Source organism: Clostridium sp. BL-8 (assembly GCF_002006495.1).
Taxonomy (GTDB): Bacteria; Bacillota; Clostridia; order Clostridiales; family Clostridiaceae; genus Clostridium.
In genome coordinates this window covers 1-55,229 of sequence record NZ_LZZL01000037.1, presented here as the reverse complement: position 1 = coordinate 55,229, position 55,229 = coordinate 1, and the positions used below count along the sequence as shown (strand labels likewise).

51 protein-coding genes and 1 riboswitch are annotated in these 55,229 nt (G+C 29.3%); of the genes, 38 read left to right on the top strand and 13 right to left on the bottom strand.

Annotated elements, in window-relative coordinates; genetic code table 11:
- The first annotated feature begins 134 nt into the window (after nucleotides 1–134).
- Genes CLOBL_RS14020 through CLOBL_RS13990 form a run of 7 tightly spaced genes read left to right on the top strand, consistent with a single transcriptional unit; the run spans nucleotide 135 to nucleotide 7,911 of the window.
- On the top strand, nucleotides 135–1,235 hold the full coding sequence (locus tag CLOBL_RS14020) for a tetratricopeptide repeat protein (RefSeq protein WP_077859601.1): 1,101 nt from the start codon (nucleotides 135–137) through the stop codon (nucleotides 1,233–1,235).
- A 15-nt stretch (nucleotides 1,236–1,250) separates the two neighbouring features.
- Nucleotides 1,251–1,988, top strand: coding sequence for a WecB/TagA/CpsF family glycosyltransferase (locus CLOBL_RS14015; protein WP_077859600.1), 738 nt, complete (start codon nucleotides 1,251–1,253; stop codon nucleotides 1,986–1,988).
- Nucleotides 1,989–2,009: 21 nt separating this feature from the next.
- Nucleotides 2,010–3,536: a murein biosynthesis integral membrane protein MurJ gene (gene murJ / locus CLOBL_RS14010; protein ID WP_077859599.1), complete on the top strand. Its 1,527-nt coding sequence runs from the start codon at nucleotides 2,010–2,012 to the stop codon at nucleotides 3,534–3,536.
- An 8-nt stretch (nucleotides 3,537–3,544) separates the two neighbouring features.
- A complete protein-coding gene (locus CLOBL_RS14005; RefSeq protein WP_077859598.1) occupies nucleotides 3,545–4,837 on the top strand; it encodes a glycosyl transferase group 1 in 1,293 nt (430 codons plus the stop codon).
- Entirely contained in the window at nucleotides 4,838–6,001 is a 1,164-nt protein-coding gene (locus CLOBL_RS14000; protein ID WP_077859597.1) for a glycosyltransferase, read from the top strand.
- Nucleotides 5,985–7,220 (top strand): O-antigen ligase family protein, encoded by a 1,236-nt coding sequence (locus CLOBL_RS13995; RefSeq protein ID WP_077859596.1) that lies wholly within the window; start codon nucleotides 5,985–5,987, stop codon nucleotides 7,218–7,220. Before CLOBL_RS14000 ends, CLOBL_RS13995 begins: the two co-directional genes overlap by 17 nt.
- 40 nt (nucleotides 7,221–7,260) lie before the next feature.
- Nucleotides 7,261–7,911 (top strand): cyclodeaminase/cyclohydrolase family protein, encoded by a 651-nt coding sequence (locus tag CLOBL_RS13990; protein ID WP_077859595.1) that lies wholly within the window; start codon nucleotides 7,261–7,263, stop codon nucleotides 7,909–7,911.
- A 127-nt stretch (nucleotides 7,912–8,038) separates the two neighbouring features.
- Here CLOBL_RS13990 and CLOBL_RS28030 read toward each other — a convergent pair whose 3' ends face one another.
- On the bottom strand, nucleotides 8,039–8,191 hold the full coding sequence (locus CLOBL_RS28030; RefSeq protein ID WP_179117755.1) for a clostri-philic family protein: 153 nt from the start codon (nucleotides 8,189–8,191) through the stop codon (nucleotides 8,039–8,041).
- Nucleotides 8,192–8,417: 226 nt separating this feature from the next.
- Between CLOBL_RS28030 and CLOBL_RS13985 the strand changes: the two genes are divergently transcribed.
- Nucleotides 8,418–8,900, top strand: a complete 483-nt coding sequence (locus CLOBL_RS13985; protein WP_077859594.1) for a hypothetical protein — start codon at nucleotides 8,418–8,420, stop codon at nucleotides 8,898–8,900.
- Nucleotides 8,901–9,059: 159 nt separating this feature from the next.
- Here CLOBL_RS13985 and pdaA read toward each other — a convergent pair whose 3' ends face one another.
- Nucleotides 9,060–9,947 (bottom strand): delta-lactam-biosynthetic de-N-acetylase, encoded by an 888-nt coding sequence (gene pdaA / locus CLOBL_RS13980; RefSeq protein WP_077859593.1) that lies wholly within the window; start codon nucleotides 9,945–9,947, stop codon nucleotides 9,060–9,062.
- A 389-nt stretch (nucleotides 9,948–10,336) separates the two neighbouring features.
- On the opposite strand from pdaA, the gene ychF reads away from it, so the two are divergent.
- The 16 genes from ychF (at nucleotide 10,337) to pflA (ending at nucleotide 29,411) form a co-directional block, all read left to right on the top strand.
- On the top strand, nucleotides 10,337–11,434 hold the full coding sequence (gene ychF / locus CLOBL_RS13975) for a redox-regulated ATPase YchF (protein WP_077859592.1): 1,098 nt from the start codon (nucleotides 10,337–10,339) through the stop codon (nucleotides 11,432–11,434).
- A 340-nt stretch (nucleotides 11,435–11,774) separates the two neighbouring features.
- Entirely contained in the window at nucleotides 11,775–13,679 is a 1,905-nt protein-coding gene (locus CLOBL_RS13970) for a tetratricopeptide repeat protein (protein WP_179117754.1), read from the top strand.
- A gap of 58 nt (nucleotides 13,680–13,737) precedes the next feature.
- Nucleotides 13,738–14,715: a type I phosphomannose isomerase catalytic subunit gene (locus CLOBL_RS13965; RefSeq protein ID WP_077859591.1), complete on the top strand. Its 978-nt coding sequence runs from the start codon at nucleotides 13,738–13,740 to the stop codon at nucleotides 14,713–14,715.
- 121 nt (nucleotides 14,716–14,836) lie between these two features.
- Nucleotides 14,837–15,691 (top strand): undecaprenyl-diphosphate phosphatase, encoded by an 855-nt coding sequence (locus tag CLOBL_RS13960; protein ID WP_077859590.1) that lies wholly within the window; start codon nucleotides 14,837–14,839, stop codon nucleotides 15,689–15,691.
- 540 nt (nucleotides 15,692–16,231) lie between these two features.
- Complete coding sequence (locus CLOBL_RS13955) at nucleotides 16,232–17,329, top strand: 6-phosphofructokinase (protein WP_077859589.1); 1,098 nt, start codon at nucleotides 16,232–16,234, stop codon at nucleotides 17,327–17,329.
- A gap of 93 nt (nucleotides 17,330–17,422) precedes the next feature.
- Entirely contained in the window at nucleotides 17,423–18,199 is a 777-nt protein-coding gene (locus tag CLOBL_RS13950; protein ID WP_009168916.1) for a serine hydrolase, read from the top strand.
- A 281-nt stretch (nucleotides 18,200–18,480) separates the two neighbouring features.
- On the top strand, nucleotides 18,481–19,407 hold the full coding sequence (gene pyrB, locus CLOBL_RS13945; RefSeq protein ID WP_009168917.1) for an aspartate carbamoyltransferase: 927 nt from the start codon (nucleotides 18,481–18,483) through the stop codon (nucleotides 19,405–19,407).
- Between the two features lies 1 nt (nucleotide 19,408).
- A complete protein-coding gene (locus CLOBL_RS13940; RefSeq protein ID WP_009168918.1) occupies nucleotides 19,409–19,840 on the top strand; it encodes an aspartate carbamoyltransferase regulatory subunit in 432 nt (143 codons plus the stop codon).
- A 173-nt stretch (nucleotides 19,841–20,013) separates the two neighbouring features.
- Nucleotides 20,014–21,219, top strand: a complete 1,206-nt coding sequence (locus CLOBL_RS13935; RefSeq protein ID WP_077859588.1) for a dihydroorotase — start codon at nucleotides 20,014–20,016, stop codon at nucleotides 21,217–21,219.
- Nucleotides 21,220–21,346: 127 nt separating this feature from the next.
- Nucleotides 21,347–22,228 carry an orotidine-5'-phosphate decarboxylase gene (pyrF, locus tag CLOBL_RS13930; RefSeq protein ID WP_077859587.1) on the top strand — a complete coding sequence of 294 codons (882 nt, stop codon included), beginning with the start codon at nucleotides 21,347–21,349 and terminating at the stop codon, nucleotides 22,226–22,228.
- A 148-nt stretch (nucleotides 22,229–22,376) separates the two neighbouring features.
- Entirely contained in the window at nucleotides 22,377–23,120 is a 744-nt protein-coding gene (locus CLOBL_RS13925) for a dihydroorotate dehydrogenase electron transfer subunit (RefSeq protein ID WP_077859586.1), read from the top strand.
- A gap of 18 nt (nucleotides 23,121–23,138) precedes the next feature.
- Nucleotides 23,139–24,035, top strand: a complete 897-nt coding sequence (locus CLOBL_RS13920) for a dihydroorotate dehydrogenase (RefSeq protein WP_077859585.1) — start codon at nucleotides 23,139–23,141, stop codon at nucleotides 24,033–24,035.
- Nucleotides 24,036–24,200: 165 nt separating this feature from the next.
- The gene (pyrE, locus tag CLOBL_RS13915; protein WP_009168923.1) at nucleotides 24,201–24,875 is read left to right on the top strand and encodes an orotate phosphoribosyltransferase; all 675 of its coding nucleotides are present in this window, start codon (nucleotides 24,201–24,203) and stop codon (nucleotides 24,873–24,875) included.
- A 49-nt stretch (nucleotides 24,876–24,924) separates the two neighbouring features.
- Nucleotides 24,925–25,686, top strand: coding sequence for a 5'/3'-nucleotidase SurE (surE, locus tag CLOBL_RS13910; RefSeq protein WP_077859584.1), 762 nt, complete (start codon nucleotides 24,925–24,927; stop codon nucleotides 25,684–25,686).
- Between the two features lie 312 nt (nucleotides 25,687–25,998).
- A riboswitch (ZMP/ZTP riboswitch) is annotated at nucleotides 25,999–26,098 on the top strand.
- A gap of 63 nt (nucleotides 26,099–26,161) precedes the next feature.
- The gene (gene pflB / locus CLOBL_RS13905; RefSeq protein ID WP_077859583.1) at nucleotides 26,162–28,390 is read left to right on the top strand and encodes a formate C-acetyltransferase; all 2,229 of its coding nucleotides are present in this window, start codon (nucleotides 26,162–26,164) and stop codon (nucleotides 28,388–28,390) included.
- 313 nt (nucleotides 28,391–28,703) lie between these two features.
- On the top strand, nucleotides 28,704–29,411 hold the full coding sequence (gene pflA / locus CLOBL_RS13900; protein WP_077859582.1) for a pyruvate formate-lyase-activating protein: 708 nt from the start codon (nucleotides 28,704–28,706) through the stop codon (nucleotides 29,409–29,411).
- A 154-nt stretch (nucleotides 29,412–29,565) separates the two neighbouring features.
- Here pflA and CLOBL_RS13895 read toward each other — a convergent pair whose 3' ends face one another.
- Together CLOBL_RS13895 and CLOBL_RS13890 are read right to left on the bottom strand one after the other, a co-directional pair.
- A complete protein-coding gene (locus CLOBL_RS13895; protein WP_009168927.1) occupies nucleotides 29,566–29,727 on the bottom strand; it encodes a rubredoxin in 162 nt (53 codons plus the stop codon).
- A 173-nt stretch (nucleotides 29,728–29,900) separates the two neighbouring features.
- Nucleotides 29,901–30,512 (bottom strand): 3'-5' exonuclease, encoded by a 612-nt coding sequence (locus CLOBL_RS13890; protein WP_077859581.1) that lies wholly within the window; start codon nucleotides 30,510–30,512, stop codon nucleotides 29,901–29,903.
- 263 nt (nucleotides 30,513–30,775) lie between these two features.
- On the opposite strand from CLOBL_RS13890, the gene CLOBL_RS13885 reads away from it, so the two are divergent.
- A complete protein-coding gene (locus CLOBL_RS13885; protein ID WP_077859580.1) occupies nucleotides 30,776–31,732 on the top strand; it encodes an L-lactate dehydrogenase in 957 nt (318 codons plus the stop codon).
- A gap of 134 nt (nucleotides 31,733–31,866) precedes the next feature.
- On the opposite strand, the gene CLOBL_RS13880 is transcribed toward CLOBL_RS13885, so the two are convergent.
- Complete coding sequence (locus tag CLOBL_RS13880; protein WP_077859579.1) at nucleotides 31,867–32,838, bottom strand: biotin--[acetyl-CoA-carboxylase] ligase; 972 nt, start codon at nucleotides 32,836–32,838, stop codon at nucleotides 31,867–31,869.
- 363 nt (nucleotides 32,839–33,201) lie between these two features.
- Here CLOBL_RS13880 and CLOBL_RS13875 point away from each other — a divergent pair, with 363 nt between their 5' ends.
- From CLOBL_RS13875 to CLOBL_RS13845, 7 genes are all read left to right on the top strand, one after another.
- Entirely contained in the window at nucleotides 33,202–34,230 is a 1,029-nt protein-coding gene (locus tag CLOBL_RS13875; RefSeq protein WP_077859578.1) for a phosphodiester glycosidase family protein, read from the top strand.
- Nucleotides 34,231–34,244: 14 nt separating this feature from the next.
- Nucleotides 34,245–35,273 carry a dipeptidyl-peptidase IV gene (locus CLOBL_RS13870; RefSeq protein WP_077859577.1) on the top strand — a complete coding sequence of 343 codons (1,029 nt, stop codon included), beginning with the start codon at nucleotides 34,245–34,247 and terminating at the stop codon, nucleotides 35,271–35,273.
- Nucleotides 35,274–35,549: 276 nt separating this feature from the next.
- Complete coding sequence (locus CLOBL_RS13865; RefSeq protein ID WP_077859576.1) at nucleotides 35,550–36,209, top strand: site-2 protease family protein; 660 nt, start codon at nucleotides 35,550–35,552, stop codon at nucleotides 36,207–36,209.
- A 496-nt stretch (nucleotides 36,210–36,705) separates the two neighbouring features.
- Nucleotides 36,706–38,397, top strand: a complete 1,692-nt coding sequence (gene argS / locus CLOBL_RS13860) for an arginine--tRNA ligase (protein WP_077859575.1) — start codon at nucleotides 36,706–36,708, stop codon at nucleotides 38,395–38,397.
- A gap of 108 nt (nucleotides 38,398–38,505) precedes the next feature.
- Entirely contained in the window at nucleotides 38,506–39,042 is a 537-nt protein-coding gene (locus CLOBL_RS13855) for a nitroreductase family protein (protein WP_077859574.1), read from the top strand.
- A gap of 363 nt (nucleotides 39,043–39,405) precedes the next feature.
- Nucleotides 39,406–40,134: an HAD-IB family hydrolase gene (locus tag CLOBL_RS13850; protein WP_009168936.1), complete on the top strand. Its 729-nt coding sequence runs from the start codon at nucleotides 39,406–39,408 to the stop codon at nucleotides 40,132–40,134.
- A gap of 14 nt (nucleotides 40,135–40,148) precedes the next feature.
- Nucleotides 40,149–40,910, top strand: a complete 762-nt coding sequence (locus tag CLOBL_RS13845) for a ribonuclease H-like domain-containing protein (RefSeq protein WP_077859573.1) — start codon at nucleotides 40,149–40,151, stop codon at nucleotides 40,908–40,910.
- A 187-nt stretch (nucleotides 40,911–41,097) separates the two neighbouring features.
- On the opposite strand, the gene CLOBL_RS13840 is transcribed toward CLOBL_RS13845, so the two are convergent.
- Complete coding sequence (locus tag CLOBL_RS13840) at nucleotides 41,098–41,988, bottom strand: ComEC/Rec2 family competence protein (protein WP_077859572.1); 891 nt, start codon at nucleotides 41,986–41,988, stop codon at nucleotides 41,098–41,100.
- A 410-nt stretch (nucleotides 41,989–42,398) separates the two neighbouring features.
- Between CLOBL_RS13840 and CLOBL_RS13835 the strand changes: the two genes are divergently transcribed.
- Nucleotides 42,399–44,150, top strand: coding sequence for a phosphoenolpyruvate carboxykinase (locus CLOBL_RS13835; protein ID WP_077859571.1), 1,752 nt, complete (start codon nucleotides 42,399–42,401; stop codon nucleotides 44,148–44,150).
- Nucleotides 44,151–44,194: 44 nt separating this feature from the next.
- Here the strand turns inward: CLOBL_RS13835 and CLOBL_RS13830 are convergent, their stop codons facing one another.
- From CLOBL_RS13830 to CLOBL_RS13820, 3 genes are all read right to left on the bottom strand, one after another.
- Nucleotides 44,195–44,971: a putative ABC transporter permease gene (locus CLOBL_RS13830; protein ID WP_077859570.1), complete on the bottom strand. Its 777-nt coding sequence runs from the start codon at nucleotides 44,969–44,971 to the stop codon at nucleotides 44,195–44,197.
- Between the two features lie 194 nt (nucleotides 44,972–45,165).
- A complete protein-coding gene (locus CLOBL_RS13825) occupies nucleotides 45,166–45,363 on the bottom strand; it encodes a DUF378 domain-containing protein (RefSeq protein ID WP_009168941.1) in 198 nt (65 codons plus the stop codon).
- An 80-nt stretch (nucleotides 45,364–45,443) separates the two neighbouring features.
- Nucleotides 45,444–45,911: an Lrp/AsnC ligand binding domain-containing protein gene (locus CLOBL_RS13820; protein ID WP_009168942.1), complete on the bottom strand. Its 468-nt coding sequence runs from the start codon at nucleotides 45,909–45,911 to the stop codon at nucleotides 45,444–45,446.
- Nucleotides 45,912–46,160: 249 nt separating this feature from the next.
- Between CLOBL_RS13820 and CLOBL_RS13815 the strand changes: the two genes are divergently transcribed.
- Entirely contained in the window at nucleotides 46,161–46,481 is a 321-nt protein-coding gene (locus CLOBL_RS13815) for a hypothetical protein (protein ID WP_009168943.1), read from the top strand.
- Between the two features lie 112 nt (nucleotides 46,482–46,593).
- Here CLOBL_RS13815 and CLOBL_RS13810 read toward each other — a convergent pair whose 3' ends face one another.
- Nucleotides 46,594–47,598, bottom strand: coding sequence for a histidinol phosphatase (locus tag CLOBL_RS13810; RefSeq protein ID WP_077859569.1), 1,005 nt, complete (start codon nucleotides 47,596–47,598; stop codon nucleotides 46,594–46,596).
- A gap of 174 nt (nucleotides 47,599–47,772) precedes the next feature.
- Here CLOBL_RS13810 and CLOBL_RS13805 point away from each other — a divergent pair, with 174 nt between their 5' ends.
- Complete coding sequence (locus CLOBL_RS13805) at nucleotides 47,773–48,273, top strand: gamma carbonic anhydrase family protein (RefSeq protein WP_077859568.1); 501 nt, start codon at nucleotides 47,773–47,775, stop codon at nucleotides 48,271–48,273.
- A gap of 151 nt (nucleotides 48,274–48,424) precedes the next feature.
- A complete protein-coding gene (locus CLOBL_RS13800) occupies nucleotides 48,425–49,261 on the top strand; it encodes a S1-like domain-containing RNA-binding protein (protein ID WP_009168946.1) in 837 nt (278 codons plus the stop codon).
- Between the two features lie 250 nt (nucleotides 49,262–49,511).
- Here CLOBL_RS13800 and CLOBL_RS13795 read toward each other — a convergent pair whose 3' ends face one another.
- Entirely contained in the window at nucleotides 49,512–50,927 is a 1,416-nt protein-coding gene (locus CLOBL_RS13795; protein WP_077859567.1) for a spore germination protein, read from the bottom strand.
- A gap of 296 nt (nucleotides 50,928–51,223) precedes the next feature.
- On the opposite strand from CLOBL_RS13795, the gene asnB reads away from it, so the two are divergent.
- A complete protein-coding gene (gene asnB / locus CLOBL_RS13790; RefSeq protein WP_077859566.1) occupies nucleotides 51,224–53,068 on the top strand; it encodes an asparagine synthase (glutamine-hydrolyzing) in 1,845 nt (614 codons plus the stop codon).
- Nucleotides 53,069–53,323: 255 nt separating this feature from the next.
- Here asnB and CLOBL_RS13785 read toward each other — a convergent pair whose 3' ends face one another.
- Nucleotides 53,324–53,629: a hypothetical protein gene (locus tag CLOBL_RS13785; protein WP_077859565.1), complete on the bottom strand. Its 306-nt coding sequence runs from the start codon at nucleotides 53,627–53,629 to the stop codon at nucleotides 53,324–53,326.
- A gap of 272 nt (nucleotides 53,630–53,901) precedes the next feature.
- On the opposite strand from CLOBL_RS13785, the gene CLOBL_RS13780 reads away from it, so the two are divergent.
- A complete protein-coding gene (locus tag CLOBL_RS13780; protein WP_077859564.1) occupies nucleotides 53,902–54,321 on the top strand; it encodes a YaaR family protein in 420 nt (139 codons plus the stop codon).
- Between the two features lie 243 nt (nucleotides 54,322–54,564).
- Here CLOBL_RS13780 and CLOBL_RS13775 read toward each other — a convergent pair whose 3' ends face one another.
- Nucleotides 54,565–54,999: a hypothetical protein gene (locus tag CLOBL_RS13775; RefSeq protein WP_009168951.1), complete on the bottom strand. Its 435-nt coding sequence runs from the start codon at nucleotides 54,997–54,999 to the stop codon at nucleotides 54,565–54,567.
- Nucleotides 55,000–55,229: the final 230 nt, after the last annotated feature.

The following is a 55,229-nucleotide window of genomic DNA, read 5'->3' as shown; positions in this document are numbered from 1 at the left end:
ATTTATCTCCTTGCCTGATGAAAAATATTCAAGGCAACCTTGGACCTGTTATTTACTTTCATGTGCCTTACAAAAGAAAATTTAACAAAATAATTGTTAACTGTTAACTGTTAACTGACCTAGAGAGGTGTAAAATGAGTAATTATAAGACAATGTATAAAGATAAGTTAAGTGAATTATTGTTTTTAGAAGTTAATAAGGAAGGATTTAAGAAAAGTCTTGGTATTCCAGATTATGTAGAGTTTGAAAATAATGATTTATATCTGCCTATAAGTTCAGAATATGTTGTAGCTAATGCTGAGAATCAAATGAAACTTAGTAATTTACCAATATATTATTTCGTTGAAGGAATTTTTATTGTCTTTGGTGCAGATAAGAATATTAGATATAACGAGGACTATGGGACAGTTCTATCATATGTTCCAGATTGCGAAGAATGTGTAAAGAGTCTTATAGCAGATAGGATAAAAAAAGATAGGCTTGAAGATGCGTATATTTTATTAAAGGGGCTTTATGTATATACCAGAGAAGAAGAAATACTTACAAAGCTATTAGCTGTAGGTGAATCTATAAGAGAAAAAGACTCAGGATTTGAGGAAATATTACTTGAAGATATTGATGAATGTAAGGAAAAATTTGAAAAATCTCCAGAACCATATCTTTATAATGCTTTAATACTTAAAGATAAAGGTGATTATAAGGGCTCAGAAGTGGAAATAAATGAGTATATAAACAAGGGTGGAAAGAAGACAGCTGAAATTGAACAAATTATAAGTGATATTAGTAATGTAAGTCACTTTGAAAAAGCTGTTGAGTATGTAAAAGATGATCCTAAGAAAGCCATTGAATTATTATTACCGTTAACCGAAGAATTTAAAGAAAATCCATTAATTTATTATTATTTAGGAGTTTCATATAGAAGAATTGAAAGTTATCACAAAGCTATACATTATTTAAGTGAAAGCTTATCGCTTGAATCGGGAAGCCTTGAAGTAGTTAATGAACTTGGTATGAGTTATGCATGCATAGGAGAATATGAAGAGGCGATTAAATATTTTAGGAAAGCCTTTGATGCATCAAAAGAAGTTGAGATATGTACGAATATAGTAATGTGCTATATAAATTTAGGAGATACAGAGCAGGCAAAATTGAATCTTGATATTGCTAAGAAATTAGCACCAGAAGATGAAATAGTTATAGAAATAGATCAAATGCTAAATAGAAGTGTAAAATAAGTTTTAGGAGAAGAGATGTTTACAGAAATACTTGGTTTTAAAATTTTTAAAGAAGATAAAAAAACTTTAATGAATTATATAGAGAATTTTAATAAAGTAAATATAATATCTGGAAACCCAGAAGTATTATTTAATGGATTAAATAATGATACCCTTAGGGAAAATTTTAAGGATGAGGGTTCAGTTATAATTCCAGACGGAGTTGGAACTGTTATTGCATCAAAGCTGGTAAAAAATCCGGTTAAAGAAAAGATTGCAGGAATCGATGTTGTAAAAGAAGTTTTAATTAAAGCAAATAAAGAAAAAAAGTCGATTTATTTATTGGGGGCAAAGGAAGAAACTGTAAATAAATGTGCGGAGAATATAATGCTTGAATTTCCTGATTTAAAAATTGCAGGTTTTCATAATGGATTTTTTGATTTAAATAATTGTGATGATTTAATAGATGAAATAAGCAGTTGTAATCCTTGGGCTATATTTGTGGCAATGGGATCACCAAGGCAGGAGATGTTCATAAAAAAGGTTATGGACAAAACTAATACTCATGTATTCATGGGGGTAGGTGGAGTTTTTGATATATTTGCAGGCGAACTTAAAAGAGCACCAAAATGGATGATATCGTTAGGCATGGAGTGGCTATATAGAGTAGTAAAAGAACCAGTTAGAATAAAAAGACTATCTGCTATACCAAAGTTTTTATTATTAGCTTTTTTCAGATATCATAATAATACAAAGAAAAATTCTAAATTATAGCAAGGGAAAAATGGTGATAAAATGAAACAAAGAAGTACCTTAATTAAATCTACATTTATAATAATGATAGTATCGCTAATAAGTAGATTTTTAGGATTTATTCGTGATATGCTTATTGCAAATAATTTTGGTGCTGGAGTTTATACAGATGCCTATAATATTGCTGTATCTATACCAGAAACAATATTTACTTTAGTTGGACTTGCAATATCAACTGCATTCTTGCCAATGCTAAGTAAAATAAGAGCTAGAAAAGGCCAAGAAGAAATGTATGACTTTGCAAATAACGTAATAAATATACTGTTCATTATTTCCTTTATTCTTTTTATTATAACGAGCATTTTTTCAAAGGAAATAGTTGATATATTTAAATTTTCAGAAGAAACGAGAACTATAGCTACGGGTTTATTAAAAATCACCCTTATTAATATTTTATTTTTATCTATTAATGCATGTTTTACAGCATTATTACAAGTAAATGAAGATTTTGTTATTCCATCCATTTTAGGTTTGTTTTTTAATTTACCTATGATATTATATTTATTATTATTTAAAAATTACGATATTTTAGGACTCACAATTGCTAATGTTATAGGAAATTTCTTTAGAGTTGCGGTTCAGGTACCTTCGTTGATATCTCATGGATATAAGTATAAATTTTTCATTAGCTTTAAGGATAATAGATTGAAAGAAATTATAATTTTAATAATACCGGTACTTATTGGAGCAGGTGCAAACTCTCTTAATATGATTGTTGACAAATATATTGCTTCAAGTTTATCATCAGGATCGGTTTCTGCCTTAGATTATGCACAGAAACTAATCATATTTATAAATACAATAATTACTACATCAGTTACAAGTGTGGCGTATCCGCTTATGGCTAATATGAGAAATAATGAGGATAAGACTGGCTTTTTAACAATGTTAAAAAAGTCAATTGTATATTTAGCAATTTTATTAATTCCTATAACTATTGGAATTGCAATATTTAGTAAGGAAATTGTTGAAATTGTATATGGAAGAGGAAAATTTGATGAATACGCAGTACATATTACAAGTTTTGCACTTCTCGGATATGGCTTTGGAATATTTTTTACAGGAATAAGAGATGTTCTAAATTCAACTCTATTTACTATGGGAAAAACAAAAATTACAGCCATGAATGGTGTTATAGGAGTTATTATAAACATAATTTTTTGTGTGATTTTATCTAGGTATATGGGTATAATGGGGATTGCATTAGCGTCTGTTATAGCTATGATAGTGACAGCAATACTTTTAAGTAGAAGTATTATAAAAATAGAAAAAGGTTTCATTATAACAGATATAATAAAGAAAATAAGTTTAATAACTTTAAATTCATTTATTATGGGAATTGTAATTATAAGTATTGCAATTTATTTTAGGGGAAAATTTAATTCATTAACTCTTTTGTTACTTGGAGTTAGTATTGGAATTATAGTATATTTTATTTTATGTTATCTATTTAAAATTGAAGAAGTAATTGAAATGAAAAATTTAGTTTTAAAGAAGATAAGAAGATAGGGGGATATATGAAAATATTATTTATTGCCTGCTATTCGCCATTAATAAACAACTCAGCTGCTATTGAGACTTTGCAGTACTTGAATAAATTAAGTGAAATTAATAATAATGAAGTTCATCTTTTAACTGTGAATTTTCCAGAGGATTCAATTTATTATGATGAAGCATTATATTCCATGATGGATAAAAGAATTAAAGTTCATATTGTTGATGGAGGGATTGTCTTTAAAAAATTGATGCCTAGAAAAAGTAGTGGGATTAATAAAGAGGCACCCAAAAGTAACAATGGCAATATGAAAAAAATATTGCGCAAAGTAAAAAATTCTGTGGTTATACCAGATATGTATTATGGATGGTCAAAGAAAGCAGGAGAATATGGAATAAAATTAATGGAGACTGAAAAATTTGATGTTATATTTTCAATGCATGAGCCTCCATCTTCGCATTTGTGTGCATATCATATAAAGAAAAAATATAGAAATGTACCATGGATAACTTACTGGAGTGATCCATGGCTTAAGGATTCTACACGAGAAAATTCTTTTATAATTAAGAAGATATTCGAAAAAAGTATGGAAAAAGACATTGTAAACTTGGCAGATAAGTTTATATTTGTTACAGAGGCAAATAAAAATGAATATTTAAAGGATTATGAGTTCTTGCAGAAGGATAATAAAACTTTTATATTAAATAGAGGCTTTGATTCAAAATTATATGAAAAATTACTAAATGAAGAAAGTCCAAAACTTATAGAGAGGAATAAGCTTAACATAATTTATACAGGAGAAATATTTTCTAAGCTTAGAGATATTAAACCATTTATTAGAGCTCTTGAAGAAATTAAAGAAGAAAATATGGAAGATTATAGTTTGCTTAATGTTTTGTTTTTTGGAAATATAGATGATATTGAAGGGAAAAAGAGATTACAAAACCTAGAGGCTGCTAAGGTATCTCCTAGAATTCCATTTAATGAAGCACTTAAATATATGTTAAATGGAGATGTACTTCTTTTGTTTGGAAATAAAAATTCAAAACAAATACCAGCCAAGATTTATGATTATTTTGGAGCACAGGGCAGGATATTTGTTATCTATGGCGATAATAATGATCCACTTAAAAGTGTTGTAGAAAATAACCCAAAGTGTATAATGAGTGAAAATACAACTAAGGGAATAAAAAATAAAATTTATAAATTAATAGAAATGTATAAGAATGAATCAATAAAATGTGAGCCAGACTCAAGATATGAATGGAATTCGATAGTAGATAGATTAAATAATATACTTGAAGGAAGTGATTAGATGCACATAATGGTCATTCCATCTTGGTATTCCTCTCCAAGGAACAAAGTGCATGGCAGCTTTTTTAAGGAACAATTTAAGGCCCTCTCAAATAGTAATGAAAAGATTACGGTTGCGTATAATGAAATTTGGCCGATTACTAGATTTGGAAGAATTCGTGAAAAAAGAGGGATAAGTTTTAATATAGAGGATAATTTAAGGACTTATAGATATAAAGATTATAATTATTTACCAAAGAATCCATTGATGTTTAAAAGCTTTAATAAGAGAATGGATAAACTTTATCAAGAAATTGTTAAAAATGAAGGAAAAGTTGATATTATTCATGCCCATTCAGCGTTTTGGGGTGGGATAGCAGCAGCTTATCTGAGTAAGAAATATAATATTCCTTTAGTTATAACAGAGCATTCATCCCTTAAGTATGCAAAATATGCTAAGGAGAGTTATAAGAAATACATTTTTGCAGCTTATGAAGCGACAGATTGTTTAATTGCAGTTGGAAGCGGGCTAAAAAAAGAATTGCAAGAATATGTTAATAAACCCGTTGAAGTTATTCATAATATGGTTGATCTAAGTTTATTTTATATGGATGAAAACAATGTACAAGACGTACCATTACAAAAAGAATTCAAGTTTTTTTCATGTGCTTTTCTTGAAGAAGGAAAAGGAATGGAATTCTTAATAAAAGCATTTGCAGAAACTTTTAAAGGAGAAAACACAACCTTAAGAATAGGTGGAGATGGTTCCGTGAAATCATCCTTAAGCGAGCTTATTGAAAAGTTAAATATGAAAGAGCAGATTAAACTTCTAGGGGCTTTATCTAGAGAAGAAGTTTCCATGGAGATGAGGAAGTGTGATGTATTTGCACTGCCATCTGAACATGAAACTTTTGGAGTTGTTTATATTGAAGCACTTGCATGTGGAAAACCTGTTATTGGAGCCGATAATGGAGGAGCAGAAGATATAATAAGGGAAGAAAACGGAATAATAGTTAAAAAGAAAGATGTGAAAGACTTAGCTAAAGCATTGAAGAGGATAAAAGATAACTACAAGATGTATGATAAAAACCAAATAAGAGAAAAAACAGTTTGTAGTTATTCAGAGAAGGTGCTAGTTGAAAGCCTAAAAGGAGTGTATAAAAAAGTATATGAAGGAAATAATTAAAAGCATATATAAGTATGTAGATAATAAATTTTATTTTAAATTGTTTTACTTATTTGTAAGTTTAACATTTGTAACTATTTTAAAAGAATTGCCAGGAATATCGTTAGTAAGCAGAGTATCAGGGAAGATAGCAGTAATTTGGGGAATAATTTTAATATTATTTATGATAGTGGAAGATTATAAAAGAAGAAAAATTTATAAGTTTGATATTCCATTAGCTTTATTCATGATAATAACGTTAATCTTTAATATTTTTGTTTATAGAGATATTAAAAACATATCATATTGGATAGTTAATTTGATTTTATTTCTGATTATATTTACAGTGGATGTATTTAGAAGCAAAAAAACACTTATTAAAGAAATGAATATAATTACTTATTTTTATGTGATCTTTATGTTAATAGCTTCTATTATTTCTTTAATAATGAGATTTACAGGAACAAATATAGAAATTGGTCAAATAATATTTGGAAATACAAAAGGTATATTCGAAAATGAAAATGCTCTTTCAATAGCAACGGCATTGGCTATTGTAATGTGTATTTATCTTTATCATATAACAGCAACTCACAGGCTTAAGTTATTTTGGCTGGCTAACATAGTATTAGAGGCAGTAACTATGGTTGGATCACGTGGAAGAAGTGCTTATTTAATAGTAATAGCTGTTATATATATATTTATTTTTGTATATAATAAAAATAAATATTTTAGAGCTGTATTATTAATAATACCTATATTAGCGTGTGGAGTATTCTTTCAGCTTGATAAAAATAATATTAGGAATTTTACTAGCGGAAGAAGCAGTCTTTGGACTTCAGGAGCTATAGTAATAAAAGAACATCCTTTTACTGGTGTAGGAAATAATAATCTTGTAGATGCTGTTACTAATGCAAGACAAACTGATGATTTACCGGGGTTAGCAATTGGAGGCTTACATAATATATATGTGCAGACAGCAACAGTAAATGGGGTTATTGCATTAACTTTATTTCTAATTTTCTTAATCTCAATTTTAGTTTTTATTGTACAGCGATTAGATAAATTACAAAGAAAAGAAAGACTTCAAATGATAACTTTAACTTCAATTGTTGTTGGAATTATTTCGGTAAATTTATTTGAAAGTGATCTATTATATATAATAAGTTTCATTTCTATGACTTTTTGGATATATCTAGGATATATAATATCGATTTTAGATAACAAAAGCATTGAATAATTAATATATTTTAAATAAAGTAGATAGGGGCATATAGTATATGAAATTTTGCGATGAAAGTATAAAACAATTTTTAGAAGAATTGGGATCAGATTTATCAGCACCTGGGGGCGGAAGTGTAGCTGGTCTTATTTCAGCGTTGTCTGCTGCATTGAACTCAATGGTTTATTCGCTAACTGTTGGTAAGAAGAGTTATATTGCATTAGCGGACAGTGAAAAGGAAGTTATAGATAAATTTCAAAAAGAATCAAAAGAATTTACAGTAAGAAGTTTAGAGCTTATGGAAGAAGATAGAGATAACTTTTTGAAGTTAATGGATTGTTATAAGTTACCTAAAGAAAGTGAAGAAGAAAAGAAAGCAAGATCATTAGCTATAAAAGAAAATACAATAAAATCTATGGAAGCGCCTTTGATTTTAGCAAGAGAGAGTTTGGAATTCTATGAAAACTTAAAGATTATGGCTAAGTATGGAAATAAAATGTTGTTATCAGATCTAGCAATTTCCGCAGTGCTGCTTCACTCTGCAATAGAAAGTTCGATAATAAACGTTAAAGTAAATTTAAACGGTCTTAGAGGGGAAGAATTTTTCGATAAAATTGATAGCGAATTAAGAATAATTATTGAAAAGTCATTAAAGGAAAAAAATAATATCATTGAAATGGTAAATGATGTAATCTATCCAGATCGATAATAGAATGAAGAATAAATCTGATTTTTAACTGTATATAAATTTAGATACTTGGAACATAACCAAGGTGATTAAACAAAAAATAGGAGATACTTAGTTTATTTAAATATTGCTAAGTATCTCTTATTTCTTATTCTATTGGTTCACCGTCAAAGTTTTCGTATTGTGGTTTATTTTTAGAATTTCCAACATCATTTTGACTTCTGTGAAGTTTTTGTCTCCTTAAACCTTTCTGCTCTGGATTGCATGAACCAGGTTTATGTACTCCATCATTTTGTGTCATAATAATACACCTCCTTATATTGATATTGTATGTTTATATGAGATATTGATACGCATTTTTAAATGTTATGATAATGAAAATATAGAAGTCTAATAATATATACAAGTATTGAAAAATGATATATATACTATATAATATTTTATATGGTGAAATATATTTTTTATTTGTTAGGTATAAGGGCATCTCACTAATAGAAAATAGCTGAAATTTAAAGGAGGGGTTCATAGTGGAAGATAAAAAATTTCCAATAACAATAAAAAAGCGGAATGGTATGATGATGAGTGCAGCAATCGTTGAGCTTATATTAGGAATAGTTTTTGGAATAATTGGAGGTTTAGGAAGCGCATTATTATGGATATTTATATTTACAGGAGTAGTAACTGCACTTTCGGTGTTAGTTGAATACAGTCAGGATATATTAATTAAAGAGAATAATATAGAGTTTTATAAATTTAATGATTTAATAAAATCAATAAAATATAGCAGTATAAAATCAATTTATGTAAGCAAAGGAAATGACGCTAAGACTAAGAAAAAAGACTTTTTAGCAATTGGTTTTAATGAAAACGATAAGAAAAAAAACAATTCTTATTTGATTAATCTTATGAATTATAGTGCTACAGATCTAACGAAAATAAAGGATGCTATATTATCAAAAAATTCTTCCGTAAAGGTAACAGAAGAAGCAGAAAAACTTATTAAACGTTAGGCACAATTTATATATAGAACAATTATTTAGTTATGTTAAACCTTTGTGTCTACTATATTAGAAATCACATACATTTTTATGAAGCATGTATTTGAAATTAAATGTATGTGATTTCAGTAAGTAGTCACATGAGTTTAGGTTCAAAGTAGAATATATATATTATTGTGGTAATTCATTTAGTGATTTAAATTCATAACCTTCATCTTGAAGGGTTTTGAGAACCGTTCCAAGTACTTTAGTGTTTGTATTTGAAACTGCATGAAGAAGCATTATAGAGCCGGGATGGGCGCCTTTGCAAATTTTCTCTACAGCATAACTTTCAGATGGTTGATCATTAACTAACCAATCTTTATAAGCAAAACTCCAAAAGATAGTGTTATAGCCTAAATCTTTTGTCATCTGCAGAGATTTTTTCGAATATTTGCCCATTGGAGGCCTAAAGAATTTAGGCATATCCTGCCCGACAAGATCTTTATATGCTGACTCTACCCCGCTAAATTCAGAGTTAAACTTTTCTTTGTCATGTACTTTTTGGGCAATAGATGGATGATGAACAGTATGATTTCCAACTATATGACCTTCATCAACCATTCTTTTAACCAGTTCTGGTTCCTTATCTATGTAAGGTTTAACAACAAAAAAAGCGGCAGGTACTTTATATTCTTTTAATATATCAAGAATTTTACCTGTATTTCCATTTTCGTAGCCTTCATCAAAAGTCAAGTATAAAACTTTTTTTGAAGTGTCACCTAAATAGTAAGAAGAAGTTTCTTTTAAAAAGCCAGCTGATTCTTTGGGACATTCAGCAATTTTATCTTTTCCTTTACCTACATAGTACCAATTAAGCTCGTCTTCATCACTAAAAGAAGAAAAAATCTCTCTTATATTATCAATATCAGAAATGTCACCAAAGACTCCAGTTTCTTCAAAGTATCCTTCTGTCTGAGCAGCTTCATCACTTGCTGCGTTTACATATTTTGATGGAGAAAATGCAGTGAGGTTTAGAGTGAGTGCAAGAGCAATAGTGGACTTTAAGGATTTATTCATTTCTTCACCTTCAATCTAAAATAATTTATTCATATATAACTATGCTTTGTAATGAGAAGAATTAATCATTCATAGTATTTGAACTTTATTAGATAATAATCATGGTAATTTCTATATATGATTCAAGGATCTTCACGTAAACTTTTTAGGAAACTAAGCTGATTTTTATTAAAAAACATATATTACGAGGATATAGATAAACAAATTACTTAGCATATTATTTTTTGATTGTGAATAACTTAAGTTGAAATAAAAAATGTTCTAGAGTATAATTTTTAAAGAGATATAAGTCATATGAAAAAATAACAAGTCCGAATATACAGGTGAATTGACTTGTTATTTTTGTGTAATGTCTAAAATAGTTAGAAGTTAGAAAGGAATGTACATAGATGAAATTAGGTATGGTAGGTTTACCAAACGTAGGTAAAAGCACGTTGTTTAACGCAATAACAAAAGCTGGAGCTGAATCAGCTAATTATCCATTTTGCACAATTGAGCCAAATGTTGGTGTTGTAAGTGTTCCAGATAAGAGATTAGATGTTCTAGAAGAAATGTATAGTACAAAGAAGAAAGTATATACAGCCATAGAATTTTACGATATAGCAGGATTAGTTAAAGGAGCTTCTAAAGGTGAAGGATTAGGAAACAAATTCTTATCACATATAAGAGAAGTTGCAGCAATAGTTCATGTTGTAAGATGCTTCGATGATGGAAATGTAGTTCATGTTGAAGGTTCTGTTGATCCTATAAGAGATATAGAAACTATAAATTTAGAATTGATTTTTTCTGATTTAGAAGTATTAGAAAGAAGGATGGAAAAGTCAATAAAACTTGCAAGATCAGGTGATAAGACTGCCAAATTCGAATATGGTGTTATGGAAAGAATAAAAGCACAGCTTGAAGCAAATAAACCAGCTAGAACTTTAGAAGTTACGGATGAAGAGGAAGCTTTTATAAAAGGTTTATTTCTAATTACTTCAAAGCCAGTCCTATATGCTTGCAATATTTCGGAAGATGATGTTATGGAAGGCAACTTTGATAATGATTATGTTAAGAAAGTTAAAGAATATGCAGCAGATGAAAATTCAGAGGTTATGGTTGTAAGTGCTAAAATTGAGGAAGAATTATCTGGCCTTGAAGATGAAGAAAAAGCTGAAATGTTAGGTGAGTATGGTCTAAAAGAATCAGGACTAGATAAGTTAATTGAAGCTAGTTATAAACTTCTTGGACTTATGAGCTTTTTAACAGCAGGAGTACAGGAAGTAAGAGCTTGGACGATCAAAAGAGGAACAAAAGCACCTCAAGCTGCAGGTAAGATTCACTCTGATATTGAGAGAGGATTTATTAGAGCAGAAATAGTTTCTTATGATGATTTAGTTGAGTGTGGTTCAGAAGCAGCGGCTAAAGAAAAAGGAAAGTTTAGACTTGAAGGAAAAGATTATATAATGCAAGATGGAGATGTTGTTAATTTTAGATTTAATGTTTAATCCATCACTTAAAGGGTAAGAATTGATCTTACCCTTTTTTTATAAAAAAGTCTAATAATTTTTTTAAATATAATTACAAACCTATTAACATTATGCAACAATATAGATTTTTATAGCAAAGTTTGTTAAAATAAAACCTAGGCATATGGAAAGAAAATAGCAAATTAGTAATGATATAGTATATATTTTGAATCAGACCCCCAAAGTATGTTCAGCCTATTGTAGGGGAATAGGGAACATACATAGTGAAAAAGTATGATGAAAAATGAAAACGTACTGACTTGCTATTTTATTAGGGAAAATAAGTACAAATTTTAATGGAAAAGTAGGTGTGATTTAATTGTTGAAAAAGAAAATTGTTGAATATGTTAGTGATTTGAGAAAAAACAAATACGTTACAAGGTACTTAAAAAAAATCAAAGAGAATAAATATATTACAAAGTATTTAAGAAAAGCAAGAGAAAATAAATATATTGATGGATGCTTAAAAAAATTAGAGAAAAATAAGTATATTGCAAGTTGCTTGAGCAAGTTAAGGCAAAGGAAGTATTTTATTCCAACATTAATTATTTTTTTCTTAATTGTATGCTTTGGAATCACAGCAATAGTTAAGTCTGCCAATAATGCAAAAACGGCAGAAACATTGTCAATTGCTACAAATGTAGCAGAAACGGATTTTTATGATGCTAAATATGATGAGGCAATTGATGAATATACAAAAATGCAGGAGAAGCAAAAAGATCAATGGCCAATATGGAATGTGAAGATTGCAGAGGTTTATTCAGTTAAAGGCGAATTTGTAAAATCAAATGATATGCTTCAAAAGGCTTATGAAGCTAGGAATAAAATTATGGATGATAAGAAGAAAAAAATAGATAATCTTCAAGAGAAAGATGAGGAATTAGGAAATTACATAACATTCACATGGCTTATGAATGGAGAATACTCTAAAGCGTCGGAGTATGGTGAAATGTTTCTTCAAAGCTATCCAGATGATAAAGAATTATTAAAGACCATGTTTACTGTTTATTTGGTGAATGGAAATAATGACAAGGCTAAGGAAATAATAAACTCTTATCAAAAAGGAGACGAAACAGCAGGTGATTTAGCAGATTTAGCTAGAATGAATATGCTTGTTAACAATTATGATGAATGTTTTTCATTATTAAAGGATGCCTGGGATAAAGATAAAAATGAAATAAGAATATTTGATGTTATTGAAGAAATTGCAAATTATGATAAAACAGGTGCAATAGACAAAATTACAAAATTGCAAAAAGATAAACCTGATGAACTTGCATATAAAGTATGGGCAGCTAAAATTTATTCAATGAGTAAAGACTCAGCAGATAAGGCTAAGAAGTTAATTGATGAATTAAGCACTCAAGATGTTGGAGATGCCACTTTAAATCTTATTAAAGCCAGTATGTATGATAGTTCAAATAATTCAGATGCTTTAAATTATATTTTAGATCAAATGGAGGAGAATAATCCAGAGTCATTAGTAGGATATAATTCAGCGGCATGGCTGTCATATAATAAAGAAGATTATGATGAAGCGTTCAAAGATTGTGAAAAAAGTATAATGTTAGATAGAGACTATGCAGATAATTATACATCTTTAATACCTGAAATACTTGAAAAGCAAGACAAGAGTGAAGAAGCACAAGCATATTTTAGAACAGCTTTATTTAAAGATCCTTTTAATTATGATTTAATACTAAAAACCGCTGAATATTATGGAAATACACTTAAAGACAGTACTAAAGCATTAAACTATTATAATTTAGCTTCTAAAATTAATCCAAAGGATGCAGAAATATATTATAACATGGCCTTGGTAAAAGTTAATACTCAAAGATATGATGAAGCTATAGATTTGCTAAAGAAAAGCATATCTATAAATAGCAAGAATGTAAAATATCATAGAGCTTTAGGAACCGCATATATAAATAAAGGGAAAAATGACGATGCAATTAAGGAAATACGAACTGCATACAATCTTGATAATAATGACATTGAAACACTAAATAATGCTGGATGCTATTATATTTCTATTGAGGGTGACGTAAATAGAGGTATGACTAATCTAAAGGCAGCATATGATGGAATAAATGAAAATACAAGCCCTGAAGATAAGGAAACAATAACTGATAATTATAATCGGATAAAGAATTTATCTGATGCTTATAATAAGCGAAATGGAGCAAGTTTGAAAGTACCAGATCTTAAATTGTTTTATTAATTAGTATATAGGTATTGATTGAAGTTGCTATAAAATATTAACAACTGGAGGAAGTATTATGTATCCAATTAAATTTGAAAATTTATATTATGAGAGAATTTGGGGAGGAAAACATCTGGAGAAATTCAGAAATAATGTTCCGGAAGGTAATATTGGTGAGAGCTGGGATATTGCCTGCCATAAAAATGGTACTGGCAAAGTAGAAAATGGAGAATTAAAGGGAAAAACTTTTGATGAAATAATAGAAATATACGGAGAAAAACTTTTAGGTAAAGCCGTAGATAAGAAGGAATTTCCTCTCTTGATTAAATTAATAACTGCTGCAGATAAGCTTTCAGTTCAAGTTCATCCAAATGATGAGTATGCGAGTAGAGTTGAAAAAGATTCAGGAAAAACTGAAGCCTGGTATGTGGTTGATGCTGAAGAAGGGGCTTCATTAATAGTTGGAACAAAGAATTGTAATAAAGAATTGTTTAAAAAAGCAATACAGGATGGGAACTTAGATGAATATTTGAATAAGATTCCTGTTAAAAAAGGCGACTTTTTCTATGTTCAAAGTGGCTTAGTTCATGCTATATGTGAAGGTGTATTGATTGCTGAAATTCAGCAAAATAGTGATACCACCTATAGAGTTTATGATTATAATAGAGGAAGAGAAATACACGTTGAAAAAGCATTAGATGTCATAGATTTTTCACTTAAAGGAGAAAATTCGAGAGGGCTTACAGTACAAAGAAATGGTTATGATAGAACATATCTTTGTTTGGGAGAATATTTTACAATACAAAAATATAAGATTACTTCATCTTTAAAAGAAAAGAGTGACGAGGAAAGATTTTATTTATTTACTTGTGTTGATGGCAATGGTGTAATAAGATATACTGGTGGGGAAGAGAAGATTCTTATGGGAGACAGTATTTTTATTCCAGCAACACTTGGAGAGTATGAATTAGTTGGTGACTTTACTCTATTAAAAAGTTATGTACCAAATTTAAAAGATGAGGAGAAAGCCATACTTAATATAGTTGAAAAGTAGAAAAATATAAATTATGGAGGAACTAATTGTTTCTCCATAACTGCTTGAGAAATTCATAATATATAAGATATTAGTTAAATTTCAAGCGAAATAAACATAAGGAAAGAGAGTGGAATTTATAGTGGGAATAGATATTTTATTTATAATTAAGGCAATTATCATGGGTATAGTAGAAGGGCTTACTGAATTTATTCCGGTGTCTTCAACAGGACATTTAATACTTACAGGAAGCATTATTAATTTTAAAGGCGACTTTGCTGATATGTTCGAAGTAGTAATACAATTAGGGGCTATACTTGCAGTTGTAGTTCTATACTGGCAAAAGATAAGCGATAGTGTTGTTGATTTTTTTGCTTATTTATTTTCAAAGGGAAGAAAAGGAGAAGTTGGTTTTAGATTTGGAATTAATATAATTATTGGATCAATTCCAGCTATGATATTTGGATTTATACTTCATGATAAAATTAAATCCTTATTATTTGGAGCAGGACCAGTTGTTATTGCATTTTTTGTTGGAGGTATCCTGTTAATTGTAATAGAAAATAAATTTAGAAAAAATAAGCATGCAGTAAGAGATATTGACCAAATTACACCTATAGAATCTTTAAAAATAGGCTTTTTTCAATGCCTTGCTATGTGGCCGGGAATGTCACGAAGTGCTTCTACAATAATGGGAGGCTGGGTTGCTGGACTTTCAACACCAGTTGCCGCTGAGTATTCATTTTTCTTAGCCATTCCAGCTATGGTGGGTTCATCAGCATTGGATTTAATAAAGTTTAATTACTCAGAAATGAATATGACGAATGCGATTGCACTAGCAGTTGGATTTATAGTTGCGTTTGTGGTTGCTTTGGTTGTTATGAGAAAATTCATAGATTATTTAAAGAAGAGACCAATGAGAGTATTTGCAGTATACAGAATAGGTGCAGGAATAGTATTTTCTATACTTATATTCTTTAATTTCATTTCAATGTAAATAGAGAAATAGACTCTGATTAGATAAAATAACACCTTAATATATGAAATAGCATTTATTTCGATATATTAAGGTGTTTATGTTTTTTTATAAAAGAAAATACGAAATTTTTGTAGATTGAAACTCTAATGAGATCTAATTGGAATGAAATATGGAATCAATAAGCTTGAAAAATTGGCTTGAATTAAAATGAATTAAAGACAAAGGTTTGAGTTTAGGTCTCAGTATTAGGTATAATTTTAAATTCATAGTTAAAGAATGAATATATTGTAAATTAATACTTTTCAGAAATTGAAGTTTGTGATATGATTTAAGTAAATAGTCAGAAAATAAAGAAAATTTACTTTTAGGCATATAAAAGAAATGGCAAACCGCATATACTAGTCTGTTTTGTGTCATACTACATCAGTATGTTCAACTAGTTGCTTTATAGTAAAGACTCTCATAGCTGGCGCAAAATAAATCGAGCCTTGATTTGTTATTTATTTCGCATGCCTCAACAATAATTTTAGAAGAAATTATGGTATAGGGGGATTTAGAATGTCCAAAGATATTAAAAAAATAGCTTTATTAACTGGAGGAGGCGACTGCCCAGGATTAAATGCAGTAATAAGTTCTGTAACGAAATCAGCAATATTGAACTATGGATATGAAGTTATTGGATATAAATTCGGATACAGAGGATTATATAACAATGATTTTATTAAATTAGACCTATCTGCTGTATCAGGTCTAATATCAAGAGGTGGAACAATACTCTATAGCTCAAATAAAGATAATTTATTTGATTATCTTGTAGAGGAAAATGGTAAAATGGTGAAAAAAGACGTATCAGATGTGGCTGTTGAGAATTTAAAAAAGGAAGGTGTAGACGTTTTAATAGTTATTGGAGGAGATGGAACATTAACATCTGCTAGAGACTTTGCACGAAAAGGAGTAAAGGTTATCGGAGTTCCAAAAACTATTGATAATGATTTAGGTTCTACGGACATAACATTTGGATTTAATACAGCAATAGGAATTGCAACAGAAGCATTAGATAGACTTCATACAACAGCGGAGTCACATCATAGAATTATGATTTTAGAAGTTATGGGAAGAAATGCAGGTTTTATAGCATTAGAATCTGGAATAGCAGGTTCAGCTGATGTTATTTTATTACCAGAAATTCCATATGATATAAATAAGATTGTAGAAAAGATTGAAGATAGGAAGAAACATGGAAAGTTATTCACAATAGTTGTAGTAGCAGAGGGTGCAAAACCTAAAAATGGAGAAGTTAGTGTAGCTAAAATAGTTTCAGATAGCCCAGATCCAATTAGACTTGGTGGAATTGGCAATAGATTAGCAGAGGAATTAGAGAAGTTAGTTAAAGAAAGAGAAGTTAGATGTACAGTTCTCGGACATATACAAAGAGGCGGTATTACATGTACTTTTGATAGAATATTATCAACACGATATGGAGTTGCTGCTATTGAATTAATTAATCAAGAAAAGTTTGGAAGCATGGTGTGCTTAAAAGGTAATGAAATTACCTATGACAGCCTAGAAAATGTAATTGGGAATAACAAAAAAGTAGATCCAAGCGGAGAATTAGTAAGCGTAGCAAAGAAAATAGGAATATCATTTGCCGATTAGTTAACTTAATAAGAGTATTGCAATGAATAAGTAATTTAATACTCATAAGATATCTAATGACATTAAGAAGTATTTTAGAAAGCGGTGGGCATTATGAAAGAAATTAAGAGATATTTAGAGTCTAGAATAGGAACATATTCATTTTTTTTCGAGGACTTAGGAAGCGGTTTTACTTATGGATATAATGAAAATGTGCAAATGACAAGTGCTGGATGTATGAAACTGCCGATAGCTGTATCAGTGATAAGATATGTTGAAGATGGAAATGCATCGTTTTTAGATAAGATAAAGATTGAAGAAGAGGATAAAGTTTATGGAACAGGAATACTCCATGAATTTGATAATAGAGAATATACTGTGTTTGAATTACTAGTTGCAATGCTTATTCAAAGTGATAATACTGCAGCAAATAAACTTATAGATATTGTTGGCATGGATAGAATAAATGATGATATAGAAGCTCAAGGCTTAAAGAATACAAAGTTGAATAGAAAAACTTCAGATGAGAGAGCTGCAAGTACTGGTGTTGAGAATATAACAAGCGCTCTAGATCTATCAAAGATTTGGAAGCATCTATATGATGGAAGATTTTTGAGTGAAAAGAACAGCAAAATGCTTATAGATATATTACAAAGGCAGCAGATGAAAAATAAATTGGCACTTTATATACCTGATGATTTGAAATATGAGATTTCAAGCAAAACAGGCGATAAAACTAGTGTCGAAAATGATACAGCGTTAATCCGCACCGAAAAAGGAAGTTTTACATTTACCGTTTTATCAATGGGTATTCCTAATAGTGTGTATGGAACTGTAACGCTTGCTAAAAGTGGTAAAATGATGTGGGATAGCATTACCAATAATTTTTAATATATTTTAAGAGATGTCTTTGACATCTCTTAAAATTTTCGTCCAGGTAGAATATATTTATATTGACACAATATTAAAGAAGTGTTATTCTTACACAAAGAAATAATATAAAACACCTTTAACTTGATTCAGCGAGATCAATAAGGAAGTTATATAATTACTATACTATGGGATTATTGCGCCTTCCTTTAAATGAGGAAGGCTTTTTTATAAATTAAATTACTATTAAAAATTATTACCTTTAAATTAACACAGAGAGGTTACTAAGGAGTGATTATAAAATGAAAAAAGACATTAAACATTTGATTGAACCTATGGATTTCACTGTAGAAGAATTAAATGAACTGTTTAACTTAGCACATCAAATAATAGCACATCCAAAAGATTTTTCTAATATATGTGATGGAAAAATCTTAGCTACTTTATTTTATGAACCAAGCACAAGAACTAGATTAAGCTTTGAAGCTGCTATGATGAGGCTTGGTGGGAAAATTCTTGGTTTTTCAGAACCAAATTCAACATCAATTTCAAAAGGAGAAACATTAGCTGATACTATAAAAATGGTATCCATATATTCAGATATCATAGCTATGAGACATCCGAAAGAAGGAGCAGCAAAAGTTGCAAGTCTGTATTCAAATGTTCCAATAATTAATGCAGGAGATGGTGGACATCAACATCCAACTCAAACATTAGCAGATTTACTTACAATTACAAGCTTAAAAGACGGTTTAAATAATCATGTGATTGGAATTTGTGGGGATTTAAAATTCGGAAGAACTGTACATTCACTTATAAAAGCGATGTCAAGATATCATAACAATAAATTTGTTTTAATATCACCAAAAGAACTTTCAATACCTCAATATATAAGAGAAGAAATTTTGGAAAAGAAGAATATTGAATATATAGAAGTGGAAAAATTAGAAGATGTAATTTCAAATTTAGATATTTTATATATGACAAGAGTTCAAAAGGAAAGATTCTTTAATGAAGAACAATATTTAAGATTAAAAGATAGTTACATACTGGATAAAACAAAGATGGAAGCTGCAAAGAATGACATGATTGTAATGCATCCTCTTCCAAGAGTAAACGAAATTGCATACGAAGTAGATGAGGATAATAGAGCATCATATTTTAAACAGGCAGAGTATGGAATGTATGTAAGAATGGCATTAATGATTAAACTTTTGGGGGTGATGTAAAATGCTTGAGATAACAAGTATTAAAAATGGAATAGTCTTGGATCATATACAAGCAGGAGTTGGAGTTAAGATATTTAATTATTTAGGATTAGATGCTAATGACTATAGCGTTGCACTTATAATTAATGCTGATAGTAAAAAGCTTGGTAAAAAGGATATTATAAAAATAGAAAATTGTGATGAACTTAATTATACTGTTTTAGCATTACTTTCACCAACAGTAACTATATGTGAAGTTAGAGAAGAGAAGATTGTTAATAAGGTTAGACCAACACTTCCAAGCAAAGTTCATAACATAATAAAATGCAAAAATCCAAGCTGCATAACAAGTACTGAAGAGTATGTACCTCATTCATTTGTTTTGGTAGATGAAGAAAATGGAAGATATAGGTGCGAATACTGTGATGAAATAACAAAACTTTCAGAATTATAGTAAATAATAAATAGCAGTGAAAATTAATTAATTGAAATTTGTAAAATACAATGTAAATCTGTTGATTATAAATTGTAAAATGCATAACAACTGTAAATAGTTAATTATGAAATAACTGTGAATTGTTAACTGCGAAATAACTATGAACTGTTAACTGAGCGAAGGGGTGTTATATGGAACTATTAATTAAAAATGCAAGGATAATAGATGTAACTCAAGATTTTTATGGAGATATCTATATTAAAGATGGGATAATAAGGGAAATAGGAGAAAGTATATCTAAAGATAATGTGCAGATAATTAATTGTGAGGGAAAAATTTTGATGCCGGCGTTTATAGATACTCATGCTCATTTCAGAGATCCTGGACTTACTTGGAAAGAAGATATTGAAACAGGTTCTAAAGCAGCACTTAAAGGTGGGTATACAGGAGTATGCTTAATGGCAAATACTAAGCCTATCTGCTCATCTAAAGAAACTTTGGAATATGTGAGAAATAAATCAAAGGAACTGAATTTAATAGACATACATCAATGCTTATCAGTAACAAAAAATTTCGATGGGATAACTTTAAGTCACTTAGAAGAGCTTCAAAATGATCCTGAAATTAGAGCAATCTCGGATGATGGCATTGGGGTGTCAAATTCTAATACTATGTTTGAAGCCATGAAGATCGCTAAGAAAAATAACTGGGTTATAATGTCCCATGCAGAAAGTCCAGAATTTTCAAAGGTAGATATGAGAATAGCTGAAAATATGATGACCGTAAGAGATGTAGAATTAGCAAAGCTTAGCAAGGCGAGATTACATATGTGCCATGTTAGTACGAAAGAAGCCATAAAATGCGTTATTGATGGAAAGATGAGTGGAGCAAATATAACACTAGAAGTTACACCACATCATATAGCTCTGACAAGAGATATAAATGATTATAGAGTTAATCCGCCAATTAGGGAAAAAGAAGATGTGGATGCAATAATAAGTGCAATTAAATTAGGAATGGTAGATACAATAGGAACAGATCATGCGCCGCATACAAAAGAAGAAAAGAAAAATGGTTCGCCAGGAATGGTTGGGATCGAGACAGCTTTTTCAATCTGCTATACAAAATTAGTTAAGGAAAATCATGTTTCTTTAAATAAATTAAGTGAACTTATGTCATATAATCCAGCTAAGCTTCTAGGAATGAATAAAGGGAAGATTAGTGTAGGAATAGATGGTGACTTAGTACTAATAGATATTAATAAGAAAATAAGAGTTGATCCAGAAAAGTTTGAGTCAAAAGGCAGAAATACACCATTTGATGGAATTGAGTTTTACGGAGAAGTGCTAACAACAATAAAAGCTGGAGAAATCAAATATAATTCATGTAACAGCTAATAGTAATCAGCTAACAGTTTGGATAAGATATGTTTATAATTGAAAAAAAATAAAAATAAAACATAAGAAATTCCATAACTGTAAACTGTGCACTGTAAACTGTTAACTAAATAGCGGGGGTTTTTAAATGACAAGTTATATAATTGATAAGCTATATGATAGAGTTGAAAGAAGAGGCGTTGTATGTGTTGGACTTGATACAGCCTTAGATTATGTGCCAGAACATATAAAGAGTGGCAAGACTCCAAGTGAGGCAATATTTGAGTTTAATAAGCAAGTTATAGATGCAACATGTGATGTAGCTGCATGTTTTAAAGTTCAAATAGCATATTATGAAGCCTTAGGAATAGAAGGATTAATCGCTTATAAGAAGACGTTAGACTACTTGAAAGAAAAGGACGAAATAATAATAGCAGATATAAAAAGAGGAGATATAGCGGCAACTGCAACAATGTATGCTAAAGCTCATTTTGAAGGAGATTTTGAAGCTGATTTTATAACATTGAGCCCTTATATGGGAATGGATAGCATTGAACCATATATGCCTTATTTAGAAAACGGAAATAAAGGTGTTTTTAGCTTGGTAAGAACATCAAATCCAGGGGCAGAAGACATTGAGTATTTAGATACTACAGAAAATAAAAAAGTTTATGAAGTGGTAGCGGATAAAATAACAGAAATTAGCAAAGCTTGTACAGGAAAATGCGGATACACTGCAATTGGTGGAGTTATAGGATGCACCCATGTTGAAGAAGGAGTAAAAATAAGAAAAACATATAATAATATGTTCTTCTTAATTCCTGGATATGGAGCTCAAGGAGGAACAGCTGAAGATGTTGCATTATATTTAAATAATGGCAATGGTGGAGTTGTTAATTCATCAAGAGGTATACTGCTAGCCTATAAGAAAGCAAATAAACCAGAAGAATTTGCCCTATGCGCTAGAGAAGAAGCAATAAAAATGAGAGATGCAATTAAAGGGGCAGTAATTAAATCAGTTAACAGTTAAGGGACAAATCATCTTTCGAGGATTTGAAAATTATATATTTAAGAAATTCCAAAGAAAAAGTAAATGTTAAAATTATATATTTGGAAACATGAATTTTTTCCCTTGGGATTTCATCTACAACTGTGAACTGAATAAATGGAGGGAAAGTATGGCTATAGCTTACAGAAATGCAAGAGTAATTTCAAATGAAGAAATTTCAAAAGATATTTATAAATTAATATTAGAGGATGATAATGAAATAAATGCTGGCCAATTTTATATGTTGAAAATCAATGGTCAAACACTTTTACCAAGACCCATAAGCATATGTGAAAAGAAGAAAAATGCATTAACATTTTTATATGCAGTAGTTGGAAATGGCACTAAAGAGTATGCAAAGCTTAAAGAAAATGATGAAATAAGCATAACAGGACCTCTTGGAAATGGTTTTGATTTGAATAAGGATTATGGTAAAGTTGCATTAGTTGCAGGGGGAATAGGAACTGCACCTATGCTTGAACTTGCAAAGAGATTAAGAGAAAAGAGCAAGGAACAGAAAATAGATTTATATGCAGGTTTTAGAGATGACGTTTACTTAATAGATGAATTAAAAGAATATGTAAATGAAGCTTATATATCCACAAATACTGGAAAACATGGACATAAGGGGTTTGTTACAGAACTTTTAAAGCCGGAGGCATATGATACAGTTTTATGCTGTGGACCGGAAGTTATGATGAAAAAAGTTGTAGAGATGTGCAAAGAAAAGAATACTAAGGTTTATGTGTCTATGGAAAAACATATGGCTTGTGGAGTAGGTGCTTGTTTAGTATGTACGTGCAAGACAAAAGATGGAAATAAGAGAACTTGTAAAGATGGCCCAGTTTTCGATGGATACTATGTAGAATTATAATAGGCAGGAGGAATTAAATTGTTGAAGGTAAATATTAACGGAGTAGAATTTAAAAATCCTGTAATTGCTGCATCAGGAACTTTTGGTTTTGGTGAAGAATTTAATGATTTTTATGACGTAGGAATTTTAGGTGGAATATCTTCAAAGGGTCTAACAATAAATCCAAAACAAGGCAATGGGGGAATTAGAGTTTTTGAAACTCCATCAGGAATGATGAATTCAGTTGGACTTCAAAATCCAGGAATAGATGCATTTATACATAATGAACTTCTGAGTATGAAAAAGCTTGGAACTAATGTTATAGCTAATATTGGCGGAGGCTGTTTAGAGGATTATATTGAAGCTGTAACTAAAATTAATGAAACAGATGTGGATATGATTGAACTTAATATATCCTGCCCAAACGTAAAACACGGAGGAATGGCATTTGGAATAAAATCAGATGTGGCATATGGGGTTGTTAAAGAAATTAAGTCAATAGTTAAGAAACCATTGATGGTTAAATTATCACCAAATGCAGAGGATATAGTTGATATGGCCTTAAAATGCCAGGAAGCAGGTGCAGATTCCATTTCCCTTATAAATACGTTAAAGGGAATGGCAATTGATGTATATAAAAGAAAGCCAGTATTTAATAATATAACAGCAGGTTTATCCGGGCCAGCAGTAAAGCCAATTGCACTTAGAATGGTTTATGAAGTATCAAAAACAGTAGATATTCCAGTAATAGGACTTGGGGGAATATCTAATGGTAAAGATGCTATTGAATTTATGATGGCAGGAGCAAGTGCAGTGCAGATAGGAACAATTAACTTTGTGAATCCTATGGCTGGAAAAGAAATAATAGAAGAAATAGAGAGTTTCTTAAAAGAACAAGGGATTAAAGATATTAATGAAATTGTAGGAATAATTTAGGTAGCTTACAGTTAACAGTTCACAATTTACAGTTAAGTAATAAAAGCCTTTGGCTTTTCAAAAAAATAATGTATATTATAGAAATTCGGTTTAGGAATTTCATCGTTAACTGTGCAGTGTAATCTGTAAAATGTAAACTTAATTTAATGAGTGGAGGATGTTTTGATGAAGGAATATAAAAGAGAATTTATTGATTTTATGATTGAATGCGGAGTATTAACATTTGGAGATTTTGTTACTAAGAGCGGAAGAAAGACGCCTTTCTTTGTTAATACAGGTAATTATCAAACAGGAAAACAATTAAAAAAGCTTGGTGAATTTTATGCAGAAGCTATAAAAGAGAATTTTGAGGACGATTATGATGTACTATTTGGACCTGCTTATAAAGGAATTCCATTAAGCGTTACTACAGCTATAGCACTTTCAGATTCGTTTGATATTGATGTTAGATATTGTTCAAATAGAAAAGAAATAAAGGATCACGGGGACAAGGGAATTCTTTTAGGAAGTAAATTAAATGATGGAGATAAGGTGTTGATAGTTGAAGATGTTACAACAGCGGGAACTTCAATTTATGAAACTATGCCTATCTTAAAAAGTGCAGGAGATGTTAATGTTAAAGGACTTATAATATCAGTGGATAGAATGGAAAGAGGCCAGGGAGAAAAATCTGCACTTGTAGAAATTAGAGAAAAATTTGGATTTAAAACTTGTGCCATAGTAACAATGGCTGAAGTAATAGAATATTTATATAACAAAGAAATTAATGGGACTATTCTTATAACTGATGAAGTTAAAGGAAGAATAGATGAATACTATAAACAATATGGCGCAAAATAAAAGTGTTACATTTTAGCTATCACATAAACTTAGAGTTTTAGGAGGGCTTATGAATATTTTAATTACCAATGACGATGGAATTAATGCTCCTGGAATAATTTCTTTGGCAAAAGAAGTTTCTAAGGCACATAATATTACAATCGTTGCACCTAGAGAGCAGAAAAGTGCTTCAAGCCATTCTATATCTCTGCATAATCCTATAAAAATAAGAGAAGAAGTTATTGAGGGATTAAACTGTAAAGCATATAGTGTGATGGGTACCCCTGCTGATTGTACACAAGTAGGAATAGCTTTTTTAAAAGATGATATAGATTTAGTAATATCAGGAGTAAATTATGGACTAAATGCAGGTATTGATATTTTATATTCAGGTACAGTTTCAGCTGCTGTAGAAGGAGCAATTTACGGTATTCCATCAATTGCAGTATCTATGGATTTAACAGAAGAAAATAGGGAAGAAGATTATTCAAAGGCTATATTTTGGTTTATGAAAGTACTAGATATAGCAAAAGAAAAATATTTTAAAAGTGATATTGTTTTAAATGTTAATGTGCCTAGTTTAAGCAATGAAGATATAAAAGGAATTAAAGTATGCAAGATAGGGAAAACAACATACAAAAATGAGTATGTTCTCTTAGAAAATAATGCTGAAGATAAAGCATATAAAATTAAAGGAACTAGAAATGATATTGAAAAGGATGAAACAGATTTATATTATTTATCACAAGGATATGTTACTTTAACGCCGCTTCATTTTGATTTTACAAGTTTTAAATTGTTAGATGAGGTTAAGGACGTTTTTGAAAAATAAACTGCGATGATTAAATTAATAGAGTTAATAGTTCTGGAATGCACAAAGTGATGGTCAAAATGTTAGATTTTGATCATCACTTTTACGTTTATATAAAAATTAATGTATGTTATTGAGTATTAGCATAATTGTGGCAAAAGTGAAAATGACTTCTAAATGATAAATATTATCATTGACAAAGAGAAAGTTAATGTATACAATAATGGTATGAATTAATAAATTAAAAATTGACTGATGAGGCGGCGGCTTATTCAGAATGGTAATTTATTCCGGTTGACAAAATATAAGGGTTAGTATTATCCTTATATTAGATAGTAGTCATATGACTGACGGAAGTGGAGTTACCACATGAAGTATGACTGAGGTATATTGTTTTATATGCCAAAATAAGCCGACCGTCTGGGCGAGAAAGCCTGGATTGTCGGCTTTTTCATGTAGAAAAATATTATATAAAGTAATATGGGGAGGATGTAAAATGGTTAAACAATGGGAAGGATTTAAAGAAGGAACTTGGCAGGAAGGAATTGACGTAAGAAATTTTATACAAAAAAATTATAGATTGTATGAAGGCGATTCTAGCTTTCTAGAAGGAAAAACAGAAAAGACAAGTAAAGTATGGGAGAAAGCTTATGCTTTAATAGTTGAAGAAGTTAAAAGGGGAATTATTGATGTTGCTACAGATAGAGTGTCAGGAATTGATAACTATGAAGCAGGATATATAGATAAAGATAATGAAGTTATAGTTGGACTTCAAACAGATGCGCCTCTTAAGAGAATAGTAAATCCATTTGGTGGAATGAGAATGGTTCAAAGTTCATTAAAAGAATATGGATATGAGCTTGATCCAGATATTGAAAAACATTTTTCAAGATATAGAAAGACTCATAATGAAGGAGTTTTTGATGCATATACAAAAGAAATAAGGGCTGCAAGAAGTGCAGGACTTTTAACAGGACTTCCAGATGCTTATGGAAGAGGAAGAATAATAGGAGATTACAGAAGAGTACCTCTTTATGGAATAGATTATTTAATAGAAGAAAAGAAAAAGGATTTAGATAACCTTAATGGAGATATGCTGGATGAATTAGTAAGAAAAAGAGAAGAAGTATCTATGCAGATTAGAGCCTTAGGTGAAATTAAATCAATGGCATCAAAATATGGAATTGATATATCTAAACCAGCATCAAATGCTAAGGAAGCGGCTCAATATTTATATTTTGGGTATTTAGCAGGAATTAAAGAAAATAATGGAGCAGCAACTTCATTTGGAAGAACTTCAACATTTTTAGATATCTATATCGAAAGAGATTTAGAATCAGGATTAATAACAGAAAAAGAAGCTCAGGAAATAGTTGATCAATTAATAATTAAATTGAGACTAGTTAGACATTTAAGAACTCCAGAATACAACGAATTATTTGGAGGAGACCCAACATGGGTAACTGAATCAATTGGCGGGGTAGGCATAAATGGTAAACCTCTTGTAACTAAAAATTCGTTTAGATATTTGCATACATTAATTAACCTTGGAACATCAGCAGAACCTAACCTTACAGTTTTATGGTCAGATAGATTGCCAGAAAGTTTCAAGAAGTATTGTGCAGAAATTTCAATAAAGACAGATTCTATTCAATATGAAAATGATGAGGTTATGAGACCAGTGTATGGTGATGATTATGCTATAGCCTGCTGCGTATCAGCAATGAAGGTTGGAAAGCAAATGCAGTTCTTTGGAGCTAGAGCAAATGTTGCTAAATCACTTTTATATGCTATTAATGGTGGAGTAGATGAATTAAAAGGAATAAAGGTAGTACCAGATATTGAAAGAATAACTGATGAAATTCTTGATTTTAATAAAGTTAAAGCAAATTATTTTAAAGTTTTAGAGTATGTTGCAAAAACTTATGTGGATACTATGAATATAATCCACTTTATGCATGACAAATATGCATATGAAGCAGGACAAATGGCTTTACATGATACTATGGTAGAAAGATTGATGGCTTTTGGTATAGCTGGACTTTCAGTAGCTATAGATTCATTATCTGCAATTAAGTATGCTAAGGTTAAGCCAATCAGAAATGAAGAAGGAATAGCAGTAGACTTTGAAGTAGAAGGTGATTTCCCTAAATACGGAAATGATGATGATAGAGCAGATGATTTAGGAGTGGAATTAGTAACTAAATTCTCAGGCGAGCTTAAAAAGCATCCATTATACAGAAATGCTAAACATACACTATCAGCATTAACAATTACATCAAATGTAATGTATGGAAAGAAGACAGGAACAACTCCAGATGGAAGAAAGAAGGGTGAGCCACTTGCACCAGGAGCAAATCCAATGCATGGAAGAGATATAAATGGAGCGTTAGCATCACTAAACTCAGTAGCTAAGATACCATATAATGAAATCTGCCAAGATGGAGTTTCTAATACATTCTCAATTGTGCCAGATGCTCTTGGAAAAGATGAAGATCAAAAGATCAATAACTTAGTTGCAATATTAGATGGATATTTTGTTCAAGGAGCACATCATTTGAATGTTAATGTTCTTAACAGACAAACACTTATTGATGCAATGGAAAATCCAGATAAATATCCAACACTTACAATAAGAGTTTCAGGATATGCAGTTAACTTCAGCAGACTATCAAAAGAACAACAACTTGAAGTTATAAGCAGAACCTTCCATGAAAGCATTTAGCTCAGTTATAAGTTAAGAGTTAGTAGTTAAGAGTTAAGGATGAAACCCCCTTTGGGGGGATTTCTGAAATTATAGTTTTTTAGAAAAGCCAGCAGGTTTTTCATCCCTAACTTTATCTTTTAATGTATAACTAATAACTTTTAATTTAGCTAAGGACTTCGTTCCTAATTGTCCATAGGATACCTCAAAGGGTTAAACTGTAAAATGATTAAGTTGTATGTCATAAACTTGTCATTCGCAACGTATCACGTATTGAAGCTTATCCATAAGGTATGGTTTTTGTTTTATTAAATATATGAAAGGTGGGATTTAAATGGTAAAAGGAAACATTCATTCAATAGAAACAATGGGCCTTGTAGATGGACCTGGGATCAGGGTTGTAGTATTCTTTCAAGGCTGTGCATTAAGATGTAAATTTTGCCATAATCCTGATACCTGGGCTTGTAGTGGTGGGGAAGAATATACACCTGAAGAATTAGTTAAAAAAATTGAGAGATTTAAAACTTATTTTGCAAGCAGTGGTGGAGGAGTAACATTCTCTGGTGGAGAGCCTTTAAGGCAGCCTGAATTCCTTTTAGAAGTTTTAAGGTTATGCAAAATTAAAGGAATCCATACCTGTATTGATACAGCAGGATATGGATTTGGAAATTATGATAAAATATTAAAATATACAGATCTAGTATTGTTTGATATAAAACATTATACAAGAGAAGGTTATAAAAACATTACACTTATGGAGATAGATGAATCATTAAATTTTCTAGAGGCAATGAAAAGAAACAATACTAAGATGTGGATAAGACATGTTGTAGTTCCAGGATTAACGGATGAAGAAACGCATCTAAGAAGCCTTAAGGAATTTATAGATACAATACCTAATGTTGAAAAAGTGGAACTTTTGCCGTATCATATGTTAGGAGTAAATAAATACGAAGGCCTTGGAATAAAATATCCTTTAGAAGGTATAAAAGCTATGGATAAGGAACTAACAAAGAAATATCAAAAAGATATATTCAAATAAAAAAATAGACTATAGGAACGCTTATCTGGGTTCTTATAGTCTTTTTTTATTACATTCTAGTATAGATTATAACTATAGTTAAATTATCAATTTTTAGTTTTAAGTATAACCATAGAATTAAAATTGCTTAATATAATATATGCAAATACCATAGTTATTCAAGAACTGAAAAATTATCTTTGTTGAAAGAACAGATAGGACATACCCAATAATCTGGCAAATTTTCAAAATCTACGTGTGGATCAATTCCACCATCAGGATCTCCAAGTTCAGGGTCATAAATATATCCACATACTTCACAAACATATTTTTTCATTTTATCACCTCATTTATAATTTAAACAAGATTGAAACAAAACTTAATCAAAAGGATTTTATGATTTAAAGTTAAGAGTGTTAAAACCATGAATAACAAAGTTCTAAATTATAATATATTATATGTTTGTTTTATTAAGGTGTTAATGATAAAGAATATTAATTTGGATAACTATTATTTATTAAGAAGCTTACTAAAGTAGCCCTTTGGAAAATGTCCTTTCTTTAAGCCTTCTATAACAGTTAAATAAGTTGCAGCTGTATCAAATCTGGCATCATGATAATTTCCGCTACCTTCAAATAACTTTTCAGACGTTTCAGCAATTTGAGTGCTTGATATATTAAGCCAATCTATTACCTCAGATAATTTAGGGTTCTTAATTTCTCCATTAGCTTTTGGAATTTTACATATATCACGATAATAAGCCATAGTGCAGAAGACATTTTTAGGAGTGAAATCTTCCCCTAAAGATGAGAGCTCATGTTTTAAAAATCTAATATCAAAATTCACATTATGTCCTATTAGAAAATCAGCATTTATAAAATCATCAAGAAATTCTGGAACTAAATCTTCAAAATATTGTCCATTAGACAGATCATAAAGTTTTTCTAATGAAAAGCCATGAATTTCTTCAGCGGAAGGATCCATTTCTTCAACTGTGAAGAAGAAATTTTTCCCAGTAGTCACTTGAGGTTTTGCACTGGCATCAACTGTTATATAACTCAGCTGACATATACTGCCTGGCTTTATGCTGGTAGTTTCAGTATCAAAAAATAATAATTTCATTAAAGTGTACCTCCATTTTGTGAATAAGGCATTTAATAAAAGTAATTTTATTAAATGCAATAAAATAATAAATATATTCGTTATTAAGCTGTTAAACTTAATTATATAGTATTTACGAAAAAATTCAAATGAGTTATAATTAATAATGATTATTATTTAACAATATATTAAAAAAATTCTATTACAGGAAATTTGAAATAATAAATAATTAATTTATTACTTCAAATAATATACTATAGCGTGAAATTGAGGAGGAAGAGAAAATGATAGAAAGAAGACGTAAGATATCAGTGATAGGAGCAGGATTTGTTGGAGCAACAACTGCATATGCATTAATGAATAGTGGGATAGCTACTGAAATATGTTTGTTTGATATAAATATGGATAAAGCAATGGGGGAAGTTATGGATTTAGTCCATGGTACATCCTTTGTAAAACCAGTTAATATCTATGCTGGAAATATAGACGAAACTAAAGATTCGGATATAGTAGTAATTACAGCAGGAGCTGCTCAAAAAGAGGGTGAGACTAGATTAGATTTAATTGAAAAAAATTATAAGATATTTAAGGGATTTATCCCACAAATAGCAGCTGCAAGTCCAAATGCAATTTTATTAGTGGTATCAAATCCTTGTGATGTATTAGCTTATATAACTTATAAGTTATCAGGATTCCCTAAGGAAAGAGTTATTGCATCAGGTACTGTGCTTGATACTTCTAGATTGAAATATGTTATTGGAAAATACTTTAATGTAAATAATAATAATATTCATGCATATGTTTTAGGAGAGCATGGTGATAGTGAAGTTGTAAGCTGGAGCACATCAAGTATAGCAGGAGAGAGTTTTGAAGAATATGCTAAAAAATTCAATCTAGAATGGAATGATGATGTTAAAGAAGTAATTGAAAGTGATGTGAAAAATGCTGCTTATGAAATAATAAGCAGAAAAAATGCAACTTATTTTGCAGTAGCATTAGCAGTCAATAGAATTGTGGAAGCTATATTAAGAGATGAAAACACAATTTTAACAGTATCTTGTTTAATGCAAGGGGAATATGGAATAGATGATGTTTATTTAGCAGTACCAACTATTTTAAATAGCACTGGAGCTGTACGAATTGTTAATCCAATATTAAAGAATGAAGTGGAATTAAAGAAATTGAAGGAATCTGCTAAAGTATTAAAAGAGAATATACAAAAAGTTATGAGTAACAAGTGATAAGTTAAATATGAAGCTCAAAGAGAATTTCTGCTACCTAAATCTAGTATTTAGGTAGCAGAAATTTTTTAGCTTTTGGTTGAATTTCTGAAATATATATTTTTGAAAAGCCTGAAGGGTTTTCTTCATTTATCTTAATCAATTCCTTTAAAGCTTATTTCACCAGTAAGAACTGCTTTTTCTTTTCCAGCACTATCTTTGACAATAAGATCGCCTGAATCAGATAGAGAAACACAAGTAACAATTTCTTCGTTATTATATGTGATCAATTTAGCTTTTTTACCAAAAATATTAGAATGACTTCTACAAATTGATATTGTTTCACTAAGATCGAGATCATTTACAAATTTGCAGTAAAGTTTTTCAAAATTATTTAGAAAACTGGCGAGTATTTCGCTTCTTTTAAAGTCTTTATTAAATTGAATTTTTAAAGAAGTTGCTATAGGTTTTGTAATTTCATCAAAATCATTTTCGTTTATGTTTACATTCATTCCTATTCCTAAAACGAGATAATGAACAGTATCCATATCACATTTCATTTCTGCTAATATTCCGCAAAGTTTCTTTCCATTGAGAATAATATCATTTGGCCATTTTATATTTACATTAATATTGAAAGCTTTTAAAGTTTTATATATAGAAGCAGCGGCAATTTGAGTTATTTTAGGAGCCTCATTAGGAGGAAGTTTTGGTTTTAAAACAAGAGTAAACCATAATCCGCCATTTGGAGAAATCCATTTTCTGTTAAAACGGCCGCTCCCAAGGGTCTGCTTTTCAGCAATTATTATGCTTCCATCTTCAATGTTTTTTTGAGCAAGTTCTTTAGCTTTAACATTTGTGGAATCTATTTCATCAAAATAAAGTATATTTCGCCCTATTGTACTTGTTTTTATTAATGATAAAATTTCATTTTTATCTAACAAATCAGGAGAAGAGATTAATTTGTAGCCTTTATTTGAAATTCCTTCAATTATATATCCTTTTAACTTTAAATTTTTTATGTGCTTCCATATAGCGGTTCTTGAAACATTTAGAGTCGAACTAAGATATTCACCAGAAATATAATCAGTGGCATTTTTTAATTCATTTAAAATTTTATCTTCCATACGCGAGTACCTCCTGAAAATAATTATAACATAATGAAAGAATTAAAAGACAAAATTTAAGTTTGTATAGAACAAAATGCTGGAATAATGAAGTTATTGTAATATAAATCAAAATAATATATAATAAAAGCTGGTGTAATTTTTATAAATGCAAATAAAAAGTACGTGATACTATGTAATTTAAAATTTTTTTACTTATCTTCCTTTTAAAATGTATGTATGGAAAATTTGGAAAATAGAGATACTTTATTTTGGAAGAGATATTAAGTATAAGTAACATAGTCTATTACATAAGTTATTTAGATATTTGATTTTATTATAATATTCCAAAGAATAAAAAGGCATTTTTAGAGAGGGAATAAAATGGATACAAAAAAAAATAGAAAAAATAAATTAAAGACGAAAAAAGGAAAGAAAAAGATAAGAAGATTTTCAACTAAAACATTAGTTATATTTTTTGCATTTGAATTATTTTTTTCAGCGTGTACATTTCCTTTTATGATTTTATATGGACCATTTGAAAATGCAAAGTCTACATATGTTGGAGCTGCAATGACTTCAATGAGTCATCAGTTCTTGGTTAAATGGTTTATGTCTGATGAAAAAATAGCAGAAATTCAGGGACAGAATTCAGTTGAAACAAATGGAGAGAAAACGGATCTATCTCAAATAGAAATTCCAAAGGTTAAGGATAATACAATAGAAATACATACAATTGAAGGTAATTCAAAATATAATGGTTATTATATGATTGTAAAAGATCCAACCAGAGTTAAAATCGGAGTTACTTCAAAGCCAGGAGTAGAAGGAGAAACAACATCTCAAATTGCTGAAGAGAATGGCGCTATTGCAGCTATTAATGGAGGAGGATTCGTAGATCAATCTTCAACACAAGCATGGACTGGAAATGGTGGATTACCAACAGGCGTAGTTATGACAGATGGACAAGTTGTACATGATGATTTAGAAGGCAAGGAAACAACCTGTCTAGGTATAACTAAAGAAGGAAAAATGATGGTAGGGGACTATACAGTAAACGAGCTTAAGGAACAAGGAGTTCAAGAAGCTGTAAGTTTTACACCAGCTCTTATTATTGGTGGTAAAATGCTTACAATAAATGGGGATGGTGGATTTGGAATTGCTCCTAAGACTGCAATAGGACAAAGAAAAGATGGAGCAATAATACTCATGGTCATAGATGGTAGAGAAATAGGAAGTTTGGGTGCTACGGTAAAAGAAGTACAAGAAATTATGTATCAACTGGGTGCGGTTAATGCCATAAATTTAGATGGTGGTAAATCAACAACAATGTATTACGATGGTGATATTATAAATAAGCCATCAAATAGTATGGGTGAAAGAACTATTGCAACAGCAATTATTGTGAAATAAGGTGGGGACAGGTTATGAAGATGTTTAAAAAGATAATTGCATGGGCAATGTTATCTATAATACTACAAGTTGGTGTTTTATACTTTTTAAATAACGTTGTATTTAAACAGACATCAGAATTTAAAAGTTCCATGTTAGATTTAAAGAAGGATAATACAAAAGATATTACAGGAACTATTTCAAATACAGCAGAAAATATTAGTGTATCATATAATGGAAAATATTTAAGTTATAAGGAAGGCGATACCTTATACATTGAAGATGCTAAGACGGGAAAGAGTAATCAGGTTACAACAGAAGACAAAGGTACCATTATTTATTATGATTGGCTTCCAGAGAGGGATATATTAGTAATAGCAGAGAAGGTTGAAAAAGATAAAGAATCTAAGATTCAAATTATAACTTATGATGCAAGTAGTTCTTCAGAAACTCTTGTTAAAGAAGTATGTTCGTATCAAGAAAATATGAAAGTTAAAAAAATAAGTGCATCTGTTTTTACTGGAGTATATTATGTAGATATAGATAAAGGTGGATCAAAGGATGTTGTTTATAGGATAGATAGAAATAATGATATGCAACAAGTTAGTCTTAAGACTTATATTTTAGGTAATATACAAGTTATCCCACATGTAGACAGGTTGATATATGCGGATAAGATAAAAGGAACGTTTTATGTCACTTCACCTAATAAACAGTTAAATTTTAATTCTAATAAAAAACTAACTCTTTTAGGAATTGATAGAAATGATGTAGTATATATGGGAGAACTTAATGGCGATAAGATAGCAAGTATAACATATGGTAAGGTTGATGATGATACTTCGACGTGGAAGAAGGTTACGCTTGATTCAGTTGCAAATGCTGCTGACGTATATTTTAATAATAATAGTGAAATCTTGATTAATGATAATCTTAAAGGAAGCGTTAAAAACTTAACTACAGGAGATGAAGTTGAATACGAAGGAAAGCTTATTCAAATTAAAGAAGGTTTCATTGCTACTGTAGATAATAGTGGAAAATTAGTTTATAAAAATTTGAAATAGAACCTGCATAGTGAAGAGTATTCGAGTTTAATGTAATATTGAAGTTGAATACTCTTTATAGTTTTTACAGGAATATAGTGGCCATCTTAAATTAAAATTAGTTCATGAAATGAATTCAAAGTTGTGACATCTAGTTTTTTATGATATGATGATTGAAATAAACAATTGAGTTTTATGTTAGGCATATGAAAGAAAATAAGCAGGTGGGGTGATCTATTATTATTTTTTTGATAATGTCGTAAGTATAATCGGAAGATATAAGAGAAGGAGAAAGATATGAATTCAATATTTAATATGAGCAATGTAATATTTGATAAACTTATAATGATTCCTGGTATTATTATCGGTTTTACATTTCATGAATTTGCCCATGCATTTATAGCTGATAGATTGGGTGATAAAACACCAAGATTTCAAGGAAGATTAACTTTAAACCCAAGCTCGCATATTGATCCAATGGGATTTATTATGATTATAATTTTTGGATTTGGCTGGGCAAAGCCGGTGCAAGTTAACCCTTCAGCATACAAGAATTATCGTAGTGATGATTTAAAGGTAAGTTTAGCTGGACCGATTACTAATTTCTTAATAGCTATAATAATGGCTATAGTATTGGGAATTTATATGAAACTTGGATATGGAATCATACCAAATGCACTATATAATGTATTAGGGCAAATGATAGGTGCTGCAATTACTGTTAATGTTGGACTAGGTTTATTTAATTTATTGCCTATACCGCCTTTAGATGGTTTTAGTATTTTAAGAAATTTAAGCCCAAAAACTTTTTATAGATATGAGCAAAGTTTTTATCAATATCAAATTATTATAATGCTATTTATTTTATATTTTGGAGGGAGAATACTTTCAATTCCTCAAAGTATTATTGTAAATGGATTGTTAAAACTTATGCGTATGGTAGTTAATATCTTCTAATGATGCGTAAGCACTTAAAAAGTTATAATATAAATATATATTGACAAGATTTCACATAAATTATACAATGTATAATAATTTATATTAAAAAATTCTATGAAGAGGAAAGTAGTTTGATTGATTCCTTTAAGCGCATGAGAAATAGATTGGAAGATTAACATTCTGTTTTGATTATGCTTCAGCGAATAGAGATTTGGTGTAAGCTCTATGGACAGATTAAATGAAGAGAGCCTTGGAGAAATCACCTGAAATTAATATATGAAAATGACTTTCTTAGCACTTTGTAAGTGAAGATTAATTATTTTAATATTAAGTAGTAGGGTCGATCGCAGTGAAGATTGCGTTAAAAATTACGAGAGATATTTTATTTATATAAAATATAATTAGAGTGGTACCGCGGATTATCCGTCTCTTTGTCTAAAGAGATGGATTTTTTTGTTGTAATTTTATTGAAGATTGTGATTCTATCTAAGATTAAAAAATGAGGAGGGTATTTATGAATTATAAAAATAAGATTGCAGAATTAATAAAAACTCAGGTGGAATTAGAGATTGAAGACATCGAAAATTTAATTGAAATACCGCCAAAATCTGAAATGGGAGATTATGCTTTTCCTTGTTTCAAATTATCAAAAGTCATGAAGAAAGCTCCTAATGTTATAGCAAAAGAACTTAAAGAATTGATTTTGGCAGAAGGCTTTGAAAAAATTGAAAACCTAGGGCCATATCTTAACTTTTTTGTTAATAAGGGAATATTTGCAGAGAGTATAATTAATAAAATTTTAAATGAAGGTGATGAGTTTGGAACATCGAATGTTGGGGTAGGAAGGACTGTATGCGTTGAATACTCTTCTCCTAATATAGCTAAACCTTTTCATGTAGGACATTTATCTACTACAGTTATAGGTAATTCTTTATATAAGATGTTTAAGAAAGAAGGATACAATGTAGTTGGAATAAATCATTTAGGTGATTGGGGAACACAATTTGGAAAACAGATATCAGCTTATGATAGATGGGTAGATGAAGAGGCACTAAATAAGAATCCAATTGATGAACTTTTAAGAATATACGTTAAATTTCATGAAGAAGCTGAGAAAGATCCAACTCTTGAAGAAGAGGCAAGAGCTAATTTTAAAGCTTTGGAAAATGGTGATGAAAAAGCAATAGCTCTTTGGAATAAGTTTAGAGAATTGAGCCTAAAAGAATTTGAGAGAGTATATGATATTTTAGAAATTAAATTTGATTCTTTAGCAGGTGAGGCGTTTTACAATGATAAGATGGACATTGTTGTGAAGGAATTAAAGGAAAAAGGCCTTCTTGTAGAAAGTAATGGTGCTCAAGTTGTTATGTTAGAAGAATATAATATGCCTCCATGTATAGTGCTTAAAGGGGATGGCGCATCAATATATGCAACAAGAGATTTGGCAGCAGCTATGTATAGAAAGAAAACTTATGACTTTTACAAATGTATTTATGTAGTTGGGAATCCACAAGCTCTACATTTTAAACAAGTATTTAAGGTGCTAGAGCTTGCAGGTCATGAATGGGCTAAAGACTGTGTACATGTAGGATTTGGGTTGGTTAAATTTGCAGATAAAAAACTTTCAACAAGGAATGGATCAGTTATCTTGCTTGATGATTTACTTCGTGAAGCTGTTACTAAGACAAGAGAAATAATAAATGAAAAGAATCCAAACCTTAATAATAAAGATGAGGCTGCAAAGAAAATAGGCGTTGGAGCAGTAAAGTTTATGTATCTTAAAAATTCAAGGGATAAAGATATAGTTTTTGATTGGAAAGAAATATTATCTTTCGATGGAGAAACTGGTCCATATGTTCAATATTCATATGCTAGAGGGAATAGCATATTAAATAAAGGAAACAAATGTACTGAAACTCCAAGCTACAGTAAATTATGTTCAAAAGAAGAATTTGAATTGGTTAAGCTTATAGCAGGATTTAATGATGTGATAGTCTTAGCATTAGATAAATTGGAACCATCAACATTAGCAAGATATATAGTAGAAGTTTCAAAGGCTTTTAACAAATTCTATAATGCTCATTCAGTACTGAATTTAGAAGATGAAAAGCTAAAAGCAGCGAGATTAAATTTAGTAAAAGCAACATTACAAGTTATAAAGAATGGTTTGGATTTGCTTGGGATTGATATAGTGGAAGAAATGTAAAAGCTATACTTTATTTGTTTGAGATGTATATAATTAGCTATAAAATTATATTTTCACCAAGTATAATAAATACTATAAGATAGTAAAAATATTAGTAGGAGAGTTTTTATGGAAGAATTTTTTGAGTTGATTAATAAGCGGCAGAGCTGCAGAAAATACTTAGATAAATATGTTGAAAAAGAAAAATTAATTAAGTGCATTGAAGCAGCAAGAATAGCACCATCTGCATGCAATAGCCAGCCATGGCATTTTACAGTGGTAAATAACAAAGAGTTAGCTGCAAAAGTAGCTCTTTGCCTTCGGGATAAGATTATGAATAAATTTACTAGTGAGTGTTCAGCATTTATTGTAGTTGTAGAAGAGAGTGGAAATTTAACTTCACGTGCAGGAGCTTTAATAAAGCAGCAGGATTATAGATCTGTTGATATTGGAATAGCAGCAGAACATATATGCCTTGCAGCAGCAGCACAGGAATTAGGTACCTGCATTTTAGGATGGTTTAATGAAAAGGAATTAAAAAAACTTTTAAATATCAGCAAACTAAAAAGAATTAAATTAGTAATAGCTATAGGTTATCCAAAAGATGATAATATACGGAATAAGGTAAGAAAAAATATAAATGAAATTTCAACTTTTATAGAATAAGTATTAAGAATTTAAAAAACACTATCAATGAAGGTAAAATTGATAGTGTTTTATTAGTATACAGGAAATTATATAATTTTTGCAGGGGAGAAAACTAATTTAAGGTAATTAGCAATTGATAATTTATATAAACTTTATTATCATATTGCTAATTTAGATTATAAATCTTTAGTTGTCTATTTAGAAATAATAGCAGTTTATCATTGAAATTTATATAAAGAAGAAAAGATTACAGCTTTTTGAAAAATATATATGGGATGCGATTTATTTAGTTTGTACTGCATAAAGATTTGTACCTTATTTAAGCTTTTCTGAATTAAAAAAATAAAGTATAATGAAATAAGTAAAAAAGGATGTGAGATAATGTCAAATATAGGTGCTTTTTTTGATTTAGATGGTACTTTGTACAGAGAAGGTTTGATTACAGAAGTGTTTAAAAAAATGGTCAAATATGAGATTATCGGATCCGAAAGATGGTATAATGATTTGAGGCCATATTTCATGAAATGGGACAAAAGGCAGGGAGATTATGATAATTATCTATTAAAGATGATAGATATATATGTTGAGTCTATTAAGGGCTTAGAAAAGCATCAAATGGAGTATATAGCAAAAAAAGTTGTAGAACAAAAAGGTGATAGAGTATATACTTTTACGAGAGATAGAATAAAATGGCACCAGGTTAATAATCACACTTTAATAATAATATCAGGATCACCTTCAGAACTTGTAGGTGAAATGGCAAAAAAATATAAGTTTACAGATTACATAGGTGCAAAATATACTATAGATAAGGATAATATATATACAGGGGATGTTATTCCCATGTGGGATAGTAAAAGTAAAGAAAAAGCAATAAATGATTTTGTTAAAAGATATGATATAGATTTAAATGAAAGTTATGCATACGGAGATACAGCAGGAGATTATACCATGTTTAAGAGTGTAAAGCATCCCTATTGTATGAATCCAACCAAAGAACTATTGCAAAAAGTATTAAAAGACAGAGAACTTATAAAGAATGTAAATGTTGTGGTTGAAAGAAAGGATGTAATATATAACTTGGATATTGAAGATATACAATTCTTATAGGAAAGAGTGATACTGTGATTATTCGTGAAAACAAGGTAAAAGTAGAGGAGTATATGGACGAGTTTATGATGAAGTCTCAGGATAAGGAATATAATCCAGAAGAAATTATTTTCTTTGATCTTGAGCATTATGTTTATAAAAAGCCCAAATGCATTGGAGTATTTGGAGCGTGTGAATATGATAAGAAAAAAAACAATATCCTAGTTACTCAATATATGATTGAAGATAGAGATGAGGCAACGAATATACTATATCTTGCCAAAGACTATTTTATGAGAATGAAACAAAAAGGAAAAAAGGCAATAATCACTTTTTCAGGTAATAATGATTTCACAGTCATTAACTATTTATTCAAAGAAAATGGAATATATTATGATTTTGATGAGGAATTTGATTCGATTGATATTCAAAAAGAATATGAAAAAAATAAGAAATTATCAATAGGACTTAAGAAGTTAGAAAAAGTTTTTGATATTGTAAGAGAAGGAGAAGTAATCAGCGGTTCTAATTTAGCAAAAACCTTTCATAAGGTTATGAAAGATAAAAATTACTTTAAAAGAATGCCAGAAGAAAAGATAGAAAAAATACTTCTTTATAATGAGCAGGATGTCATAAACTTATATTATATTTATGTTAATTGGAAAAAATATATGTTTGAAGAGAATATAGAGCCTGAAGAATTTGAGGAAGAGATAGAGGAAGAATTAGAAGAAGAATTAGATGATTCAGAGGAATCTGTAGAAAAAGAAGATCAAATAGATAATGATTTGAATTAAGTATTAATTGTTTAGTAGAAAATAATAAGAAATTAATATAAAATAATGAATAAGTTAGAAGTTGTTAATGTTTTAGTGTGAGCTTTAAAAATTAATATGTTTATATGACAAGGTTGGAGATCTAAATGAAGATTCCCAACCTTTATTTGATTGCTGATTAATATTATTTTGATGAAATGAAATTTTTTTACTTTTTATTAACTACTGTTATTTTAGAACCATCGGAGGAAATTAGCACGGTACCATCTGTATCAGTTCTATAAGTTTTTATATTATGTATACTCAGAAGTTTTAGAGTATCTTTATTTGGATGATTATAAATATTATCTTTACCTACAGAAATTACCGCAATCGATGGATTGACTTTGTTTAAAAAATCACTACTGGTAGATGTCGATGAACCATGGTGGCCAACTTTGAGCACATCAGCACTAATATCACCATTATTATCTAAAATTTCTTTTTCTACATCTTTTTGAGCATCCCCTGTAAATAGAAAAGAGGTATTGCCATATTGGATCTTTATAACTGGTGAATAGTTGTTTAAATCTTCGTAGGAATCTCTGCAAGGAGAGAATACTGTAACTTGTGTATTTGGACCCAGATCGATGGAGTCGGTATCCTTTTTTATTACATTTATTTTTAAATTTTTATCTTTTAAAGCTTCTATCATTTCTTCAAAGGTTTTTGTTGTAGATTGAACTTTAGGTGCATAAAATTTTAATATATCATAATTTTTTATTACATCAGTCATATTGCCGATATGATCTTCATGGGGATGAGTTGCTATTACGTAATCTAATTTATCTAGATTTAAGGAAGATAAATATCTATTAAATTTCTTTTTATCGGATTTAGGTCCTGAGTCTATTAACAAATTTTTATTGTTTATTTGAACAAGTATAGAATCTCCTTGACCAACGTCTATGAAATGTACCAGCATTGTTTTAGAATCTATTTTGTTATATTTATTGAAATTTCCTGCATGGAAATTATAACCTGCTATAATGCTAGAAAGCAGTAATATAGATAAAAAAATGAGCAATTTATTTTTCTTTATTTTAGTTTTTAGATTCATAAAATTAAAAAGTTCTCCTTGAGTATATAATTTTTTATAATTATTGTATCATTTTAGGAATAATATGGAAATAAAAAATAATTTATTTCTTAATATTTTTTATATTTAACAGTAAATAGTATACATATTAAACACGAACAAAATAAAAAAAATAGACTAAAATATTCACATATTGTTGCTTGAATACTTGTGTTTATATAATTTTGAAAATTTAAATATATATATTATTCAGGAAAAATAAATATAAAAGTTTATATCAAATACATTTTTACTTGATGTATAAATTTTAAAAATGAAGAAAAGTAAGGTTGAATATTGCAAAAAGTGTGATATAATTATTTCAATGTGCAATATTTAAAGAAAAATATGCAATATTTTAGTTTAGAAAAATTCATATGGGGGGCAATGATATGAAAAAAGAATTTTCCATGAGCAATGATAAAGTTATGATTAACTTCACAGCAAAGTATTGTAATAATTTTGAAGCTATATTAGAAAGTGATGGATTTAGACGAATTTTAGAGGTTTATTTACGAAGAGCTAAAAAGAAAAATTCTATAGCTTATAGATACTTAAATAATTCATTAGATACAGATAGCCTTATAGATATTAGAAAAGATTTAACAGTAGTAATAAAATATTTAACAGTTATGAGTACTAAAGAAGTTATGGAAGTTAATGCAGCATACTCGAAATTATTGGAGGATCCAGATAAATTCATTGTATTCATAGAAGATTTCTATTTATTCTGGAGAAGACTTGAAAGATATACTATAGTTCATAGATATAGGGTGCAGCAGGGACTTGCAGCAGCAAGTTTTACAGAAGCAAATGCAAATTTTTCTACTCTTATATTGCAATTATATAGAAAGATTGAAGAAAATGTTGTAGGATATCAACCAAAGGTTTATAGACAAATACCAGCAGGCGGAAATGCTTGTATTATGATTCATGAGATGGAATGGGTAAGGCCGAATGGTTATGAAGCATTAGAAGAGATTCCATTTATAGATCATATTCTTTTAGAAACACCATTTATAACTTATCCAAAGAAAAATACCAGAGATGGTATGTTTACTGAGATAAAGTATAACCCATTGAAATATGCTCAAATAAACAAAGAGCATTGGTTCTGTTATCCAGCTAAAATAGGAGGATTACTTACTTTTATTTATTTCCACAGAGATTTTATGGAACATGGTATAACTTTATGTAATTTGTTTGAAATGGCAAGAAGTGAAGAAACAAGAGGAAGAAAACCAGATATTATCTATGTATATGGAGCTAAAGATGAAGATGATGAATTAAAGACAGTATTTTTTGATGATGTTAAAAATGATATAATGCTTGGATATGTAAGTCATTCAGAAAAAATTGATTATTTTGGATACCTTAAAAAGATGACATTAACTTTATATAATTTAATCATGATTAAGAGAGAATTTCTTCCAATACATGGTTCCATGGTTAACATTGTGCTAAAGAGTGGAAACGAGGCTAATGTTGTTATTATGGGAGATAGCGGTGCAGGTAAATCAGAAAGTTTAGAAGCATTTAGGAGTTTAAGTGAAGATTATATTTCTGATATGACAATTATTTTCGATGATATGGGTACCTTTAAAATAGAAGATGGTATTATAAAAGGATATGGAACTGAAATTGGTGCTTTTGTCAGACTAGATGATTTAGATCAGGGGTATGCATTTAAAGAAATGGACAGGAGCATATTTATGAATCCTGATAAAGTAAATGCAAGATTGGTTGTTCCAGTGGCATCATATAAGGAGATAACAAAAGGCTATCCAGTAGATTTCTTTTTCTATGCCAATAATTATGAGGGGGCAGGAGAAGGAGAGAGATACCTGAATTATTTTAAGACACCAGAGGAAGCAATAAAAGTGTTTAAAGCTGGAGCGAGAATGGCAAAAGGAACAACTACTGAAGAGGGACTTGTAGAATCATTTTTTGCAAATCCATTTGGACCAGCACAAAAGCAGGATGAGACTAATATGCTTATTGATAAATATTTCGATATTATGTTTGAAACAAAGCAAGTTAAAGTTGGACAGATAAGAACCTGCTTAGGGGTAAAGGGCCAAGAAAAAGAAGGACCAAGAAATGCAGCAATAGAATTATTTGATGAAATAAAGAAACTAAAATAGAATATATATAATTGAATTAAAAAAGGATTAAGATAATGGAAAGCTTAATCCTTTTTTAATTTATCTTTCAAAGATTTTAATATACTAGTTAATTGCTTAGAAGAAATATTTCTTCTTAAATACTTATTATTTATATTGAATTTAAATTTATTAAAAATAGATTCAAAGGTTCTCATTTTATCTATAGCTTTTTCTTTTGTAAAACTAAATAATATGCTGGGCTTGTCTAATAAAAAGTTAACTTGTACAAATTGAAAACTATAGGATAATTTTTCGAATTCTATTAAAGAAGCCAGTGTAAAACAAAAATCAATAATAAAATAAATTAAAATTATTGAAATCAATATATCGCTAAATGCTATAGAAATGTGATTAACAATCCTATTAACGACCGGATGTATTATTTTAATTATTACGACCTCGCCAATTCCCCAAAGTAAAGAATATGGTACACAGACTCTTCCATGTAAATTTAGTGGATCCTCAGTATAATCCCACCATTTAGTTTTGAATGTTTTTTCTAACACATATCCCGTGATATACTCTAAAACTGATGTGAAAAAGGCAGCTAGGAAAAATAATGTAAATATATTATTTTTATAGCCATTAAGAAAAGTTATGAGAAATAAGACACCAAAACCATATATTGGGCAAAATGGACCGTATAGAAATCCACGATTGACAAATCTATGTTCAATTTTAAAATAATATATAACTTCGAGACACCAGCCAGCAAAAGAATAAAATGTAAAGAAATATATTAAATTATAAAAATTAAAATTAAAATTTAAATGTAAATTATGCATCGTGCTCAAATACATGCTTACCTCCCAGTAAAAAATAATAAGTATTTATAGTTTATTATATTATATATCAAATTGTGCACAAAAAATATTAATTTAAAATTAAAAATTCCTTATAACATATTTAAGAAATCCTTAATGAAAGATTCTCTGTACGTTAAAGGAATTTTTAATGTAAATAATATTTAGAATGTATTAAACATTATTAATAACTAATGAGCCCTTTCTTTCATGAAGAAAGAAATAGAATATATACTGGCGATTCCAACTAAAGAATAAATTATTCTAGATAGTAGAGATAAGGTTCCAAAAATTGAATCTACTAAATTAAATTGGAAAAGTCCAACTAAACCCCAGTTTATACCACCTATAATTACTAATATAAGTACAATAGTATCTAAAAGTTTCATATATGAACACTCCTTATTTATAATATATAGGTAGTATGTATATAAAAAGATATTTTTATTCTATAAATTCAATAAAATTTTTATAGTGTTATATTTCTATCTATAGGTTGAGATAAAGAAACAAAGGTGTCTGTTCTTTGTATTCCAGCAATGTTGTTTATCTTATTAAGTAGAACATCTTGCAAGTCTGAAATATTGCTGCAGACTACTTTAGCAAACATAGAATAATCACCAGTAGTTAGATGTAATTCTACGACCTCTTTTATAGTTGCCATTTGATCAAAGACAGAATTGAAAGAAGAGGTTTGATCAACATATATTCCAACAAAACAACAAACATCATAACCTAACTTAGGAAGATTTAAAATTATCCTTGAACCTTTTATTATACCTAAGTCTTCCATCTTTTTCATTCTTACGTGTATAGTACCGCCACTTACATGGCATATTCTTGCGATTTCTAAATATGGAGTTCTACAATCTTTTATTAATAAGTCTAGTATCTGTAAATCTAATTCATCTAAATGGTTGTTTGAGATTAAATTCATTATATCACCTCATAATATTCTTATAATGTACTTTTTTTATTTTATCAAATTTGAAGGAGAAATTAAAGATAAAACTATAAAATTGTAAAAAAAAAAAATATAATATTGATATTTTAATAAAATTTATTGAATTTAAATACGGCTCTATACTAATATAATTATTATAGAGCAAAATGAGTGCTTGATAATAGTTTACATATAAATTATTATTAACCATATAGACATTTTTATAGGAGGATATGTGGATAGATGAATATTTTAACTACAGTTATTTTATTTGTATTAATGCTTGCTGTTATATTGGGAGCTAATATAGTGTGCAGAAAATATATATTTAACAAAGTACGTATAAATAAGTGGATTCCTTTAGCAATAGCAGCAGCATTTCTAATAATTCAAATACTTATAGGAACAACTAATATATATGTTTCAACTGGACTATCAATTTTAACAGTTTTATTTTTCTTATGGTACATGGATATAATACAAACTGGCGGACCTAAGAAGAAGGGGAAACAAATAACAATTAAGCCAAAAGCTAAACCTAATAGAGTTAAGAAAAACAAATAAATTAAACATATTGATTTAAAATAACAAGTCAAATGAAAAATCTTTGACTTGTTATTTTTATGAACGTAGAAGAGATTATAGGCGTAACTTATGTTACAGGATATAAAGACTTCTAGTTTCTAAAGATAGGGGAACTTATGGCAATTTTATTATTATCTAAGAGTATTTTAATTACATACCAAAGTTCAGTTTCAAGAGGCTCGTGATTATATAGATACTTTACTTTATTTAGATTTAAATTAGATACTTTTTTTATTACTGTTCCTTGAGCAGAGATGATATGAATTTCTAATATTTTATGCGCTGTATCGCTTGCAAATATTGTGAATTGAAGAGTTTCATCTTCAAGTGGAATTATATCACCCATGAAGCTGTTATTTATTGTAAAGTACATAGTTAAAGTTTTCGATTCAGTTGAATACGTGTGACGATTCCTAAAAGCATTAATTAGAGAAGCTGTTGATAACTCTTCTGTGATTATACAGGTTAGGTTTTCATCATCACCAAAATTTAGCCTGTGATTATCTTGACCATTTATTGCACCAAGCTTCCAATTGCTGTCAAGTAAATGATAATAATATTTTTCATATCTTAAGTATTTGTTTGGGTAGGAACCATTTCCGACCTCTATTGAAGTTATTAGTTTGTTTAAGATAGGATTATGTTCTAAATATGCAATTGTTTTATGTGGATGGTTAATTGAAATGAATGCATTAGGATTGTTAAGCATCCAAAGAATCAACAATTGCAGATTATTTACAGTTCCTGTGAAAAATCTATTTGAGTTTACGATATTAATATCTCCAAAGGGGCTAGTCTTACTCTCAAAACCTATTACAGCTAAAAAATTTTCATGTCTTTTATTATAACGTGCAGCTAAATATTTAGCTGTATCCCATTTACTTAACTCATTTCCTTTTAAGCGTATATTCTTAGTTAGATAATTATTGTGATCTGTTAAGATTAAGAAATCAAGTCCATTATGCCTTGCATAATCAAAAGCTTCAATAGGAGTACCTTGTCCAGTAGAAAAACCACAATGAGCATGAGGAATGCCATAGTAAAAATTTAATTCATCAATATCAAGCTTATCGTTAAGGGATTTTCTTTTACCCAATAATAAAACCTCTAAAAATTATTATATTATATATTATTAGGTAAGAGGTTAAAATAATGACAACAACTCAATGTAATGTTAAAATAACTTTAGGATTTATGGTACGATAAAAAATAATTGATCAGTGTAATATAATTATACATTATTTTTCATGTATATAATGGAGTGATAGCAATGATAAAGAGATATAAAAATAAGGAACCAAATTTGGATAATACATTGTACATATCAGAAACATCAGTGGTCATAGGAGATGTAACTATTAAAAAGAATGCAAGCATATGGTTTGGAGCTGTATTAAGAGGGGATGAGGCACCTATAGTAGTTGGTGAAAATACAAATATTCAAGATAATTGTGTGATACATGCTGATGAGGGGAATAATGTAATCATTGGAGAGGGATGTACTATAGGACATGGCGCTATAATACATGGCTGTAATATTAAGAATAATGTGCTGGTTGGAATGGGAGCAATAATATTAAATGGTGCTAAAATTGGTAATGATACAATTATAGGAGCGGGAAGCCTAGTAACTCAAAATAAAGAATTTGAAGATGGAGTATTAATTTTTGGAAATCCTGCAAAAGTAGTAAGAAAATTAACGGAAGAAGAAATTGAAGAAAATAAAAAAGCATGTCTAATTTATTTAAAAGCAAGTAAAGAGTATAAATAGAACAAAACAAGTATATTTGCTTAAATAAGAAAATTAATATAAAATATTTTCTTTAAGGTTAAAAAGATAACAAACAAATATAATTTTAGATTAAAAGATAAAAACAAATATAATGCAGACGAAAGTCATTTAGATTAATGGAGGAAATGAAATGATAGCAGTAGGTCAATATGATACCTTAAAAGTAAGTAAGAAAGTAGAATTCGGATATTATCTTGAAGATAGGTTTGGAGATGAAGTACTACTTCCTAATAGTGCAGCAAAAGGACATGAAATAAAAGAAGGCGATAAGTTAGAAGTATTTATATATAGAGATTCAAAGGATAGGTTGATTTCTACTTTAAAAAAGCCATTATTAACAGTTGGGCAAATTGGTTACCTAGAAGTTGTAAGCCAAAATGATATTGGAGCTTTTGTAAATTTTGGACTTGAAAGAGATTTATTTGTTCCTTTAAAAGAACAGAACTTTAAGCTTAAAGACGGGAAAAAATATTTGTTTTACATGTATGTAGATAAAACTGATAGATTAGCTGCAACAACAAGAATACATCCATATTTAGATATTGCAGAAGAAGGAAAATATAAGATTTCAGATGAGGTAAGTGCAATAGTATATGAAACAAATGAAAATGGAACTTTAAATGTAGCTATAAATGGTGAGTATAGAGGACTAATATTAACTAATGAGCATTTTGATTATATATATCCAGGACAGGAAATAAAGGCAAGAGTTAAGAGAATCTATGAAGATGGAACTATTGGAATAACAACTAGAAAGAAAAGATTAGAAGCGCGAAGTGAGTTAAGCGAAACAATACTTAAATTCTTAAGAGAAAATGGAGGATTTATGCCATTTAATGATAAGTCTTCACCTGAAGATATAAAGAATCAATTTAATACAAGTAAAAATTATTTTAAGATGACGCTTGGTGGATTAATGAAAGAAAAATTAATAACACAAGATAAAGAAGGAACAAGACTTTTATAAGTCACAAGAAATGTACAGCCTATATATTGCAGATGACAGGTTTTGTTAAGAAAGTTTTCAATTAGTTAAGAGTTAAAAATTATAAGTTAAGAGCTTGAATGAAGAAAAGCTGCTAGCTTTTCAAAAATTACAATTTTTAGAAATTACTATAAGGATTTCATCCTCAACTCATAACTCTTAACTGTTTTAATCCTTAATAAAAAAATATACTCACATATAGTAAGTATATTTTACAGTATCTTTTACAATATTATTGTACGTCTTTTGAGATTCTTGTTCTAAATAATAGATTTTTCAGGCTTTTCCAATTAAATGGTATTAGTGGGAAGAAATATTTATCTCCAGCTATTGTTTTTGTACTTGCCATGACGATTAGTATAAATATAATTCCACCTATAAATCCCCAGAATCCAAAAAAACCACAAAGTATTAATAGAATCATCCTTGCAAATTTTAAAGCAAAATTCATTTCTATACTAGGCTGAGTGAAATCTCCAAGTGTAACTATAGACATATATAATATAGATTGAGGAATAAACCAGCCTGTTTTTATTGCATATTCACCAAGGATTAAACCTCCAATTAAAGACATTGCACTTCCAAGTGGACTTGGAGTGTTTAAGCCTGCTAGTTTTAATACATCTACAGCAAATTCTAAAAGAATAAATTGATATAGTATTGGAATAGCAAAGTAATCTTGCGGCTTCAAAAAATCAAAAAAAGCTGGAGCAAAGATATTACCATTTACAAAAAGTAAGTAACATGGAGTTATTAATATTGTTGCAAGCATTACTAAATTCCTGACTATCCTCAAATAGTTTCCTGTAAATATAGGAAAATAATAATCATTTATATCTTGCAAGAAATCAAAAACTCCAGTTGGAAGAATCATGATATTTGGAGAATTATCTACAATGATTGCTATTTTTCCTTCAACTATATGAGCAGCAGCTATATCAGGTCTTTCGGTATATCTTACCTTTGGTAAAGGATTAAGCCAGTTTCTCCTGCACATCACATCAATTAAGCTTTGATCACCAAGAGTTAAGGCTTTTATATCTATCTTTGATAAACTGTCAACTATTAGATCGTGAGCTTTAGTATCTGCAACCCCATCTATATATGCAAGGCAGACGTCTGTCTGTGATACGTCACCAATTTGATGTATTTCGCAAACTAATCTAGGATCACGTATTCTCCTTCGAAGAAAAGCAGTATTAAATACTAATTTTTCAATAAAACCATCTCTTCCGCCTCTTAAGGTTTTTTCTTTTTCTGGTTTTGATGAATCTGCACCAGGATAAGTACGTAAATCCAGGATTGCAAATGCAGGATATCCATCAACATATAATATTGTTTGACCTGTTAATAGAGATAATATGACCTTATCAAGATCACTCTCACTTTCGACAGATACATGGTGAATTTCATTATTCATAAAATCATCAAATGTTTTATATGAATTCATAGTTTCTGGAGATATCCTGAAAAAGGACTTTAATATATCTTCCATTATATTATCTTTTATAAATCCATTTAAAAAATACAAAACAGAATTTCGTCCGGCTACTACAAATTTTCTTTCGACAATATCAAAACTTTTATCTATTGCTAAATGTGAATGAATTAATTGAATAGTTTCGTTGAAATTAGATGAGACATTCAAATTATAAAACCTTCTCTCTTTAATAAAATAATAATCTATATAAAAAATATTTATTCAAGCTATTTCAATATGCCTTATAGAGGTAGTATGGCATATTAAAACGAATAGTATTCACAATTATTTTCTTTAATATAAAAGGAAATAAGGCACATGAAAGTTATTAAAATAAGAGAGAGTTTGGCACAACATATAAATTAAGTCATATTTTAATAATATAGGACATATGATAATTCACTAATCCACGTGGACTTGTTATTATTTGAATATGTCTAGATACTAATTAGAAGGTGAAATAAATGTGTGGTATTGCTGGAATTGTAAATTTTAAAGAAAATATAGTACAAGATAAGGGTATTTTGGAAAAAATGATAAAAACCTTGGAGAAAAGAGGACCAGACGCTAAAGGATATTATATTTCTCCTAATGTTTTATTAGGACATAGAAGATTGATTGTAGTTGATCCAAAGGGCGGCATACAGCCAATGACTAAAACATTTCAAGGTAAGAAATATACATTAGTTTATAATGGTGAGCTGTATAATACAGAGGATTTAAGAAAAGAATTAAAAAACGAGGGATTTGCTTTTGATTCTTATTCTGATACTGAAGTATTACTTACATCATACATTTGCTGGGGAAAAGAATGTATTAATAAATTGATTGGTATTTTTGCCTTTGGCATATTTGATGAGGATAGAAAAGAAGTATTTTTAGCTAGAGATCAAATGGGTGTTAAGCCCCTATTTTATACCATGAATAATAATACTCTTGTTTTTGGTTCGGAAATAAAGACTATTTTAGCAGATCCAAGAATAAAAAGAGAAGTTGATATAGAGGGGTTAACTGAGATATTTGGACTTGGACCAGCAACTATTCCGGGAAGCGGAGTATATAAGAATATTAAGGAAGTGGCACCTGCAAATTGTCTTTTGATTTCAGGAGATAACAGTATAAAAAAATGGGAATACTGGAGCGTTAAAGCAGAGGAATGCACAGAAACAGCAGAGGAAGCTATAGAGCATACAAGAGAATTATTAATAGATGCTATAAATAGGCAATTAGTAGGAGATGTACCGCTTTGTACATTTTTATCTGGGGGCTTGGATTCATCTGCTATTTCAGCAATTGCAGGAAAAGAATTTAAGAGGCAAGGCAAAAAGTTAACAACTTACTCGATAGATTATGAAGATAATGATAAATATTTTAAGTCATCATTATTTCAACCTACTTCAGATGAAGTTTATGCAGAGATGATGGCTAAGTTTATTGGCAGTGATCATAGAAAAGTAGTTTTAAACCATTTAGATTTGGCACTAGCATTAAAAGAAGCAGTGATATCAAGGGACTTACCTGGAATGGCAGATGTAGATTCCTCTTTATTGCTATTTTGCAAAGAGATACGCAAAGATTTTGTAGTCGGCCTTTCGGGTGAGTGTGCTGATGAAATCTTTGGGGGATATCCATGGTTTACTAGAGATGAAATGTTTTATTTAGATACTTTCCCATGGGCAAGGTTTGTTAATGATAGAAAGGCTATAGTAAATAAAGATTTAAAGGGAATGAAATTAGAAGAGCTAGTTAGAACTCAATATGAAAAATCACTAAGTAAAGTGCCTCATCTTGATAATGAGAGTAAAAGAGATTATAGAATGAAAGAAATATCTTATTTAAATTTAAAATGGTTTATGGTAAATCTTCTTAATAGAAAAGACAGAGTCAGCATGAGAAATAGTTTAGAGGTAAGAGTTCCATTTGCAGATATAAGATTAGTTGAATATGCTTTTAATTTGCCAGCAGAGATAAAATTATATAAAGGTAGAGAAAAAGGCTTGCTTAGAGCTGCACTTGAAGGAATACTTCCTGAAGAAATCGTATATAGAAAAAAGAGTCCATATCCGAAGACTCATAATCCAGTTTATACAGATATAGTATGTAAAATGATAACAGATATTTTAGATAAAAAATCATCACCAATTCATGATATTATTGATGACAAGGTAGTTAGAGAGATAATTGAAACTAGAGGGGATTCTTATAAGGTTCCATGGTATGGACAACTAATGACAGGGCCACAATTACTGGCATATTTAATTCAGATAAATATTTGGCTTGAAGAGTATAATGTAAATTTGTTAATTTAGGCACATGAAAATAGGCTGGTAGATGGACTTGTTATTTATTTGACAGTGCCTTAAATGTGAAAATAAACGGCTAAAAGTAGATATATAATTAACTATCTTCATTAAACTTTTTGTGTGAGACTATATAAGAAATCACATGCATATTTGTGCAATAGGAATCTAAGTTTCATAAGTCCTATGGAATAAATATGTATGTGATTTCATTTAATCATAACATAAGCGTAAGTTTAAAATTGTTTATTTATAGCTACATTTTTAATTGTTGTAGTTGAATTTTATAGAAATTTCCTTGATTTCACCTTTGGAATTTTTTCGTATTGTAAATTGTTTAATATCCTTAAAATCATTCTCTATTTGATAAGTTAATTCTGTAATAGTAGCTTTAGCTTTTTTAGTTAAACCACCATCTTGTACAACCTCAAATCTTGTTTTTCTACAAGTTGTCTCATCATTTTTGTCATCAATAATTACATAATATTCTGGTGCTTCCTCAATAATTACATATTCCTTATTTAGAGTTAAAGTTGAACAAAGGTTATTGTCGATACATTTTACTATCATATTATTTACCTCCCTGTGTAATCCTTTTATAAGTAAATTTTAGTATAGATCACTACTTTTTTCAATAAAATTTGAAAAAATAAAAAAATTAATAATATTCAGAAAAGTATAGGTGAAATAGTGTAAGATTATAATTAAATATAAGTGGAGAAAAAAGTAGGATTTTGATATAATTATATAAATGTATAATATAATTGCTTAGAATGTTTCTATACGTTACATTTCTTGTATAAATGTTAATATGCATCAAATTAAGAGGGGATTGAATATGTATGGAGATTGGTAGGGTAAGAAGAGGAACTGTAACTTCTGAAAGAAAAGTTGTTTCGGAAAAGAAAGACTTCTCAAGAAGTTTTAATCAAGAAAGGCATAGGCAGTCAGAAGAGCAGCTTAACAAGATGATAGGTGATATCAAAAAAAGAGGAAATAAGCTAGTTGTAACTAAGACCTATGTAGATGTTATTATGTATAAGAAAATGATAAAAGAATATTTAGAATCTATACTAAAATTTATGTATGAAACCAAAAAAGATATAAGTTTTTGGCAGACTCAATATTTTATAACTGTTGATACTGTTGATGAAAAGTTAGAAGAATTAACTAAAGCTCTTCTTTCTGATGAAAAGGAAAATATAAATATTGCATCAACCATAGATGAGATTCAAGGAATGATTGTAGATATATATAGGTAGTATAAAGTAAAAGGTCCGTACATATTTTATATAAAGTAATTTATTGGATGTGTCAAACATACCACTAGAAAATGCAAATCTAAAATAGAAGCTTTTGATAAATAGTTTCTGGTAAGGAGTCAATTCCCAAATGGCAGGTATAAGGATTTAAGAGATAAAGAGATATTTCTATATCAGGAAAAGTTTTTATGTAAAATGCCATGTTAAAGGTAAAGGATGGGAAGTAGTCTAGATTTAGATTTATTACGAAATTAACCTATTTATATAATCTAAATCTAAACTATTATCAATAATTTTGTATTCTTTATTGAAGTTGTCATAGTTATTAATAATATTAATGTACTCTTTACCTTGTATAATAATCTCAGTAGTAACCTTGCTTTCATCATAAATGTAAATATGAATAGAACCTTTTGTTCTATTTACAGTACTACCATAATACCGAACTAATTTTATGTTAGAAATATTATATAAAATTTCATTGATTTTGTCCTTATCTTTAATTGATCTATCTTGTCTAGAAGATGTACTTCTAATCTCAATTTTCTCAATATTCTCTTTCTGATAGTTACTAAATAAAAGTTTACCTATATCTTCATTCTTAGGATATAAATAATATCCTAAAATACATATTGATAAAATAGTAATTAAAAATATTACAAACCTTTTTTTCGTCATAATAAATAATTCTCCTACATAAATAATTTTAATTATAACATAAATTTTGTAAAATTCTAATTATAGAGAATAAGTCATAAATTTCATAGTAATAATATATTACTATAAGGTGAATTTGGTATTTTTATTCTATTGTGATATTATAATTGATAGTGAATATTAATTAATAGTATTGGGCACAATCAAAAAAATAACAGACCAGTATGCTTGCCTATTTTGTGTCATACTGC

Bases quoted from the DNA above. Each gene is read 5' to 3' on its own strand.
- CLOBL_RS14020 (WP_077859601.1), top strand. From the start codon at position 135: ATGAGTAATTATAAGACAATGTATAAAGATAAGTTAAGTGAATTATTG.
- CLOBL_RS14015 (WP_077859600.1), top strand. From the start codon at position 1,251: ATGTTTACAGAAATACTTGGTTTTAAAATTTTTAAAGAAGATAAAAAA.
- murJ (WP_077859599.1), top strand. From the start codon at position 2,010: ATGAAACAAAGAAGTACCTTAATTAAATCTACATTTATAATAATGATA.
- CLOBL_RS14005 (WP_077859598.1), top strand. From the start codon at position 3,545: ATGAAAATATTATTTATTGCCTGCTATTCGCCATTAATAAACAACTCA.
- CLOBL_RS14000 (WP_077859597.1), top strand. From the start codon at position 4,838: ATGCACATAATGGTCATTCCATCTTGGTATTCCTCTCCAAGGAACAAA.
- CLOBL_RS13995 (WP_077859596.1), top strand. From the start codon at position 5,985: ATGAAGGAAATAATTAAAAGCATATATAAGTATGTAGATAATAAATTT.
- CLOBL_RS13990 (WP_077859595.1), top strand. From the start codon at position 7,261: ATGAAATTTTGCGATGAAAGTATAAAACAATTTTTAGAAGAATTGGGA.
- CLOBL_RS28030 (WP_179117755.1), bottom strand. From the start codon at position 8,191: ATGACACAAAATGATGGAGTACATAAACCTGGTTCATGCAATCCAGAG.
- pdaA (WP_077859593.1), bottom strand. From the start codon at position 9,947: ATGAATAAATCCTTAAAGTCCACTATTGCTCTTGCACTCACTCTAAAC.
- ychF (WP_077859592.1), top strand. From the start codon at position 10,337: ATGAAATTAGGTATGGTAGGTTTACCAAACGTAGGTAAAAGCACGTTG.
- CLOBL_RS13965 (WP_077859591.1), top strand. From the start codon at position 13,738: ATGTATCCAATTAAATTTGAAAATTTATATTATGAGAGAATTTGGGGA.
- CLOBL_RS13955 (WP_077859589.1), top strand. From the start codon at position 16,232: ATGTCCAAAGATATTAAAAAAATAGCTTTATTAACTGGAGGAGGCGAC.
- CLOBL_RS13950 (WP_009168916.1), top strand. From the start codon at position 17,423: ATGAAAGAAATTAAGAGATATTTAGAGTCTAGAATAGGAACATATTCA.
- pyrB (WP_009168917.1), top strand. From the start codon at position 18,481: ATGAAAAAAGACATTAAACATTTGATTGAACCTATGGATTTCACTGTA.
- CLOBL_RS13940 (WP_009168918.1), top strand. From the start codon at position 19,409: ATGCTTGAGATAACAAGTATTAAAAATGGAATAGTCTTGGATCATATA.
- CLOBL_RS13935 (WP_077859588.1), top strand. From the start codon at position 20,014: ATGGAACTATTAATTAAAAATGCAAGGATAATAGATGTAACTCAAGAT.
- pyrF (WP_077859587.1), top strand. From the start codon at position 21,347: ATGACAAGTTATATAATTGATAAGCTATATGATAGAGTTGAAAGAAGA.
- CLOBL_RS13925 (WP_077859586.1), top strand. From the start codon at position 22,377: ATGGCTATAGCTTACAGAAATGCAAGAGTAATTTCAAATGAAGAAATT.
- pyrE (WP_009168923.1), top strand. From the start codon at position 24,201: ATGAAGGAATATAAAAGAGAATTTATTGATTTTATGATTGAATGCGGA.
- surE (WP_077859584.1), top strand. From the start codon at position 24,925: ATGAATATTTTAATTACCAATGACGATGGAATTAATGCTCCTGGAATA.
- pflB (WP_077859583.1), top strand. From the start codon at position 26,162: ATGGTTAAACAATGGGAAGGATTTAAAGAAGGAACTTGGCAGGAAGGA.
- pflA (WP_077859582.1), top strand. From the start codon at position 28,704: ATGGTAAAAGGAAACATTCATTCAATAGAAACAATGGGCCTTGTAGAT.
- CLOBL_RS13895 (WP_009168927.1), bottom strand. From the start codon at position 29,727: ATGAAAAAATATGTTTGTGAAGTATGTGGATATATTTATGACCCTGAA.
- CLOBL_RS13890 (WP_077859581.1), bottom strand. From the start codon at position 30,512: ATGAAATTATTATTTTTTGATACTGAAACTACCAGCATAAAGCCAGGC.
- CLOBL_RS13885 (WP_077859580.1), top strand. From the start codon at position 30,776: ATGATAGAAAGAAGACGTAAGATATCAGTGATAGGAGCAGGATTTGTT.
- CLOBL_RS13880 (WP_077859579.1), bottom strand. From the start codon at position 32,838: ATGGAAGATAAAATTTTAAATGAATTAAAAAATGCCACTGATTATATT.
- CLOBL_RS13875 (WP_077859578.1), top strand. From the start codon at position 33,202: ATGGATACAAAAAAAAATAGAAAAAATAAATTAAAGACGAAAAAAGGA.
- CLOBL_RS13870 (WP_077859577.1), top strand. From the start codon at position 34,245: ATGAAGATGTTTAAAAAGATAATTGCATGGGCAATGTTATCTATAATA.
- CLOBL_RS13865 (WP_077859576.1), top strand. From the start codon at position 35,550: ATGAATTCAATATTTAATATGAGCAATGTAATATTTGATAAACTTATA.
- argS (WP_077859575.1), top strand. From the start codon at position 36,706: ATGAATTATAAAAATAAGATTGCAGAATTAATAAAAACTCAGGTGGAA.
- CLOBL_RS13855 (WP_077859574.1), top strand. From the start codon at position 38,506: ATGGAAGAATTTTTTGAGTTGATTAATAAGCGGCAGAGCTGCAGAAAA.
- CLOBL_RS13850 (WP_009168936.1), top strand. From the start codon at position 39,406: ATGTCAAATATAGGTGCTTTTTTTGATTTAGATGGTACTTTGTACAGA.
- CLOBL_RS13840 (WP_077859572.1), bottom strand. From the start codon at position 41,988: ATGAATCTAAAAACTAAAATAAAGAAAAATAAATTGCTCATTTTTTTA.
- CLOBL_RS13835 (WP_077859571.1), top strand. From the start codon at position 42,399: ATGAAAAAAGAATTTTCCATGAGCAATGATAAAGTTATGATTAACTTC.
- CLOBL_RS13830 (WP_077859570.1), bottom strand. From the start codon at position 44,971: ATGTATTTGAGCACGATGCATAATTTACATTTAAATTTTAATTTTAAT.
- CLOBL_RS13825 (WP_009168941.1), bottom strand. From the start codon at position 45,363: ATGAAACTTTTAGATACTATTGTACTTATATTAGTAATTATAGGTGGT.
- CLOBL_RS13820 (WP_009168942.1), bottom strand. From the start codon at position 45,911: ATGAATTTAATCTCAAACAACCATTTAGATGAATTAGATTTACAGATA.
- CLOBL_RS13815 (WP_009168943.1), top strand. From the start codon at position 46,161: ATGAATATTTTAACTACAGTTATTTTATTTGTATTAATGCTTGCTGTT.
- CLOBL_RS13805 (WP_077859568.1), top strand. From the start codon at position 47,773: ATGATAAAGAGATATAAAAATAAGGAACCAAATTTGGATAATACATTG.
- CLOBL_RS13800 (WP_009168946.1), top strand. From the start codon at position 48,425: ATGATAGCAGTAGGTCAATATGATACCTTAAAAGTAAGTAAGAAAGTA.
- asnB (WP_077859566.1), top strand. From the start codon at position 51,224: ATGTGTGGTATTGCTGGAATTGTAAATTTTAAAGAAAATATAGTACAA.
- CLOBL_RS13785 (WP_077859565.1), bottom strand. From the start codon at position 53,629: ATGATAGTAAAATGTATCGACAATAACCTTTGTTCAACTTTAACTCTA.
- CLOBL_RS13780 (WP_077859564.1), top strand. From the start codon at position 53,902: ATGGAGATTGGTAGGGTAAGAAGAGGAACTGTAACTTCTGAAAGAAAA.
- CLOBL_RS13775 (WP_009168951.1), bottom strand. From the start codon at position 54,999: ATGACGAAAAAAAGGTTTGTAATATTTTTAATTACTATTTTATCAATA.